We start from the raw sequence: 55,194 nt of genomic DNA, 5'->3' as shown, positions 1-55,194 counted from the left end.
TGTGTACCCTACGCGGGGGGGCGGCCTCGCCGGCGTGCCGTCCCCCCCCCCCGCCCCCCCACCCCCCCAACCAACACCCCCGCCGCCCCCCCGCCACCCCGCGGGGCCCGCGACATCGCCGCCATAGTCCTGTTCGCCCTCGGCACTGCGGGACTCAACACCGCCGCCTACACCACGGACCCGCGTCTCGGCACGGCCTGCACCAGCCTGTGCGCGCTCACCGTCGCCACCATCCTCGGGCGCGACAACGAGCAGCAGTAGGAGGAGCCCCGCCCATGTCCCGCCGATGGTTCCCCACCCTGCGCAGCACTCCGCCGGACACCAAGAGCGAGCCGAACTACACCCTCAACTGGTCGCCCGCCGGCATCGACCGGGCCCGGCCGTGGTCCGTTGAACGAGCCGTCCAGGACGGCATGGAACGCGCCGTGTGGATCTACAAGGCCGTGGACACCATCGCCAACCACGCCGCCGACCGACTCCTGCGTGTGCGCCCACGCAGCGACAGCTCCGATGAGCCCCTGCCGCCGCTCGCCGACCACCCGCTCTACCAGGCGATGAACGTCAAGGCCAACCCCCTCGAGGTCGCCTGGATCCTCAAGAAGAGGGCGAGCATGCAGCTCCTGCTGAGCAAGCGCGGCGTCTTCCTCGAGCCGACGTTCAGCCGGGGCGGCGACCTCCTGCGTATCGACCTCCTGCCCCCGGGGCGCACCAGGCCGGTCCCCGGCAAGGGTGCGGACCTCGTCTCCCACTTCGAGACCGTCACGCCGACGGGCGAACTGCGCACGCTTGACGTGGACCGGGTGCGATGGATCCGCAACCCCCACCCCCTCGACCCCTACTCCGGCATCACCCCGCTGGAAGCCGCCGGCCTGTCCGCCGACCTCGACTTCTTCACCCGCCACTACAACCTCAGCTTCGTCCACAACGACGCTCGGCCCGGCGGTGTCATCGGCATTGACGGCGACATGGACGACAGCGAACTGCGGCTGCTGCGCGCCAAGTTCGGTGGCGGGCCGTCCGCTGCGGGTGCCTGGACCGTGTTGACCGGCGGCAACATCACCGTCACCGACACCTCCACCACCCCACGGGACATGGCCTACGAGACCGTGTCCCTCAACTCCAAGGTTGAGCTCTTGGCCGCGTTCGGCGTCCCCGAATCCCAGCTCGGCAACGCCAGCGGCCGCACCTACGACAACGCCCAGGCCGAGAAGCTGCAGTTCTGGGAAGTCACCATGCCGCCGCACCTGTCGCTGCTCGCCGCCGGCTTCCAGGAGGACGCCGGCGACAGCAACGAGGTCTACTTCGACACCTCCGACATCGACGTGCTGCGCAACGCCCGCTCCAAGCGCCTGACCGAGGCCCGCGAGGAGGTCGCCGCCGGCGTCCGGTCCGTCCGCTCCTACGCCGAACTCGCCGGTTACTCCGATGAGGTCGACGACACCCCGGCGACCCGCGCCCTGTGGGTCACCTCCGGCCGCATCCCGGTCCCCGCCCGCGCCGCCGACGCCCAGGCCTTCACCCCGGCCGCCTCGCCGCCCACCAGGCAGCCACCACGTATGGCCAAGGCCCTCGACACCACCACCGACCTGCCGCTGGATGACACCGCCGCCGAGACACTCCGCACCCGCCTGGACGACGCGCTCCAGACCCTCGCCGTCCGCTGGACCGAACGTACCGTCGCCCGGCTCAGCGCCCCCCGACACCGCAAGGGCACCCGGCACTGGGACGACCGCGGTACCGAGGACACCCGGGCCGGCAGCAAGGACCTACCGGTCGAGCAGGTCGTCGACGTGGCGACGTGGCAGCAGGAAGCGACCCAGGCCCTCCAGCCCCTCATCGAGCACGCCTCCGACGCCGCAGCGAACGAACTGAACGCCGCCCTCGGCTCAACCGGCACCAGCACGGTCGCCGTCTGGCCCGCACTCGCCCCGCTGCTCACCGACTGGCTGGCCAAACAGGCCAGCGTCCTCGCCGAGGAAGTACGACACGCCGACCGCGCAGGGAAGAGCCTCCCCGGCATCACCGACACCACCCGAGACTGGGGGCGCTCACTCGCGGCCTGGGCCACCGGCACGGCCAACCGCCTGGCCACCGCCACCATCGAGATCGCCCGAGACCAGGCCGCCGCCGCGACCGCCCGCGCCGGCCTTGTTCGCCGCTGGGTCGCCCACGACGACGGCCGGACCCGACCCGAGCACGAAGCCGCCGATGGCCAGACCCAACCGCTCGGACAGCCCTTCGCCGTCGGACAGGACCTGCTGCGCCATCCTGGCGACCCCCAGGCGCCCCCGGGACAGGCCCTTAACTGCCGATGCCGCCTGGCATGGCGGATCCAGCACTGACCCCCCGTCAAGCCCGCCACGTGCCCGCCCAGGGTCCGTGGCGGGCACGTGTGAGGATGGAGCATGAGCACCGGAACCCCACCCAGCGATCGGCAGCAGCTCAACGAGGACTGGATCCGCAGCCGACGCTGGGACATCCGCTACGCCAACGGAAACCCCGTGACCACGCTCGACGGCCTCGCTGAAGTGCTCGGCATCGATCGGCGCGAGGCGGCCCGCCGCGTCCTGACCCAGCCCTTCGGGAAGGCCGCCCCCCAGGAGCTGCTGGACGAGGCCCATCAGGAGCCCGCAGCCGACCCGTCCTCCTGATCCCGCGTCCTCGCCGAACTCCGTAGGCCGGAACTCGGATCGGCGGTCCTGCGACGCAGCGACGCTATCGGTGACTTCTTGGCACTGTGCCCCCTCTGCCCCAGCGCTGCCGAGGGAGTGCCGTGCCGAACCCTGTCGTTCCTGCCATCCACCTGCGCCTCCGCGTGAAGCAGCAGTCCTTCCGCGAGAGTCTGCACCCTCGGGATGGCCAGGGGCGCTTCGCGCACACGCCAGGCGCCAGCACCGACCCGCTACTCGAGCGCATCCGGGCCGCCGCAGCCCGGCCCGCCCGCGGTCCACGCTCGCAGCCGCGGCTCGACGAGGAGGAACACGGCCTGGTGTTCCGGGACGGCGACAGCGAGCGCGTAGCGCAGGCATACAAGGCCAACGTCGTCGCGGGCCTGACCCGGGACCTGAATGACGTACCGGACGATGCGCTCCTCGCGGAGAACGACTGCACCCGCCTGGCCAACGTCCAGAACGGCTACGCCACCGCACACCAGGACCCGGAGACCGGGCAGCTGCGCACCACCGGCCCCGGCGGCTCGCCCCCACACTCCTCGTGGACGCAGGTCAGCCCGGAAAAGGCCCGCGACCTCCTGCGATCGGAAGCCGTGAACCGCATGGTCGCGACCTGGGCGATGACCTCCAACGACGAGGACCCAGCCGCCCTCGCGCTTCAAGCAACCGCCCGCGACCACTTCGGCCTGCAGCCGGCCGCCGACTGGCCGAGCGTCGACCACCTCGCGCAGGCCACCGCCGACCACCAGGCCGCCCACCGGCTCGCTCTCGAAGTGTTCCTCACCGCCATGTGGGACCGCACCCAGACCCACCTCGCCGAAGCCAACCTCGGCTCCCTCACGGTGTTCCGTGGCATGAGCACCCCCTACGGCAAACCGCCCGCCGGGTGGGCAGCCGACAGCAATACCCTCAGCGACCCAGCCCTGCGCCCCCTCTCGGCGTTCTCCCTCGACCCCGACGTGGCCCACCAGTTCGCCACCGACGAGGGACCCGGCATCGTCATGAGCGCCATCGTGCCCGCCGGTCGCATCATCGCGACCCCGGCCACCGGGATCGGCTGCCTGGACGAATCCGAGGTCGTCGTTCTGGCCGGCCCTGGCACCTGGCACTGGCAGCTAGCCGACTGACGCCTGCTCAGTCATGCGCTCGGCGCGACGCTGCGTCCCTTCCGCTGCCAGCCTGCCGCGACCCACACCACCCGGCAGAAAGCAGCACGGTGTACGCCGAGCCCACCACCGTCACCCTGCGCCTGCGGGCCAAGACTCGCCCGTGGGACGAACACCGCCACAGCCGAGACAGCCGCGGGCGCTTCGCCGAGCACGCCGGCACCGCGCCAGCAGCCCTCCCCGGCACCCGATCCGACAGCCAGCACGTCACCGACGCGCAGCTGCTCGGCAGCCGTCATCGCTCCGCGGGGAAGGTCAAGGCCGCCATGTGCGGCTCGCTTGCCCAGCGCATGAGCGCTATCACGGACGAGCAACTGCTGTCCGATCGGCAGCGCGAGCGCCTCACCCGAGTACGGGCCGGGCAACTCGCCGCCTACCAGCACGATTACGGCGCCTACGGGTACGCCGAGTACGTCGATCAGGCCGACCTGGACAGCAGAGCCCGCCAAGAGCCGTGGGGCTACACACGGATGACCGGCGACGAGTACCGCGACTTCGCCCGCGCCGAGGCCGTCTCCCACCTGGTAGCTGGCTGGGCCTCCACCGCCAACGATCACGACCCAAACGCCCTCGCGCTACAGGAGACAGCCCGCCGCCGCTTCAACCTCGCGGACACGCTGCCCTGGGACCACGGCCACGAGGAACTGGAAGCCGAGACACAACAAGTTCTCGCCGAAGACGGCCACGTGCTGAACGCCTTCCTCACCGCCATGTGGGAGACCACTCAGGAGCACTTCGCCACCGTGGGAATCGACCACGTCACCGTGCACCGCGGCTTCACCGACGACTACGACGACACCCACACCCGGGGGGTGAACGGCTCCGGGTCCATCACCGACCTCCCACTGCGCCCACTGTCGTCCTTCTCGACCGAGGAACACATCGCCGAGGAGTTCGCCACACAAGGCGGCGACGTGTCCGGGCACGTCATGAGCGGCGACGTACCGGTGACCCGCATCCTCGCCGTCCCAGGAACCGGCATCGGCTGCCTGGACGAGAACGAAGTCGTCGTCCTCGCCGGGCCCGGCGACTGGCACGTCTACGAGGTGCACCCCGAGGAGCACGACGACTACTTCGGCTACGAGGACTAGGCGAGACCCTAGGTCCCATCCGCGCCTACGGTGGCCGGCACCAAGCCTCGGACGGGAGCGACACGGTGGGAGCACGCACAGCCAGCAGCACGCTGGACCACAAGCAGGCGACCCTCGGCCTCCTGGAGACCGACGACGAACAGGGCGCCTTCACCACCCTTGTGAGTGTCACCGGTCTCCTGGACCACGACGGCGACGTCATCGAGCCGGGCGCCTACACCCGCACCCTGGCCGAGCTCACCCCGAAGGGCGTGTGGTCGCACGACTGGAACGTCTGGACCGCGCGCACCGAGCACATCGAAGAGCTGATGCCCGGGGACCCCCGGCTCCCGGCCACGCTGCCGGACGGACAGCCCTGGCCCGCCGGGGCCGGGGCGCTCCTGGTCAAGGGCCGCTGCAACCTCTCCACCCAGGCCGGCCAGGACATGTACGCCAACCTGCAGTTCTTCAGCGACCAGGTGCAGTGGTCGATCGGCTACAAGGTCCGCACCTCCAAGCGCAGCAAGGGCGCCCGACACATCACCGACCTGGACCTGTACGAGTACAGCCCAGTCCTGTTCGGCGCGAACCCCTACACCTCCACCCTCGACCTCAAGAACCACCCGGACGCCAAGGCCCGCGGACTGCTACGGGAGGCCGAAGTCGAACTCGCCCCGCTCGCCGGGACGCTGGAAGAGCGCATCGACACGATCACCGCCTCCGTGCAACAGCGCCTTCTGCCAACCAGCGACGACGAGTTCGGGGGCGGCACGCTCCAGATCATCGGCACGTACCCGGACCGGGTGATCGCCTCGCTGTGGAAGTACACCGAGGACGGCTACGGCACCACCACCTGGGAAGTGCCGTACACCCTGGACGGCGACGGCCAGCCGACCGCAGGCCCACCGCGTCCGGTGCGCCTGGTCCTGGACGTCGAAGGCGGCGGCGCGGACGCCGCAGTCGCGCCGCTGGTACCGGATCTGGAACGGGTCGCATCCCATCTCAAGACCCTCACCACTGTGGACAGCAAGGAAGGCCGGGCCCTGTCCGGCGAGAATGCCAGCCGACTCGCGGCCGCCGTCCAGCACCTCGTCGCCGTGCTCGCCTCAGCCGGCATCGACTGGCAGCAGCCTGACACGCCGGCCAAGCAGAGCAAGTCGGCCTCAACGACCCTCCTGCCCGGCGAGATCGGCGCCGCTCTGGCGCTGTTCGCCGAAGTGGGTGAGGGTGCCAACCCCGCCACGTGACGACGCGACGCTAGCTGCGGCGCGGACCTAGCTTCCCGGCACACCATCCACCCCCTTTCCGGGAGGACACCGTGCCGATCAGCTACCCGAACGACTGCCTGCGGGGGGCGGGCCAATGAAGCTCGTCTCCCGCGCCGAGTGGGGCGCAGCGGCGCCCACCGGCTCCTACACCCGCATCACCTCCACGCGAGGCGTGAAGATCCACTACGAAGGATCGGCTGTCCCGGGCGCGCTCGCCGCCGATCACGGCCGATGCGCCGGCCACGTCCGCGACATCCAGGCCTCGCACATGGCGAACGCGTCAGAGGGCTGGATCGACATCGCGTACTCGTTCGTCGTGTGCCCGCACGGGTCCGTGTTCGAAGGGCGGGGCCTGGGTCGGAAGAACGGCGCCAACGGCAACTCGGCGCTGAACACCGGCCACTACGCGGTCTGCGCGATGGTCGGAACCTCCGGCATCACCTCGCCGACGGACGCGATGCTGGACGGCCTGGTCGACGCCATCGAGTACTGCCAGGCGTCCGGCGGTGCCGGAGGTGAGGTGCGCGGCCATCGCGACGGCTACGCCACGGACTGCCCGGGCGACGACCTGTACGGCTGGATCCAGCGCGGCGCACCCCGGCCGGTCGGATCGGGCACGGGACCGGCGCCCGCGCCGCCGTCCGGGCCGGTGTCGGGCGCCCCGCCCTTCCCCGGCCGCATCCTGCGGCTCACCGAGCCGCTGATGCACGGTGGTGACGTGCGCACTGTGCAGGCCCGACTGATCGAACGGACCTGGAGCGTCGGCCCTGACGGCGCAGACGGCTGGTATGGGGAGCACACCCGAACCACGGTCACCGCGTTCCAGCGAGACTCCGCGGCCAACGGCTGGCCGCTCGCCGACGACGGTGAGGTCGGACCGCTCACCTGGGCGGCCTTGTGGGACCGGCCCGTCACCCGCTGAACGCCGCAGCGCCCAACCCAGACAGGGTGGGGCGCTGCGGCGTTCAGCGGGCTGCCTGGTACTACCGGGCACTACGCGCTCGGCTTGCGAGAACCCCTCGTGCCCTGTTGATCGGCGGGTCCCAACTCCGTCCCGTCGTCGCGCTGGAGACTGTCGCGTGGGAGACCCCAAGACGTTCCGCGAGGTCAACGCTCGGGAAGTTGCCCCGCGCCAGTTCCCGCGACCGGTAGGCCTCCCGGGTCAGGCTCCCCAGCGTGCTGCTCGCCCACGTGGCCAGCACCCGGAACCCCTCACGCACCCAGAACTGCTTCTCGATCCTGCGGACCGCCTCCGGCAGACCCGAGTCCGACACGTCCGACCAAAGAGCGGGTGTGATCAGGTGACGGGCGGCGTACTCCTCGGCGGCCTGCACATCCGGGTGACCCTGCACCTGCGGTGAGAGGGCGATGTGAGCCAGAGCAGTGACCCAGCCCTCCTCCACCCGGGCGAGGCATCCCCAGACGCCGCGCACCTGCGCCCGCGGCCACAGCCACCAGGCCGCGAGCTGGTGCAGCCACGCGTCGGCTCGCGCTTCCCCGGCGCACGGCCCGTACAGCGCCGTTCTTTCCCCGGGCATGCTTGCGCGCAGCATCCAACCCTCGTCCGAGGAAAGGACCTGGAACTGGGCCCCTGCGACGGACAGACTGCTGCCCGGCCGATCGGCCGGCGCTGTTGCTGGCGGGTCGAGGTCGTCGGACACCTGCGGCAAGTCCGGGCGGGGAAAGGGGTACACGGCGGCACTCCGATCGAAAGCGGCCGAGTCACGCCCGGCAGGTCCGGCGCTCTGCCCGACCGCTCCACAATCACCAGCCCAAGGCCGCCGTGGGAACACCCAATGGTCCCGTGAGGAGAGGGAGTTGAAGCGCGGGCGTGAGGTGTCAGCTCACGCTGGCAACCTGCCCAAGTCTCGGCGCGACACTAAGGGCTGACCGCTCCTACGGTGTGCCGATCGCCGTGGCGCTCCGGTGCTGACCGGGCGCACGACGTGACACCCCTTCGTCCCGCGCTGGCGGGGCGGCCCGGCTCAACACCAAGGAGCGTCACCTCGTGACCGCCGACAAGACCCGGCTCAAGGAGCTCAACACCGCGCTGCGCGCCAAGGCGGCGGAGCTGGACACCATTAGCAACGCCTTCACGATCGAGGACGGCGGCGTCACTGTCTCCCCCGACAAGGCCGCGGCCTTCCGCAAGACGCTCAGCGAGGCTCAGGAGATCAAGCAGCTGATCACCGACCTCGAGGGCGCCGCCGGCATTCAGACCTTCCTCAACGAGCCCACCACCCAGCCCTACGCTCCGCAGGACGCCGCGCTCGCTGCGCGCCTCGGCGCCGGCCAGGCCAAGACCCTCGGTCAGCGGTTCGTCGACTCGGACGAGTTCAAGGCCCTGAGTGCCGGCGGCTTCCGGGGAAGCTTCGACGAGATGGTGACCGTGGACGGCCACGCCCTCGACCAGCTCGCCAGCAAGGACATCTTCAGCCGGTCCGCCGGCACTGCCGCTGTCCTCGGCCTGGGTACCGCCGAGCGGCTGGACATCGTCCCGCGCGCCCTGCGACCGGGCCGCATCCGCGACCTCTTCCCCTCCCAGACCACCACGGCGAACCTGCTGTACGGCGTCCGGGTCACCGGCTTCACCAACGCGGCCGGGATCGTGCCCGAGCGGGCCATGGAGGTGCCGCCCGGCGGCGGAGCAGCGGTCGAGGTCTACGCCAGGGCCGGGCAGTCGAACCTCACCTTCAAGACCGTCACCTACCCGGTCGCCGAGATCGCGCACACCATGCCGGTCCACAAGAACACGCTCGCCGACGAACCGCGGCTGCGCGACCTCATCGACACCGAGATGGTCGACGGCGTGAAGATGACCGAGGACAACGAGATCCTGTACGGCGTCGGCGGAGACGAGAAGATCCTCGGAATCGTCAACACCCAGGGCGTCCAGACCTACGCCCAGGTGGACCCGGACAAGCAGTCTGCCGCGATCCGCCGCGCCGCCACCCGCGCGTTCCTCGCCTACTTTCCGCCCACCGGGATCGTCCTGCACCCGTTCGACTTCGAGGACTTGGAGCTGGAGACCGACAACCAGGGTGCCTACCGGGTGGCGGTCAACGTCGCGATCGGCGCGCAGAAGGTCGTCTGGCGGCTCGCCGTCGTCGACTCGATGGCGATCAACGAGGGCAAGTTCCTCCTCGGCTCCTTCGGGCTCGGCGCCCGCCTGTACGACCGCGAGCAGGTCTCCGTCCAGGTCTCCACCGAGAACCGGGACAACTTCGAGCGGGGTGTGGTGACCATGCGCGGCTCCGAGCGCGTCGGCCTCGAGGTGCCCCGCCCCGAGAGCTTCGTCTACGGCGCCTTTAAGGCGACCCCCTGATGGCCGCCCGCAAGCCGTCGACGGGCCCGGCCAGCACGGCCGAACCGCAGACCGGGCCGACCGCTGGGGCTGTCAGCAACCCGCCGCCAGTCAGCCCGCCCGGCATCGAACTGTCGGCCGCAGCCCCGCTCGAACCGCCAGCGTCCGTCAGCGCGCAGCCACCAGCGCCCAGCCCCGAACTGCCCCCCACCCCCGAGATCACGACGCACCAGCCACTCGACAGCGATGACGTCGAACTGGTGGATGAGGACGGCGACGAGCTGCCGCAGGACCTGGCCGAGCTGTTCGACCTGACCCACCCAGAGTGGACCGTCGTCTATCCGAGGGTACGGATCTACCAGCGCCGCACCTACACCGGCAGCCGGCGTACCGTGACCCACCTGCTGTATACCCCAGCCCAGTCGATCCCGCGCAGCGAGCTCGACCAGTTCCGGCATGCCCTCGGCTGGGACTGATCACCACCCCTACGGTCACGAGCCCGTCCCTGAACTCCGGGACGGGCCTCGTCCGTGAACGCCTCACCCAGTGGGGGAGGACAATGGCACGCAATCCGCAAACCTGTGACGTACTGGCTGTGTTCGTGAGAGCGAGCAGCGCTTGGACAGCGCTTCGAGAGGCAATCGAGCGCCCGCGAGCGAGTCATGCTCAGGCGAACAGCACCCGGCGTATATGCAGGTGTGCCCGGGGAGGGGGTACGGCCCCGCACCGGGCGCCGGAAAGGCGTGACCTGGGGCTTGACGAGTACCCGGTTCAGAACCTGGCCACTGGATCGGTCTCCGACGCAGCCTGCTGAGGCACATGCGAGATGGCGTACTGGCGAGCCTGGAGGAGGTATGCCTCGCGGTACTGGGTGATGGGTTCCTGGGCCATCAGCTCGTCGTGGGTGCCCTGCTCGACCAGGCGGCCGTGGTGGAGGACGTAGATGCGGTCGGCCTTGGCAGTGGCCGCTAGCCGGTGGGTGATCAGGACGACGGTGACGCCGAGTTCGGTGAGGTTGCGGATCTGCTCGAACGCGGCGACCTCAGCCTTGGCGTCCATCGCGGAGGTCGGCTCGTCGACGATCACGAGGTGCGGGAGCCGCCCGTCCGGCGCCGGGGTGGTGAGCCGCAGGTGGGTGCGGGCCAGAGCGATGCGCTGCCACTGGCCCCCGGACAGTCCGACTCCGCCCTCGTAGCCCTTCGCGACCAGGGTGTCCCAGCCGCGCGGCAGCTCCTCGACCACGGGCTGCAGGTCCGCGTAATCTGCGGCGGCGTCGAGCTGCTCCTGGCTGCACGGGACTTCGGGCCGGCCTAATAGGAGATTCGCCCGGAGGGTGAAGGCCCAGCGCTGGAAGTTCTGAGCGAGCAGGGCAACGGAGGAGAACAGCTGGTCGCGATCGGCTTCGGCGACGTTCACGTCCCCCCACACAATGCGTCCCTGATGGGGCTGGTAGACCCCTGACAGGAGGTGGGCGAGCGTGGACTTGCCCGAGCCGTTCTCGCCGACCAGGGCGATCACCTCGCCCCGGCCGATGGTCAAGCTGATCTTGTCCAGTGCGGGGGTGTCGCGGCCGTCGTAGGTGAAGGTGACGTCCTCTACGCGGATGGTCTCCGGGCGTTCGGGCAGAGGGAGGCCCCCGACGGGGATGGCCCGGCGCGCGCCCTCGCGGTGGAGGTCGTCGAGGTCCCGCACGAAAAGGGCCTCTTCGTAGAGCCCGTTGATCTGTGAGACGAGGCCGCCGATGCTGGCCGAGCCGGTGCGGATCGCGACCACGGCGGTGCCGGCCACGGCCAGGGCCATGGAGCCGTCCACCACGAGCCAGCCGAGCAGGGCGAACGCGCCGACGGTCGCCAGGCCGGCCAGAGCAGCGCTGACCAGGTCGGTGCGGGCCTTCGCATCGGCCAGGCGTGCCTGCTCCTTCTCGGCCGCCCGAGCCATCTGCTCGTAGTGGCCCAGGATGAACGGCCCGGAGGCGTGCACACGCAGCTCGGCCGCCGACCACGGCCGCACCAGCATGTCCGCCAGGGCGGTGCTGGCCCGCGAATGCTGCAACCACGACTTCGTGGAGGCGTAGCGGCGCCGCGCGGTGCGCACGGCGCCCCAGCCGCGCGGAGCGGAGATCAACAGGAGCATCGGCAAGAGTGCGGGGTGCAGTACGGACAGCACGCCGCCAGCGGACACCAGACCGAGCGACGCGGTGAGCACGGAGGTGGCCTGGCCGACGAGGTGCTGGATGGACACCGCGCCCCAGCGGGCGCTGTCCACGAAGGACAGGAACTCCGGGTCCTCGATTGCCTCCAGTTCCGTGCGACTGACGATCCGCAGGAAGTCACCGGTGGCGACCCGGAACACGGCCGGCTCGAGCTTGCCTGCCGCGCGGCCGGACGCGGCGGACAGCACCGCTGAAAGGCCTGCGACGGCACCGACGACGATGATCGCGGGCAGCGCCGCACGGAGCACGTCCTCTACCGGACCCGGGGTGAGGACTTGGGCGAGGGCACGGCTGGTGGCCAGCAGGGCGACGGCGGCGGCGAGGCCTCGCAGCACCTCGGCGCCGACCAGCGTGGCCATCGAGGTGCGATCGGCCTGCCAGGCCATTCGTCCGGCCAGCCGCATAAGGGAGGGTAGCTGCCGGGCCACGGCCAGGAAAGTAACGTCCGCGCCAGCCATCTCGTGGCGGGCCCAGCCGTAGTCGTAGCGCATCGGGCCGCCGAACAGCAGCTGCTCGCTGTCGGACCCTTCGGGACGGCCGGGGCTCGGGGGTGTGGGTGTCATCGCAGATGCCTCTGTCAGGTGGTCAGGAGCAGGCGGAGCAGATCGTCGAGCGGGTACTCGGTGACACCGGCCCAGTCGAAGGAGCCCCGCAGCAGGTCTGTTTCGGCGGCGCCCAGGCCGATGGTGCGGGGAATGTAGGGTCGGGCGGTCGCCGGCGGCTGGCCCACGGTCAGGCTCCGACCAGAGCGCGGGGATCGACGTCGGCGTCCCAGCCGTGGGTGGAGAAGCCTCGACCGCCGTTCAGGTACGAGGCGAGGGCCTGGTGGGAGGTGGGGAACATCGGACGGGGCAGCGCGGCGGCGTCCGACCACACCACCGCGAGGTGCTTGTCCGGCTCGGTGTTGGTCAACGTGCCCGTCCAACTGGTCGTGGCGAAGACCGAGAGCAGGAAAGGGCCCCGGCCATCCCAGCCCTGCCGGACCTGGATCGTGTGGACCAGTCGCAGGTCCTCGGCCGGGATGACCAGCCCCGTTTCCTCGAACAGCTCCCGCGCGGCGGCCTCATCGAGCCGCTCGCCCTCCTCGACCTTCCCTCCTGGGATCGTCCATGCCGGGCTTTCGCTCCAACTGGCCGCTGCGTAGTGGATGGTGGCGATCCGGCCGTTCTCCTCGTCGTGGACGATCACGGACACGGCCTGGCGCAGGCTCTGCACAGTGCTGCTCCAAAAGGGTGAGAAGGGTGGGGGAGTACGGCCGTGCGGCCTGTACGCGGGGTGTCACACGGGGAACCCGTGTACGGGCTGGTGCCGTCCGGCTGGGACGGCGCGCTAGGCGACACGGGGCCTCCATGAAGGTGCTGTGGGCGGGAGACCGGCTTGGGAAGCGCCCGGGCGACGATCCTGGCAGGCCCGCTCGGCGACGATGCTGAACTCTCAGTACGGTCACCCGATGGTGCCAACATCAGTTCGATATCGGCGTGTTGCTCGACGGGTCAGCCTCGACCTCACCCTGATGGGCGCACCCGCGAATCCTGGGGGCGCCGGAGATGGCGAGCAGCCTGAGAACGGTGCCGATGGCGACCGCGTGCGCGGAGCGGCGGATGCTCACCTGTGTGGGGGAGTTGGGCACTGTGGTGTGGCCGGTCGGCAGCAGGGCGGGAGCGGCGGCTCTGGACAGCACGGTGCGCGGCTCGGCCAGGGCGACGAAGTCGACCAGGACAGCGTTTCGGTCGCGATGCCACAGGTCCAGCTCGCGACTGCTCGCCCCGCCGGTCGGCCGTAGCCGGCACAGGGCGGCCCGATCGACTGGGTGCTTGCAGGGTGGCGCATTCACATCTTTTCTCTGTGGTCGGAGGGGTGCGGCCCTGGCCCGAACGGCCGCCATGGGTGTGGAGCGGGGTGGTGTGGGTCCTCAGCTGGCCGGCGGTCGCTGGCCGCTGATGGTGGATGTGCGCTTTGGCGGGGTGGTTCGGTGGTTGATCAGGCGGTCAGCGGTGGCGAGGGTGGCGAGCGAGACGATGGCGAAGATCCCCAGGTACAGGGGTTGGCCGATCTCGGTGCGGTGCTGGAGGAGATAGAGGACGGCGCCGCCGACCGAGAAGCCGAGCAGGAAGCACACCGCTCCCAGCACAGCGCGGCTGGCTGTTCGGCGGATGCTCACGGCGCCCGCCGATGCTGCTCGACGTCGTGACCGGGCGGGTCGGCGGGCCAGGCCGGCTCGATGTCGTTGAGCGTGGTGAGACCGGCGAGAACACCGACGACGCTGGCCTGAAGCTGGCTGTCGACACCCAGCTGGGTGAGCAGCGTTTTGGTGTAGGTGCGCATCGTGCTCGGGGCGATGCCCCAGTCGGCGGTCAGCTCGGGTGTGCTCCGGCCGGCGGCCCAGCCTTGCAGGATCTGCAGCAGGCGAGGCGGGAGTTGGGGCTTGATGGTGAGGGCCGCGCTGGGGCGGACCGGGCTGGTGACGATCCGGTGAGCGGAGGCCCAGGCGGCGAGCTGCAGCACCGTGCGTGTGCGGGTCTTGGCGAGAAGCAGCTCGATGGCGCTACGTACACCGCCCGGATCTACAGCGGCCTCGTCGTCGGCGGAGATCTGGTCGTGGCTGGCGCTGGCGGCGACGAGGACGATCAGGCGGCGTTCCTGGTCACTGAGGTCGGGCAGGGGCCCAGTGGCGGTCATGGCTCGTTCTTTCGCAGCTTCGGGCGGGTCACAGCTGGTGGGGGATCGGCGCGTTGGGGGCGGCGAGGTGGAACAGCAGACGCGGGCCGATGCGCATTGCCTGGTCTGTGCCGATGACGAGGACGAGATCACCGGGGGCGGTGAGGGCGGCGATCTGCTGTTCGGCGCAGGGCTCACCTGGGCTGGAGCGGATCCGGTGGACCGCGTCCGTTCCGAGGGCCTGGCGGGCGGCCTGTTCGACGGCGTCGAGGGGGTCGTCGGCGTACAGGGTGGCCAGCGGGGTACTGACCGGGAGCAGGACCGCGCGGTCCGCGTTGCCGAGCGCGGCACCCAGCTCGGCGGCGTGCGCGGCGGTGCGGGCGACACCGTCCGGCTCCAGGACGGCGATCACCGAGCCCTCGGTGAGCATCCGGGCGGCCACGACGTCCCCCGAGACCTCACGGGGGTGACGAGCCCGGGAGTCCACCACGGTGATCTGGCTGTGCGTGCCGACGGTGGCGAGCGAGCGCTCGACGCCGCCGAACCGGGCGAGGCGCTCGGCGACGGCCTGCGGGTCCTCACCCAGGACGAGGGCGGTGGCGATGGCAGCGCAGGCGGCTAGGGCGTGGTGGCGACCGGCGATCGGCAGGATGAACGGGTGCTGCTCGCCCTGGTGCTGCAGGGCGACGTGGTAGCGGTCCCCGGTCCAGCGGGGTACCAGGATCCGCACATCGTCGTCCTGGTCGAGGCCGACGGTGACCACGCTCGGGCCTGGGCGGTCGCCCAGTCGCTCGCGGAGGATCTTCGAGCCGCGCTCCCAGGTCGGCAGGACAACGGTCGCGGCGGTGCGGGCGAGGCGCTCGGCCGCGTTAAGGCCCTCGATGGTGTCCGCGTGATGCGGGGCGTTGGCGCCGGTGATGGTGATCAGCGCGATGGCGAGCTGGGGGTGCTTGTCCAGGTAATGCGGGGCGGGCCGGTGCTGCCAGGCGCCGGGAGGTGTGGCCTCGTGGGTGGCGGTGTCGGGGCAGAAGTCCACGACGAGGCGGCCTTCGCTGGCGTGCCCGACGGAGCCCGCCCGGGACGCGGCGTTGAGGATCCAGCCGGTCGTGCCGTCGTCGAGCGCCGCAGCCAGGGCGGCCGCCGCGGTCGCGGTGCTGTGACTGCCGCCGACCGCCACCACCTGGTGTCCAGGGTGTGCGGCCACGGCTGCGAGCGCGAGTGCCCGCCCGAGCACCGGCAGCCGCAATACCTGCGCGCGGTCGAGCTCGGGATGCGGGCCGACGACGACACCCGACCACACCACTGCCGTACGGTCGGTGCGCACGTGCCCAGCCTCGAAGCCGACTTCGACCTTCACCCCGGCGGCTCTCAGCCCGGCCACCACTGGGCTGTCCTGCGCGGCGGGCGGCACGCTGCCGGTGACGTCGGCGCCGCGTCCGGCCAGCCACCGGGCCAGGCCCTCCATGCCGGGTACGGCGACGTCGACCAGGTGCGGGGCGGACAGCAGCTCGGGCACGGCCGGGACCGCCTTGGTCGTGGGGCGGGTGGTGGTGTCCATGCGGGTCTCCATCGGGGAAGCGGAAGGTGGGGGTTGGTCCGGGCCGGTGGCGGGGAGGGGGATCACCCGCCACCGGCCCGGGGCTCATGCCTGGGCGAACCCGCGCTCCAGCTCGGCGTCGGTGACGCGGGCGGCGTGGTGGTCCAGGTCCAGGCGGGCTACGGAGGCCAGGTGCGCGACGACTCGCTCGCCCAGCAGCCCGGCGGCGAGCGTGCTGGTCTCGAACCCGGCAAGGGCCTCGGCCAGGGAACGGGGCACGGCCTTGGCGGCGGCGTCCTGGTAGGCGTCGCCGACGCTCGCGGCACAGGGCTTGAGGCTGGCCTCGATGCCGTGCCGGATTCCGGCGAGGACTGCGGCCAACGCCAGCACCGGGTTGGCGTCGGCACCGGGCAGACGGATCTCTAGCCGCAGGCTGCGGCCGTGGCCGACCACCCGCACCGCGCAGGAGCGGTTGTCCCGCCCCCAGGTGAAGCGGGCGGGAGCGAACGAGTGATCGCCGTAGCGCCGGTAGGAGTTCACGTACGGCGCCCACAGCGGCGCGGTGGCGGGCAGCACGGCCAGCAGCCCAGCCACCGCCTGCTCGCCCAGCTCCGACAGCGCGGTCCCGTCGTCCAGTCCGGATCCCAGCACCGGCCCACCACTGGCGTGCAGGGAGACGTGCAGGTGCATGCCGCTTCCGACACCGCTGGACGGGGCCGCCATGAACGAAGCCGCCAGCCCCTGCTCGTCTGCCACCGACCTGGCGGCGTGCTTGAACAGCACGTTCTGCTCGCACATTGCCCTCGTCTCCCCGTACGGGAAGGTGACTTCGACCTGGCCAGGGGCTCCCTCCAGCTTGACCGCCTCGACCGGGAGTCCGGCCCCGGCGAGGACCTGCCGCAGACGTGCGCCGAAGGCGGCGACCGAGCCGGGCTGGTCGAGCGCGTAGTCGCGGTTGTCCCACGTCGCCGGGCGGAGCCCCCGCCAGCCGATCGCCGCAGCGTCGCGGGCAGTGCCCTCGTAGAGGAGGAATTCCGTCTCGATCCCGACCCTGGCCGCCAGGCCGAGCGCGGAGAGGCGGTCGAGCTGCTCGTTCAGCAGGGTGATCGGCGCCAGCGGGTGCGGCCACCCGCCGGTGATCGGATCAGCGAGCAGCACCGCCGTGCCCGGCAGCCAGGGCAGCACGCGGGCCCGGCCGAGGCCGGGCAGCAGCGCGACGTCGCCGAAGCCGCTGTCCCAGGAGAACTCGCCAGCCTTCGAGGCGGTCATGCCCAGGTCGGTGCCGATCACGTACCCGCACATCTCCGGGATGATCCGGTCCGACCGAAGCCGCTCCAGCAGCACCTGGGCGTCGTACGCCTTGCCCTTGAGCCGTCCCTGCACGTCAACGGCCGCGAGCAGCACGGTGTCGATGCAGTGGGAGTCCACCAACTGGTGCAGCGGGCCAACCGGCGCGGCGAAGTCGGCCGCAGTCCGGTCCGCCCGGGCGCGGGCGGCGCGCATCGTGGCCCTCATACGATCTGCGCCTCTATCCGCGCCAGGCGTGGGTCCTGGACGACCGGCACCTTGAACCTGTCGCCAGCCATCCGGTACCACGCCGCCGACAGGGCCAGGACGACCAGCAGGGTGACGGGTGCGTAGTTGAACGTCTCGCCAGTGACCGGGTAGCGCTGCGGCAGGCAGACGAGCACCGTCACGACGGCCACCCACACCACCGCGAGGATCCCAACAGGGCGGCTCCACCGGCCCAGGTTCCACGGCCCTGGCACGAACCGGTGGCTCTGCCGCAGCCGCAGGTACACCGGGATGACATAGGCGGGGGTCATCCCGATCACGTTCACGGCCGTCACGGCCCCGTACGCCGCAGTCGACCACAGCGAGGGCACCGCCAGGACGAACGCCACCGCCACAGCCAGCCACACCGCCATGGTCGGAGTGCCGTTGAGCGACAGCCTGCGCCATATCGCGGAGCCGGGCAGCGCGTTGTCCCGAGAGAAGGCATAGATCATGCGGGAGGCCGCCGTCGTCTCGGCCGAACCGCAGAACAGCTGGGCCCCGATCACGATCAGCAGCAAAAACTTCGCACCGGTCGTCCCGACGGCGTCCAGGAAGATCTGCGCGGGTGGCACGGTCGCCCCTGCGGTGGTGCCGTAGTCCTTGACCGCGAACAGCAGGCCGGCCAGCAGCACAAACCCGGCCAGCAGCGAGACCCAGATCGAGCGGACGATGCCACGTGGAGCGGCCACCTGCGAGTCCTTGGTCTCCTCGGACATGTGCGCGGAGGCGTCGTAGCCGGAGAAGGTGTACTGGGCCAGCAGCAGGCCGATCACTGAGACGTAGAACGGGTTCGGCCAGCCAGTGCCGTTCGCGAAGTGCCCGAACACGAAGGAAGGCGACTGGTGGTGGGACGGCACGATCGACAACACCCCGACGATCACCACCACGCCGAGCAGGTGCCACCACACCGAGATGCTGTTGAACACGCTCACCACGCGGACACCGAAGACGTTCAGCAGCGCGTGCAGTACCAGGACACCGGCGAAGATCGCCAGGATCAGGCCCGGAGTCGGCTCGATATCCCACTGCAGGCCCGCGAACGCCGCGATGAACGAGGCGGCGCCGTAGTCGATCCCGGCGATCCCGCCGAGCAGACCCAACAGGTTGAGCCAGCCGGTCACCCACCCCCAGCGCGGCCCACCCAACTGCTGTGCCATGTAATAGAGGGCCCCGGAGGTTGGGTAGGCGCTGGTGACCTCGGCCAGGGCCATGCCGACGAGCAGCGCGGCCAGGCCGACGCCCACCCAGCCCCACATCATCACCGCCGGGCCGCCGGTCGCCAGCCCGAACCCGAAAAGCGTCATGCAGCCGGACAGGACGCTGATCACTGAGAAGCTGACGGCGAAGTTCCCGAAGCCGCCCATCCTGCGGGTCAGTTCGGGCTCGTAGCCCAGTGATCGCAGATGCTCGTCATCCCCGTGGGCGGGGGCGGAGCGGTGGGGCCGAGACATGCAGAGACCTCCGTAGGGGGAAGGCGATAGGGAGCCCGACCGGGCGGCCGGGCGAAGGGCGGTCAGCGGGCAGCGGCGAACGACTGGGCCAAGGCTTGGCGGATCAGATCGCTCGGCCGGTCCGACAGACTCACCCACGGCTGGGAGGAGACGAACGGGTTGAGCGCCGCGAACACCTCGGCGGCCTGCTGTGGGTGGCGAGTCGCCCAGAGCGCGTGAGCGAGGTGGCTCTCGTCTACGACCGGCCACCGGCCGACATCGGCTTGTGACGCTTGCCAGTGTTCGTAGGCCCGCAGCACCGTCGACCGGACACCCTCGTCATTCGTCCACTGAAGTGCGGCCCGCTCCTTGCGCTCGGTCCGGCGGTAGCGATCGACGTGCAGGTACAGCGGAAGGACGTGAAGTGGCGAGCCTGCCGGAGCGTGGGGCAGATAGGTCGTCAGGAACTCGGTCGCGGCACCGCTCTCTCCCCGAGCGAGCCAGAAGCGGAGCATGCGGTGGAACGCTTCCCTGCTCCACGGGTCCGCCCGGCGTGCTTGGTCGAGAAGACCCCACGGGCCCGGCGGAAGCATCAGGTCGGGCGCCCCGACCTGATGCTCAGGCCGTGCCTGGGTCGAGTCCAGCTGCGCGAGGGCGAGCAGGCCGATCCACGGAACGGGGTCGCCGGCGAGGCTGGAGGCCGCCTGCCAGCACGATCCCCGGGCCGCGTGTTCGCGGCTGGCTGCCTCCCGCGGGTCGATCTGCTGCTGCCGGACCAAGAGGGCCAACTCGACGGCCACCCTGGTCTGAAGTGTGACCAGGCCGACGCCGTTCGGCTCCTCGGCGGCCCAATGCTGAAGGACATCCGTACGGGCCGAGACCGCGCCGAGCGCCTGGGTACGGGACGCCCACAAGGCCGGGTCGCCCCACGTCCGTGCGAGGAGTGCACGGGTCGACCACCATCGGCCGTGCTGTAGATCCTCCAGTGCAGCCCGGAGCTCACCGTCGTGGCCGGCAGGGTGTTGCACCAGCTGAGCCGTGTCAACGGTAGACGCTGATGGCATGACCCATTTCCCCCTCGTGATCTGTCTGTGCCGCTCTCCCCGGCTAGGTGAAGGGCCGAGGACGCCGGGCAGGCAGCCGGCGGACAGCCGGGTTCACCCGGCTAGGTCGAGGAAGGCAGAAGAGAAGTGGCCGGATCACGTTGCGCCATGTGATCCAGCGATCGGCCACCTACTGTCCTGGCTCACGCGGAACACCGCTACTACCGCCACATGTCATCTTGTGGCTGGGGCTGACGGCTGCCGATCATTGAGGTGTCATCTCGTCAGTTTCTGCAGCGTGAAAGCCATATGCGGGGTATTCCTAGATGCGGGCTCTCCCCGCACGCGCGGCGGCTGAGGCTCTGGTCGACACCAAGGGGCGGAGGCGTGCGACATGTCGAAGAAGACGCTGCTGCGGGTCCTGATCGATAAAAGGGGATGGGAATTCCCCGACTTCGACAGGGAGTTCAAGGACGCTGGCAACGAGCTGGCGAAGAAGCACAAGGACTCGCGGTTTAGCGGCCTGACCATGTCGGAGGCCACGTATCGGCGTTGGGTCGCAGGGACGGTGTCCCGCCCGACCGGCAAGTCTGTACAAGTGCTCCAGCACATGTTCGGCCGGTCCGCCGACGAACTCTTGGGACCGGCAAACGAGGGAGACCCCGAAGCACTATCCCGGCAAGACCTTGAAAGAGAGCTCGCGATGACCGCACGCGACGCATCCGACCACGCCGCCTCCGTGGCGTCCGCCTTCGTCTCCGACCTGTCCATCGACCAGGTGGGAGAGGACCTCCTTCGACTGGCCCGGACCTACAACAACCGCCCTCCGTTCGACGTCTTCCGCGAGGCCCGCCAGCTTCGGGCCGACGCCGAAGCGCTCTCGGACCGGACCCACATACCGAGCCAGAAGCAGCAGCTGCTGATCGCAATTGGCCAAGCGACGGCACTGCTGAGCATGACCGCCTTCGACCTCGGCTCCCTCGGGGACGCCACACGGCTCGCCCGCACCGCCGCGATGTACGGTGAAGCTACCCGTTTCACGCCGCTCTCCGCCTTCGCGGTCGGCACGCTCGGGATTCTCGCCTACTGGGAGGGCCGACCCGCCGAGGCGATCCGCCTTGTCCGGCAGGCGCAGTCGTTCGCCGGTGTCGGTACGGCCGGCAGGACGCGCATCGCCGCCATCGAGGCCAGGGCCTACGGGCATCTAGGGGACCGGCAGCGAGCGGCCGCGGCGGTCAACCGCATCGCAGGGGATGCCGCAGTCGAGCACGACGATCTCCATGACGGGGTTGCCGGGGAATTCCTGCACGGGCCCGAGCGCATCGCCCGCTCTCACGGCACTACCTTCCTGCTCCTGCACGACGGTGCCGGGGCGCAGGAGCATGCGAGGCGCGTACTGGAGCTGCAGAACAGCCTTCCCACAGATCAGAGGATGCCCCGAATCGAAGCAGAAGCGCGAGCGGACCTCGCGTCAGCGCTGATCCTCGGCGGTGAACTGGATGAGGCCGTCGAGGTCCTGACGCCGATCGCCGCGCTCGCCCCCGACAGGCGACCGGCCGGCCTGGTCGAGCGCGTGATAAACGTCCGCAGACTGCTCACCACGGAGTCCGTCCGGACGTCACCCGCCGCTGTCGCGCTGAGCGACTCTCTGGAGGAGTACACGAGGGTCTCGGCTCCCAGGCAACTCGGTTCCGGTGTAGCACGGCTCGCCATCGGCGAGTAGCAGTCCCCGACCGGTGGGGCGGGGTGGTCCAGGCGGATGCCGGTCACGCCGCCCCAGCCGTCTCAGCCGAGCGAGCGGGCCGCCGCGAGGATCTCCTGCTCCCGGGCCGCGTTGATGCCGTGGGCAGACGCCCTCGGGTGGGGGACAGGTGAGTTGCCTGCTTGCAGCCAGTCCCAGGTGTCCCGGACCGTGTCCTCCAAGGGGCGGCAGGTGAAGCCAGCGGCGTAGGCCGAGGAGGAGTCCACCAGCCAGACTCCCTCGTCCGTCCGCCAGAGCGGCAACTCCGTCCACTGGCGGACCCCGTGGTCCAGCAGCACTCCGTCAGACACCCAGCGAAGCTCACCCGGTCCGCCCGTCACGGCCAGGCACGCCTCCAGGAAGCTCCCCATCGTGTCCCGGCCGATCGGCGCCGCCACGTTGTGGACGCCTCCGCCAGGATGGTCGGCGACATCGACGGCGAAGCGAGCGACGTCTCTCACGTCCACCGGCTGGATGCCCTTGCCGGGACTTCCGGGAGCCAGGATCTCGCCGCCGCGGGCCGCTCGCCGAAGCCACCACGGAAGCCGGCCGACGTACTCGTGGGGGCCCAAGATCACGCCGGGGCGGAGGAGCCAGCACCGATCTGCTCCGAACGTCTCGACCACCGCCCGCTCACCGCCGGCCTTCTGCCGACCGTAGTGCAGATTTGGCCCCAGCCAGCCCGGAGGATTCATCCCGTAGTCGCTTCCGGCATCGGCGGGTCCGTCCAGCAGTGGGTCGCCCACCTTGAGGGGGTGGTCCGGCCACCCGGCGTACACCGACACGGTCGAGACGTAGACGTAGCGGTCCGTTGCGCCTTCCAAGGCCCTCGCGCCGGCCAGCACAACCTTCGGCGGCTGTTCGGCGGCCGAGGTGTCGATCACGGCGTCCCATGGGCCTGCTTCTGCCAGCCGGGAGAGGTCGTCCGCCGATGTACGGTCACCGATCACCCGCTGGACGCCCGGAAAGAACGCCCCGGACCTGCCCCGATTGAACGTCGTGACGGCCCAACCCCGGGCCAGCGCTTCCTCAACGACGGCCTTACCCAGAAACCAACCGCCGCCGATCACCAAGACTCTCATGCCAGGCATCCTGCCCAGAGTTGGCACCTGCTCGCCACCCCGTAGCGCACGGTCAAGCCCGAACCCGCAGGCCGCAGCCGTGACTGCGACAAAGATGACACCTCGATGACACGTTGGTGAAGGGAGGCCGTCGAAGTGACAGGTCGAAGGCATGGTCCTGTCAATGCCTCCCGGACAGACTGGGTTGCTCGGCCGCACCGCTGATCCGGATCGATCAACCGGTGGCTGCCGGGAATTCCCGTCGGCACGAGCGTCTGTCTCGGCCACCTGCGGGACTCACCACGATTCCCGCCGAAGAAGCCGGCGGGAGAATCCGAGAGGAGTACCTGATGGAGAGCACCACGCCCGCTGCTCAGGACAACGAGGGGGGCGGCCTCCTGGTCGCCGTCCGCAACATCCGGGCCGCGCGGTCTCGCGCGGACCTGCCGTCCGACAACACGGGCGGCAAGTCCGACCAGAACGACACCTGATCCGGATGCCCACGATGCACGATGCCGCTTCGTGGGCGGTGCGCCTGGGTGGGGACCAGTTCCTCACCCAGGTGCTCCACCGCTCCTACGCCATCGTCTCGACGGACGGGACCGACACAGGCTCCCTCCTCTCCTGGGACGATCTGAACTCCATCGTCGCGACGCACCGCATGGAGCCGCCGAGGCTGCGGCTGTCGCAGGACGGGGAGACCATCCCCCTCGGCCGGTACTCGGCCCCGATCACCAACCGGCGCGGAGTGACCTGGAACCGGGTTCACCCCGCCGAACTCCATGCCAGGCTCGCCGAAGGCGCGTCCTTAGTCGTGGACGCGATCGACGAGATCCACTCGCCGATCCGTGCCGCCGCCGAGGCCTTGGAACGCTTCTTCGGCACGCCCGTGCAGACGAACGCCTACGCCTCGTGGACCGAGCGGGAAGGCTTCGGTCGGCACTGGGACGACCATGACGTTGTCGTCGTCCAACAGCACGGCGCGAAGCGCTGGCGGCTGTGGGAGCCGACCCGGACGGCGCCCACCTTCCGCGACGTGGAGTCTCCGGAAGAACCCGACGGCGAACCGGTCGCTGACGTCGTCCTTACCCCGGGTGACGTCCTCTACCTGCCGCGCGGATGGTGGCACGCCGTCACCGCCGACCAGGGCACCGAATCCTTGCACCTCACATTCGGCCTCGTCACCCATACCGGAGCCAGCCTCATCAACTGGCTGGCCGACCAGATGCATGCGGACACCGTCATGCGGCTGGACATCCCCCGCCACGCGGAATCGGCGGCAAAGTCCACGTACCTGGAAGCCTTGCGGACCGCGATGCTCGCCGCCCTGTCCGACCCCAAGTTGATCGACCGGTGGGCGGGCTCCGTCGACACCACCCACTTCGGGCGCCCGGCCCCGTCCCTGCCGTACGTGGCGGAGCTCCCGCCTCGTCGGGAGATCGCCGTACGGCTCACGGCGGCACGCGCCGAGATCACGACCGACATCACAGCAGGAACCGTCACCTTGGCGGCGGCCGGCACCGAGTGGGAGTTCGCACAGCAGGTGACCCCCGCGCTCCGCGCCTTGCTCGCGGGCGAGCCCGTGACTATCGGGGACCTCGCCGATGCCGCCGGCCTGGAAGTCAAGGATGTGGCAGGTGTCCTGACGGTCCTCATCAAGGGCCAGGGCGCCTGTGTCGTCAAGGCAGCACCGTGAGCGCCGTTCTCGGCCTGGGGACCTACCGGGTGCGCGCTGTCAGCGACGCGGCGCGCACCGCCCTTCTGGCCGGAACGCCCTGGATCGACACAGCTCCCAACTACGCGTACGGCCGCGCCCACCGCGAGCTCGCTGCCGTTCTTCCGGAGTACCCGGGTGTCCGGGTGGCGACGAAGGCCGGGTTTGATCCGCAGGGACGCCACAGCATCGCCCCGGAGTTCGTCCGCTCCCAGACCGAGCAGACCCTCGCCGACCTCGGCCAGGCGGACTTGGTGTTCGTCCACAACCCCGAGCGGTCCAGCTACGACCGCGGGCAGCTGCACCGGAACGTACTCGGCGCGTTCGCCGCGCTGGAGGAGTTCGCGCACGCCGGGCGCATCGGCGGCTACGGCGTCGCCACTTGGTCCGGCTTCACGTCCCGGGCGTTCACCGTCGCCGAGCTGGTCGCCCTGGCCAGCGCCGCCGCCGGGTCGCAGAGCCACCGCCTCACCGGGGTGCAGATGCCGGTGAGCCTGGTGATGGCTGAGCCCCTCACCCAGGCGCTCGACGGGGACGGACCACTTGTCCACGCACGCGAAGCCGGGATCACCACCTTCGCCTCCGCGCCCCTGCACGGTGGCGAACTCCCGGCGCTGATGACACCCGAACTGGTGAATCTCATTCAGCCGGGATCGAACCCGTACGCCGCCGCGTTCCACCTGGTCGGGGCCTGCCCGGCTCTCGACGTCGTCCTCACCTCGACCAGCAGTCGCGCGCACTGGGACGATGCCACGGCGGCCCTCGCCCGCCCGATCCCGGAAGACCGACTCAGGAAGGTGCTCGATGTCCTTTCAGCCGGATGACGCCGCCCGCCACCGCCTGGACGGCGCGCACGCCAAGGCCGCAGCTTTTCTCGGCCTCGCCTGCACTGGGCCGTCTGTCTTCGGCACATCCGGGTCGACGGTCGGCCGCCGCGCAGGGGACCTCTGGCTGCGTGTCTCCAGCGGCCGGCGCCGATTCGCCCCCCGGCCCACCGGCCAAGGGCCCCTCGGAGCCGAGCAGTTCATCCCGGAGTCCGTCCCGCGCCCGCGGCTGCACGACACCCTGGACTGGACGGAGGCCGCCTGGGCCTACCAGGCAGACGTCTTCGACCTTGTCGGCTCCGCAGTGTCCTCGACACCGGACCTCCGCCAGGTCCCGGGCCTGGAGGACGGCTGGTGGAGCGGTCTGACGACCGCGTTGGCCGGCATCGCCACGGCCCCTGGGACAAAGATCCTCTTGCGGCCTGAATGGGTCGAGGAGGTCTTCCCGAAGTACCTCGGCATCTCGGCCCCCGCTACGGTCGAGCGGACCACCGGCCACGGGGATCTCCAGTGGGCCAACCTGACCGCCAAACCGCTCATGATTCTGGACTGGGAGCGCTGGGGACTCGTCCCCGTCGGCTACGACCCCGCGGTCCTGTGGGTGAGCAGCCTTCTCGTGCCCGCAGTCGCAGACCGCGTCCGCGCGGAGTTCTCCGCCGTCCTTGACACCCCGGCCGGACGTGTCGGCCAACTGATCGCCCTCGCGGAGACGCTCCAAGCCGTCGACCGCGGATACTACCCGGAACTGGCGCCACTCCTCGCAGACGCCGCATACAGACTCACCGGCGTTCGCCCCGCGTGCTGACCACGGGCGGGCCCGACAACAACGCTGTTACGGTCCCCAGCATGGCGCTCTCAGCAACCAGTGGACGGGATGTGGACCTTCGTATCGAAGTCGGGTGCTGCAGCCGGCTGTCGGCGGTCGATGGCGACGGCGGCGTTATTGATGAGGACGTCGAGGTGGCCCAGCGGTGCCGCCACGTCGGTGACGGCGCGGGCCACGCTCGCGGGGGTCGGTGACGTCCAGGACGTGGGAGTAAACGACCAGCCCCCTACGACTGAGGGCGGCCTGGGTGTCGCAGCCGACCAGGGTGTCGCATACCCCTATGACGACCTGCATCCCCTGTTCGGCGAGGCGGGTGGCGATGGCGAGGCCGAGGCCGCGGTTGCCGCCGGAGACGAGTGCGACACTGTGGTCCGAGAATGTCATGCGGCCATGTCGCGAAGCGGGTAGGTCAGCGGCGGCGGAGCTTGCCCGCCGCGAGGCCGTCGACAAAGTCCTCATATTCACCCTCAGTGAAGAGGAGCGGGTGCTGGTCGGGATTCAGGGAATCCCGCATCCCGACCAGCCCACGGGCCAGGAACGCGATCTCGACGCAGTTGGTGCCGCCACTGCTGGCCGTTTGCCATTCCGCTTGGTCGTATTGCGCTTGGACCCACGTCGGATCCAGTGAGTTCTTCTCGTCGGCGGTGACGATGCCCTCCGGGCCCCAGTAGGCGGTGGTGGCCTGCTGGACGGGCGGGGCCTGCTTGAGGTTGGCGTGGGTCACGAGAGGTCCTTGGCGATTCTGGAGAGCAGTGCCAGCGAGTCCGCTGGGGACAGGGCGTCTGTCTTGAGGTGGTCGCTGGTGGTGCGGTAGGCGGTGACGGTTTCGGGGTCGTGGAGGTGGAGCGCGGCGCGCATGCCTTCGATGGTGACGGTGTCGCGGCCTGTCGGGAAGGACATCGCCATGAAGGGGCCGTCCATGCCCGCGTGCGCGCCATGAGAGAGCGGGATGACCTGGATGACGATGTTCCGGTGCGTGCGCGCCAGGTTGATGAGGTGTTCGACCTGGGCGCGGGCAGTCTGTCGGCCGCCGACTTCCTGACGCAGTTGCGCCTCGGTGAGCACAGCCCAGATCGGGAGGGCGGGCTGGCGGTCGAGAGCCTCCAGACGCATGTTGCGGCGGGTGGTGATGAAGCGTCCGATGTCCTCCTCGCTCTTCCAGGCCCGGCTCGCGATGATGACGGCGCGCTCGTAGTCGTCGCACTGCAAGAGGCCGTGGACGACAACGGGATACCAGATGAAGAGGGCGCAGGCGAGCTCCAGGCTGGCGAGGTAGTCGCCGAGCGGATCGTCGACGACTCCGGGGTAGCGCTGGTGCCAGTCGCGTTTGCGTGCGTTGCGGACCATGTCGCGCCAGGCTTCCTGAACTTCTGGGTCGTCGATCTGCAGGACCTGGAAGAAGTGCGGGAGCTGCTGGAGTTTGATGCCCTGCGTGCCGTTCTCGATCTTGGAGATGGTCGAAGCGGAGCCGTACCCGAGGGCCTCGGCGGCCTGTTCCACCGACCAACCGACGCGGAGGCGGGCCTGCCTGACCTCGCTGCCAATGCGGCGGCGGCGCGGTGTGGGTTCAACGGCCATGCTTGGACACCTCCCTCGTTGGGGAAAGGCTAGCGCTTGGGCTAGTTGATGCATATGCCTGACTCGCGAAAGGGACACTGTTTCCCTTTCGACGGTCTTGCCCTTGGGCTGACGTAGCGTCATCATCGTTGAGCAGTCCGGAGTTTGTCCTCATCTCCTTCGCGCTGGGCACCTCCTTCGGATCGCTGGCCTGCATGCTCTCGCGGGCCACGCTGTGCGCTCGTTGGCCCGTCCCCGTCCAGCTGCTGTGACTTGCAGGCCGGCGGGGTGCTCACTGCCAGACGCCACCTGGAACCCGGAAGGTACGTATGGACCAGCAAACCGTCTTAGCCTCGCTGAATACTGGTGCGGACCGAGAGGACGCCCTGGCCGCGCTCGCCCGAGGACCGAGGGCCGTCGACTGCCCCGACCTCGGTAGCGGGCGCCTCGTCTTCACCCGCTACCGGGAGGTGCGCCACCTGCTGCGGGCGTCGGGGTTCACCTGCGCGCCCACGGCGAGGGGAATGCTCGACGAGCTTCCGCCCGAACTGCGCTCCCTCGTCGGCCCGGTCACCTCCTGGGTGCTGTACGCCGACGCCCCGCAGCATCCGCGTATCCGGACGTTGCTGTCCAAGGCCTTCGCACCGCGCCGGATAGCTGCCCTGGAGAGGCACATTGCAGATGCGGCGGACGAGTTGGTCAAGCGGTTCATCGGGTCCGGAGGCGGTGACGCAGTCAGTGGACTGGCCGAGCCGCTGCCGGTCGACACCATCAGCACGCTGCTCGGCATCCCCGTCGCGGACCGCGCCACGGTCAAGGCATGGTCGGACGACGTCATCCTCCTGACCGAGCCCGCGCTCACCGGCGACCAGGAGCAGCAGCTCGCCCGTGCTTGGACCCAGCTGGCGTCCTACTTCGGTGACCTCATCGAGCAGCGGAGCGCCCGGGCCGGCGACGACATCGTCTCGGCGCTCGTCGATGTCGAGGCCCAGGGCGACAGCCTTACCCGTATCGAGGCGGTGTCGAATCTCATCGCCCTGCTCGTCGGCGGTCACGAAACGACCGGTGGGCTGATCTCGGCCCTGCTACTCGCCGCCGCCGAACACCCCGAGCACTGGGACCGGGTCCTTGCCGACGACGCCTTCGCGGCCGGGTTCGTCGAGGAGGTACTGCGCCTGTACGGGCCGGCGATGATCACGGCCAGGACCGCCGCTGCGGACTGCGATGTCTTTGGCATCCCGATTAGGGCGGGGCGGCGGCTCGTCCTGTTGCAGTCCTCGGCGAACCGCGACCCCGATATCTTCGAGGAGCCGGAGGAGTTCCGGCCCGACCGCAGTCCTAACCCGCACGTTGCCTTCGGACACGGACCGCACGCCTGCTTCGGCGCTGCATTGGCCCGGATGGAGGCCACCGCGATGCTGCGGGCCTTCGTCCGCCGGGCGGACCAGCTGCGGATCCAGGTCGACCAGGTCGCGTGGAAGCCCTCCCAGGTCATCCGCTCGGCATCCCTTCTGCCTACGGCCGTGGTCTCCGGGAGCACGAGGTGATCCTCACCGGCCCCGCGATCAGGCAGGAGGTCGCGGCCGGACGCATCACCTTCGCCCCACTCGCCGACTGCGCCGTGAACCCGAACAGCTGCAACTATCACCTGGGCACCGAACTCAGGGTCTACAACGAGCGGACCAAGCGCTGGAGCGCAGTGGAGATGACCTCGGACGGCTATCTCCTGCGCCCACGCCGGATGTACCTGGGTCACACTGCCGAGGTCATCGGCAGCCGCGAGTTTGCGATGCGCCTGATCGGGTGCAGCTCCAACGGCCGCCGCGGGCTGTTCCTGCAACTGTCCGCAGACCTCGGGCACACCACCTCGCAGCACCGCTGGACGCTGGAGATCGTCGCGGCCAAGCCGACGTGGATCTTCCCCGGCATGGTCGCCGGCCAGGTGTCCTTCTGGCACAACGCCGGCCCCGTCCAACCGACTCCGGCGCTGTACGCGGGGTTCAGCCACCCCTGTGAATCGCAGATGATCGGAGCCCCCGCGTGATCCTCACCGGACCGGAGATCGCCCGCCAGGTCGAGCAGGGACGCATCACCATGGACCCCTTCGACCCGGCCCGCTGCACCACCAACTCCTACGATCTCGCCCTCGGACACCGGCTGCTGGTCTACCTCGACGATGTCCTCGACCCCCGCCTGCCGTCCGCGCACGAGACCCGCGAGATCCCCGCCGCCGGCTACCTCCTCGAGGCCGGTGACTTCGTGCTCGCCGAAACCGCCGAGCGGCTCGGCAGTGACCATTACGTGCCGCTGATCCACGCCAAGTCCGGGTTCGCTCGCCTGGGCGCCTTCGCCCACGTGACCGCGGACCTGATTGACCTCGGGTTCCACGGCCGCTCCACACTCCAGCTGTACGCGACGCTGCCTGTCACGATCTTCCCGGGCATGCTCGTCGCGCAGGCCACCTTCTGGGTGCCGTACGGAGAGATCGAGCTCTACACGGGCAAGTACCAGGGCGCGGACGGTCCGTTGCCCTCGCGCAGCCACCTCGACCCGTGGGCGGCGGCAGCCCGTGACTGACATCCCGGCGGGAGCATTCACATCCCTTCAACAGGACTCGGCCTGCCTGTTCGCGCCCCGCGCCCGCCTGGAAGCCGCACCGGTCTTCGACGGCACCGACGCCCTCACCGCCGGTCGGGCCGCCGCACCCGCCCTTGTCGACTTCGCCTGGCGCGCCCAAGCCGAAGAACTCGACGGTCTGGTCCTCGAACTCACCTACCGCCCGCTCGGCGCGGACCTCGACACGCTGGCTGTCACAGTCCGCCAAGTGATCTCCGGGCTCCTCGACGCCATCGGCACCGATCCCGGCACGGCCCTGCGCGAGGCCGGAACCCCCGGCTGGTGGCTCACCCTCGCCGGCACCCGCTGGTTCGTCCTCGTCTTCGCCCCCTGCTACCCCTCCACCTCACCCCGCTCCACCCACGGCCTGACCTCTACCTTCCTCCTCTTGCAGCCCGTCCATTCCTTCGACCGCCACGCCAGCCCCAAGGGCAGCGTCATCGCCCCGGCCGTCCGCCAGCGGATCCGCGATGCCCACACCGCCGCCGGATGCTCCTACGACCCTGCGCTCGCCCAACAGGACATCGAGGCACTGAAGTTCATCGCCCCCCTGCACCAGGACGACCCGCCCATCACCTGGTGGCAGCCCGGCCCGCTCTACCCGGAGACTGCATGAAGACGCACCCCGACCTCCACCAGCTCGCGGCCGACATGGCCACCACCCACGCCAGCACGGTCCCTGCTGTCTGGAACGCCCCCGCCGAACTCCTGTCCGCCGCACAGGCCCTGTTCACCCACCCTCCGGCTGACGGAGCCGACGAACTGCTCGCCGGAATTGCCCGCCTCCTCGGCCACGGACCTCACCCCGCCGTCACCCTCCACGCCACCCGCACTGACACTGCCATCCCCCCGCAAGCCCGGCCGACCCGGTCGACAGGCCCCCGCGAGGAGGACATCCTCCTTCACGCCCTCGCCGCCGCCGTAGCCCCCGGCAGCCCGCCCTGGCCCCACAGTCACGCAGACCCAGGCCTCCTCACTGCCGCGACCAGAGCACTCACCAGCCAGATCCCTTGCCGGACCGACGCACTTCGCGCCGCTGCCGTGCACTACCTCCTGCGGCAACTGCCCGACGCCGACGAACCCCTGCGCCGCACCCTTCTGCGCAGAACTGCCTGGCTCCTCGACCCCCGCACCGAGGACCCCACCCGGCTGCTGCTGCACCTCACCGGCGAGGACGACCCGCTCGCCCCCGCACCCGTCAGCCGGACACGCGCCTCCGAGCGGTGCAACCAAGCACTCCCCACGGCGGACTGGGCCGCCTGGCCGGCGCCGGACCATGTGCTGCGCCTGTCCGGCCGGGTGGCCGCCGTCCGCGCACACCGCCACCTCACCTTCGCCGACCTCGCATGGGACGGCCGCACCGCCCAGCTCGCCTTCGACCCCGACAAAGCCAGCACGCTCCAGCCCGGCGACCTCGTCGTGGTGCGCGGAACCTGCTCGGCCAGCCGGACCGGCGAGCCCACCCTTTTCGTCCGGCAACTGGAGCGCCACGAGCCCGGCGCCCCACCACCGTCACCCCACCCCGACCTCTCGCCCGCGCTGGCCCCCCTGCGGGCCCGGTTGGCCACGGACGGATTCCGCGAGGCGATCGGCCCCGTCCTCACCGACGCCTATTTCGGCGGAGCCGCACGGCCGTTCACCACCTGGGCCCACGCCACCGGGCGCCGCCAGTACCTGCGCGTCACCGCCGAACTCGACCTGCTCGCCGTCATCGCCGCCGGAACCAGCCGCTGCTACGAGATCGGCCCCAGTTTCCGCAACGAAGGACGCCGAGGCCAACCGGTCAGCGAGTTCGTGATGCTGGAGGCGTACGCCGCCGACCTCGACCTCGATCACGCGACCCGCTACCTCGCTGACCTCGTCGCCGGCATTCTCCACCTCCCCGGCCCCCTGCGGCACCGCACCTTCGACCACGCCTTCCAGGACATCACCGGCATCCACCCCGCCGACGCCCCCGCCATCCGGGCACTCGCCGACCCGCAGATCCCGTACACCGCCGCCCGCACCGACGACCCCGACCTCCTCGCCCGACGTCTGTGGCGCCACAGCGTCCGCCAGAACCTGCGCGGCCTCACCGCTATCACCCACATCCCCGGACCTGGCTCCCCGCTCATCGCCGGCACCGGCCGCACCGCCGAACGCGTGTGGCTGTACGTCGACGGACTAGAACTCGCCGAGATCGCCCGCAACGAACGCGACCCCGCCCGGCTCGCCGCCGCATTCCGCGCCCAGTTCACCACCGACCGCCACGCCGCCCACCGCACCTACCAGGGCGTGCTGGACGTGTTCGACAGCGGCCTGCCGCCGTGCGTCGGTCTCGGCATGTCCGTCAGCCGCCTCGCCGCCCTCGCCCAGGCCAGCATCCCCGGCCCCCGCCGAGCACCGGCCGCCTGACCACCAGCATTCCCCAGACCACCAAGAGGACGACATGACCACCACCACGGCCACCACCTGGCCCCTGCCCACCGTGCCCCGCACCGCCGCCGACGTGTGGGCCGCCAGCTACCCCGACTTCGTCGCCATGATCAACCAGACCAACGTCATGCCCGGCGCCCACGCCACCGTCAACACCTGGGCCCTGCACTCCCGCATCGACCGAGACAGCCACGTCCTGGACGTCGCCTGCACCACCGGATTCACCTCCCGGGAGCTGGCCCGCCTCACCGGCTGCACCGCCACCGGCTTCGACCTCAACCAGGACTCCGTCGCCCTCGCCAGCTACAACCACCGCACCCTCGACCCCGCCCTGCGCCTCACCTACTGCCAGGCCGACGGCACCACCTTCCAGCCCGACCGCACCTTCACCCACATCGCCGTCGGCGCCGCCCTCGGCTTCTTCCCCGACCCACCCGCCATCGCGAAGCGCCTGCTCGGCTTCCTCGACCACAGCGGCTACCTCCTCGCCGCGCCCTTCTGGGCCCCCGACCCCCTGCCCGAGCACGCCGCCGCCGTTCGCCGCGACGTCTTCGGCATCACCAGCCCCATGGAGACGCGCGAGCAGGCCCTCGCCCTATTCGCCGGCCTCGACGTCCTCCACCAGGCCGACCACCAGCTCACCCCCGAACCCGACGACGCCATCGAGCACTACTGCGCCTCCACCATCGACCGCGCCTGCGCCCAGGCTGGCATCCGCGACCCCGCCGTCCGCAACGCCATGACCGACCGCCTGCGCCATGTGAAGCAGGCCACCAACACCTTGCGCCACCACCAGCGGTACACGGTCCTGGTCCTGCGCTACGACTCCCGCACTTACCCCGCCCGCTATGTCGAGCAGTTCTGACCCCGCCCGCCCACAGTGAGGGGACACCGTGTGATCGTCTTCGTGAATGGGGCCTTCGGCGTCGGCAAGTCCACGACTGTCGGAGCCCTCGCCGCCCGACTGCCCCACGCTCTGGTCCTCGACCCCGAGAAGGTCGGACACATGCTCTGGGCCCAGCTCCCCCCAGACCTGCGCACCGAGGAGTTCGAGCTGGAGCCCGTCTGGCCGGTGCTGACCCACTGCCTGCTCGACCAAGCCGCTCGCTCCTACGATCGGCCGATCCTCGTGCCCATGACCATCGCCCGGCCCGCTGTCTTTGCCCAGATCGTCCAGCCCCTGCGCGACCAAGGCCACGAGGTGCGGCACTTCACGCTCCTGGCCGCACCTGCGACCATCCGGGGCCGCCTGCGCGAGCGCGGCGAAGGCCCCGACAAGTGGGGTCCTCTCAGCTGGGAGGGCAACCAGGTCGAACGCTGCCTCGAAAGCCTGCGCAGCCCGCTGTTCGCCACTCATCTCGACACCGAGCACCGCCCGGCCGATCAGGTCGCCGACGAGATCCTCGACCGCACCGGCCTGCAACCGCAGGCCGCACACTGAACAACGTGGCGGGGCGGAGCCGACCACGGCTCCGCCCCGCCGACACCCCTTACGCCACGGTCAGCAGCGACCTGATCCGGTCAGCCCCGAGCGCCAGAAGCAGCGTGGGAAGCCGCGGACCCGTGTCCCGGCCGACGAGGAGCTCGTACAACAGCACGAACAGCTCCCGCTGCGACGCCTTCAGCTCCGGCGATGCCGGAGCGTCCAACGGCAGGCCGGCCTGAAGCTTCGGGACGCCGTACACCAGTCCCGTCAGCCCTGGCAGCGACCAGTGCTCGTCCAGGCCGTCAAGCAGCAGCTTGATCGCCTCCCGTTGTGACGGTGACAGCTGCTCCAGCCGTTCGCGGTCTGCCTCGTTACGAACCTGGGTGCGCTCCTCGGCCGAGACATAGCCGTTCACCCAGGCCTGCGCCCGGTCTAGACGCGGCCGGGCATCGTCCAGTGAGGCCAATGGCTCGTCCCCGGCGAAGTCGCGCAGAATCCGCAGGGTTTGCTCTGGGTTCCCGGCGCTGATGTCAGCCACCGAGGCGAGCGTGCGGAACGGCAGCGCCCGCGGTGTGGACGGCAGCTGTCCGGCCGCCGTAGCTACGGAGCGCTCGCGTACGGCGACATCGAGCTCCGTGGCCTTGCCGGACTCCACCTTCCGCGCCAGCGCGTCCCACTCGTCGTAGAGCCGCAGGATCTCCTGGTCGAACGCCACCGTGATCGACTGCCGGGGCTGACGCCGCCCGTACAGCCACCGCATCACCGGCGCTTCCAGGATTCCCAAGGCCTCGGTCGGCGTGGGTGCCCCGCCGGCCGAGCCGGACATCTTCGACATCCCGCTGATGCCGACGAACGAATACCCGAGGTACGACGGCGGATGGCCGCTGAAAACCTCGCGCACAAGCTGGGATCCGACGGTGAACGAGCTACCCGGAGAGGAGTGGTCAACGCCGCCGGCCTCGAAGGTCACGCCCTCGAACGCCCAGCGCATCGGCCAGTCGACCTTCCACACCAGCTTCCCACCGTCCGCCTCCGCGAGGGCGAAGCCGTCCTGGTGACCGCACTCGCAGCGGTACCGGATCGCCGTGCTGGCCTCGTCGAAGGACTCGACCGTGGCCGTGTCACGGCCGCACACCGCGCAGTACGGCCGGTAGGGGTAGTAGCCGCCCCCGCCAGCCGCAACCTCGTCGGCCTCCTCCGCTTCATCCGGGGCGGTCTGCGTTGCCTTCTTCGTGCGGTATCGCCCGAGGACGGCGTCGATCTGTGCGCGGTGCCGCATCGCGTGCAGGATCTGCTCGCGGTACGCCCCGGAGGTGTACATCTGGGTTTGGCTGATCTCCTCCACTTCGACGCCCAGCTCCGCCAAGGCGGCGCGGAACGGGATCTTGAAGTGCTCCGCCCAGCTTTTGTGCTCGCCGCACGGGTCCGGGACTGAGGTGAGCGGCCGGCCGATGTGCTCGGCGAACGAGGCGGGCAGGCCAGCCGGTACCTTTCGCAGCCGGTCGTAGTCGTCCCACGACAGGATGTGCCGGCACTCCAGCCCGCGACGGCGCAGCTCGTCCGCAACGAAGTGCGGGACCATGATCTCCCGGAGGTTGCCCAGGTGGATCGGCCCGGACGGGCTGATACCCGATGCGCACACCAGCGGAGTCCCGTCACCACGGCGTTTGCCCTCGGCGATGACCTGGTCTGCCGCTGCGACCACCCAATCGCCCTGCTTCACGCCCATGTGCAAGATCCTCCAACTGACGGGTTTTCAGAGACTCCAAGGATATGGCCTGGCCTATCCGGCCTGAGCCAGATAGGCCACGCGTCAGCCACCGAATCTGTGGGCGTTCCCGAATGAGCCCAGCAGGGTGGATCACTCACACCACAGGAAGGCCGCGCTCGACGTCGCTGCCGTGGAAGGTTGCGCGGCTGGCCAGGGACACGGACTACGTGGCCAACCACTTAGCCGCCCTCCCGGGCATCGAAGTCGGGAGGCAGGCTTGGAGCGTGGACGGGCAGTGCCACGGCCCCTGCCTGCGGGGCACCGAACCGTGGCTGCCGGGCTGGCTGGCGCCCGGCACAGCATTCGACCCGGAGCCAGCGTCCATCGCTTCCCGAGAGTGGACCCGTGCTGACGGCGTGTCCACCTGGGCGGCCGTCCTTCGAAACCAGCCACCAGATGATCACCCGGGCGCTCCAGCTGCCCGCCCAGCCTTGGGGGTAAGGGGGTAGGAAGAACAAAGGAAGGATAAGGAAGGAAGGGGTTCCCCTCGGGAAACCCGTTGGGTTCCCGGTGGGGAACCTGGTGGGTTTCCCTGGGGGAACCCGCTGCGCTCCCGGCGGGACGCAAACACGCCCGCCTCCTACCGTCACCTCTCGTCGGTCCTATGCCAGGGGCCCTGAGGGAGGACACCCCATGACGGAGCTGATCGTCACGGAGGAGGACGTCGCCCGGCGTCTCGGCTATCCGGTGCCCGTCGCCGACGAGGTACGCCAGCGCATCGAGACCGCGATCGTGGACGCTCAGGACGCCCTCGTGGCCCATCTCGGGAGGTCGCTGCTCCCGGCCGAGTACACCGAGAACGGCGTGCACGCCGGCCCCGAGGGCTGGGTCCTGCACCACACCCCCGTGATCACGGTCCTGTCCGCAATCTCGGAGCCAAACTCTCCGCCCGGCCCCTTCGGCTTTGGCGCGCCCACCTACAACGTGCGGTACACGGCCGGCATCGACGCCCGCTCTGATCCGGAGACCGCCCCACTGCGCTTGTGGCTGCGTGCCACCGCCTGCCATCACCCGCTGCTGGCCGATGCGCCCGCCCGGCAGCGCCGCGTCTCCTCTGCCTCCGTAGAGGGCCAGTCGGTTACCTACGACACCGCCGCCGACCCGCCGTCCCTGCTTGCGCCCCCAGACGTCGCCACCACAGACCGGTGGCGCCTTCGCGGCCGCCGGATCTACCAGGCCCCGGTGCGGCCCTCACCACCGGGACTCACGGTCCCCGGCATTCCCGGCACGGGCGGCCTGTGATGGCGGTGCTGCTGGCTGACCGTCAGCTCGGCGTACGCACCCGCGGCACGCCCGTGCTCGACGCCTACGGAGACGAAGCGACCAGTCCACTCGGTGCGCTGCGCGGACCATGGCCCGGACGTGCCCAGCCGCATACCGACGGCACCTGGCTGCTGGCCCTGGATCCCCAAGTTGGGGCACTCCTGGTCGGCGACATCGTGGTGGAGTCGGCCACCGGCGCTGAGTGGACCGTGCTGACGGCCGACGAGCTGCACAGCACGGCAGACCCCACGCTCGCCTATGTGCGCGTGATGGCCCGGCCTCGCGCCGCCGGCGGAACCCGACCGGAAGGACATCCCTGATGGCCAGCCTCGAACTGCCCCCGGACATCGCTGATCGCCTGGCACCCCTGATGGCCCGGCACACCGAACGCCTGGCCGAGGAGGTAGCGGCCGAAGCCCGGCGACGGGCGCCGGCAGCGAAGACCTGGCACACCCGAGAGGATGGGAAGGCAAGGCCGAGCCACCAGGCCGCCGACGGGCAGACCCGGCCCTCCCCTGTGCCGTTCCGGGTTGGCGGCGCACTGCTTGCCGGACCCCGCGACCCGAACGGGCCCATCGAGGAGACAGCCGGTTGCCGGTGCACGAGCACCGAGGACCCGGCGGCCGTGGCCGCGACCATCATCGCAGGCAAGGCCGCCATTCGCGGCTCGCGCACCGAAGCCGAGGTCGTGTGCGACTTCCCGCACGCCGCCGACGCGGAGTTCGCGCAGGGCGAGGGAACGCATTTCATGAGCGGCGCCGCCGCGCAAGTCGCCACCCGCCACCGCTGATGCCACAGCGTGGGCCTGGGCACACCGGTCTGACCGCATCGGCGTCCGGCACAGCGGGACGGTAGCTGCTTGAGCTTGCTTTCCTTCGCCCGGTCACCCAACCCCGTTCGAAGGAGCCGTCATGGCCGACACAGACAGCGTCCGGATCGTCCTCGCCCACCACCTGACCCGGGAGGACGTCGACCTGGCGCCCGGCGACGAGATCGACGTGCCGCACCACGAGGCCAGGCAGCTTATTGCTGCCGGGTACGTGGTCGGCGTTGATCCGTCCGACCCGGTGGCCGTCGCCAAGGCCCTCGCGCCGGCGCCGGCTCGCAAGCAGCTCGCGGCGAAGCCGCGAGTGGACAAGGCTGAGGACAAGCCGGGTGCGTGATCTCGCCTCCCTCGACGCCGAACTGCTCGCGGTGGAATGGCTGTCGAACCACGAGGAGCTGACGGGCGTGCTGGGCAGCAAGGGGAGGGTCGGGGCGCGTAACGCCCCGCCCTACCCGCGTCTCCGGATCACCCAGGTCCCCGGCGGCTCCGTGCCCGGCTGGCGCTGGCTCGGCACGTTCCACCTCCAGGTGGAGGCCCTGGGTGATCTGGACCGCTCCACCGCCCGGCCTTCGCTGCGTCTGGCCTTCACCACGGCGGTGAAGGCACTGCACGAACTGGCAGCCCGGCCTGCGCTGCCAGGGCAGCCCGTGGTGACGGCCGTACAGGCCCTGTCCGCCGGCGGATGGCTGCCGGAGCCGACGGGGCAGGGCCGGTACGTCGGGGTGGTGGCCGTGACGGCTCACCCTGCGGCTGACTGAGCCGTCGGGGATTTCGCGAGTTGTGCGACAGCCCTATGCGCGTGCAGGCGCGGACTGATGCGTCGCTGGCCTCCTGGGGACGGCGCGACGCTACGGCCCGGTGGGGCCTACCGTCCGGCACGCCCCTACCGGTCCGCCCCGAGGAGAGATCGACCGTGCCTACGGAGAGCATGTTCGTCGCGCAGATGGCGCGGCTGTACCTGGCGGTGCCGGGTACCGTCGCGCCCGCCGATCCGATCGTGGCCATGCCGGCTGCGTGGAAGGACGTGGGCCTGTTCAAGCCCGGGTCGCTGGAGTGGAACACCGACCCAAAGTTTGAGGAGATCAAGTCCCACCAGCTGCGGTACGCGGCCCGCACCATCCAGACCGAGGACGCGGCCACCGCCAAGGTCGAGCTGCAGGAGTGGAACGCCACCAACATCGTCGCGGTGTACGGCGGCGGCGCGGTCACCAGCGTCACCGCGGGCGGGAAGACGTTCTACCGGTACACGCCGCCCGCCGTGGGCGGCCGCAACCAGTTCGCGGCGGTGATCGAGCTGATCGACGGGGCCAAGCGCTACCGGCGGATCGTGCCGCTCTGCGAGCAGGTGGCCTCGGTCAACCAGAAGTTCCCCAACGACGCAGAGTCCACGCTGCCGCTGGAGCTCAAGGTCATCGGCGGCGCCGTCGGCGACCCGTGGTATGACCTCACCGACGATCCGGGCTTCGCCCCGGCAGCCTGATCGCCTTCCTGGCAAAGAAGTTGGCGTTCTTGTCGCTGTGCCCATTAGCGGCCCATGCACCTACTGTGGTGCGTGCCGGCCAGGCCGTCCCTACCCCCCCGGGGGACGGCTCGGCCGCCTCCAGCGAAGCCCCGGTCCACCCCCCGGCCGGGGCTTCGCTGTGCCCACCGCCGGTCACCGGCGCAGAGGCTGGCCGGACCACAATAGGCATGGGGAGAAACCATGGAACTGCCCTACCCAGAAGGGACGTTCGTCCGCCTGGACGAGGAGGACGGGTACACCCGATTCGGCACGCCCGTGCAGCTCGCGCCCGGCTGGCACGGCATCCAGCAGCGCCCGGGCGGCCGAGTCGAGGCGATCGTGCCCGGGACCGCGTTGATCCGGCCCTGGTCCCGCAGGCGGGTGAGGGTCTTCTACACCGAGTCGTGCATGTGCGAGTGGGGCCCGTGCGGCCCCGGCTGGCGGTGGTCCTCGGAGACCGACGGGTGGGCCGGGAGGGACGAGTGGCGGGAACGGCTGTACACCACGCAGCCCGAAGCCCTGGCGGACGCGCTGAACTGGCTGCGCACCGAGTACGCGGCCTTGAAGCCCGCGTAGGCCACCGTCAGCGGCCGATCTACACCCAGGAGGGGGTCACGCCCGACGTGACCCCCTCCGCCGCGTTCCCGGGCCGCCTCGTCCCGCGCCCGGCCAGCGCCTCGGGGCGACGCTAACCCTGGCCCGCTCCTAGCGTCTGCGGCGATCACTCGCCCGACAGACCGAGGAGCCCTGAATGCCCGGGATCGATCTGGACGCCGCGCGCAAGCGCCGTCTGGCCGTCGCCGCCGACAAGGCGCGCGCCGCGAAGTCCGAGTACACCGTGGGGGAGGAGCCGATCATCCTTGGCGGTGCCCAGGTGGCGGTCCTGCCGGCCGAACTTCCCATGGAGGTGTGGCAGCCGCTGGTCGGCATCCCGTACCTGCCGCTGCTGCTGCGCAAGCTGGTGGAGGCCGCCCAGTCGAAGGGCGAGCAGCAGGCGGAGGCCGCCGGCCTGGTCGTGGACGTCCTCGGCGCCGAGCCTGGCCTTCCGTCCGACCTGATCGCCGCTGCGGGGGAGATGGGCCGACGGCTGCTCGGTGAGGACGGCTACGGCCGGCTGATGGCCGAGCGGCCCAGCCACTCCGACGTAATGGAGTTGGTGCGCTACGCCTGGTCGAAGTACATGGGTGGGGGTGCCGGCCTGGGGGAACTCATCGGGCCGTCCGAGACGCCTTCGAGCGCTGGGACGACCTCGAAGCCGATCTCCAGCGGTTCTACCACCTCGACGCCCGAGGCGTCTGGCGACGGCCCGGTGACCCTGGATTCCTCGGCACCCGCCGCCTCCTGACCCTGATGCGGGGACTTCCGGCGGAGGCGCTGCTGCGTCGTGACGCCGGCGAAGTCGGGTCCGACCGCTGGGGCCTGACACAGGAACTCCTCGCGCAGGCCGTCGAGCTGATTTCGGTGATGGCGGCGGAGCGCCGTCTGCGGCAGCCGGTCGAGCTGCCCCGCCCGGCCCATCTGCGGGCCGGCCACACGCAGGGACACGACGCGGACGGGATCGCCCGTGCGGTCGCTGTCCTGCGCGGCACTACCAGGAAGGCGCCCCGCGGTGGCGGATGAGATCGACTCCGGTCGCCTGGTCGTCCAGGTCGCCGCCGACTCCTCCGGGTTCGCGCAGGACGCGCGGGCCCGAGTGGATGCGGCGACCCGCAACCTGCGTGCGCGGGTGCGGCTGGAGCCTGACACCACGGGGCTGCGTCAGCGGGTTCAGGCCGCCGCCCAGGCCGTCCGCGCCCGGGTCAAGATCGCGGTCGATGCTGACACCTCGGGTCTGGCCGAGAAGATCCGCGTCGCGACCGCCCGAGGCGCCTACGTGCGGGTGGGTGTCGCGTTCGACACCGGTAACCTGCGCCGCCGCGTCGAGGTCGCGGCCGAGGCCGCCGCCGCCACGGTCAAGGTCGGCCTCGACGTCGACACCGCCGGGCTGCGCTCGCGCGTGCGGGCGGCTCTGGCGGGCCTGTCCGTCAACGTCCGGGTGGAGGTCGACACGACTGCCGCGTCCGCGCGCGTCGCGACATTCCGCACGATGGCGGGCCGCCCGCTGGACATCCCGGTCAACACCGGCGGAGGCGGCGCGGGCGGAGGCCTCGCTGAGGCAGCTGAGGGCCTGGGCTCCACCATCGCGGGGCTGATGCGCCTGCCCGCGATGGCGTCCGGTGCGCTCGCGCTCGGTCAGGCCCTCACCCAGGCCGCCGGCGGCCTCTTCGCCATGGGCTCGGCCGCCGCCCCCGCGGTCGGACTGCTCAGTGCGCTCCCCGGAGCGATGAGCGCCGCGGCCCAGGGCGCCGGCACCATCCTGGCCGCGTTCAGTGGCATCGGCGCCGCCGTGAAGGCCCTCGGGCAGGCGGACACCCAGTCCGCCGGGGCCTCCAGCGCCGCCGCGCAGGCCCGGCAGGCCGCAGCCGACCGCGTTGCGGACGCCCAGCGCCGCCTTGGTGCGGCGCAGCGCGACTCCGACGAACAAGCCCTGAGCGGAGCCGAGCAGGTCGCGCAGTCCCGCCGCCGCCTCGCGGACGTCCAGGAGCAGACCGCTGCCGCCGTGGCCGCCGCCGACCGCCAGCTGGCGGCCGCCGAGCTGACGGTCACTCGCGCCAACCAGGCGGCCACCCGCGCGCAGGAGGCGCTGAACGACGCCCGCCGCGATGCTCAGCGTTCCCTGGAGGACCTGAACCGGGATGCCGCTCGCGGTCCTCTGGAGGAGCAGAAGGCGCTCCTGTCCCTCGAACAGGCACGCTCGCGTCTCAACGAGGTCAACACCTCGCCATTCGCGTCCGAGACGGACCGGCGCGAGGCGCAGATCGCCTTCCAGGATGCCACCAACCAACTCGAGGACGTCCGGGTCCGCAATCAGCGGCTTGCCGAGGACGTCAAGAAGGCGAACCAGGAAGGCGTCGAGGGCAGCGACCAGGTCACTGCCGCCAAGCAGGAGCTGACCCGTGCCCAGGAAGCAGAGCAGGACGCCGTCCGGGGCGTCCAGGACGCGGAGCAGCAGGCAGCCCGCGCCCGCGTCGAGGCCGTCCGGGAAGTCCAGGACGCCCACACCGAGCTCGACCGCACTGTTCGCGACGCGGAGCGCCAGCAGAAACGTTCCGCCGAGCAGCTAGCGGACGCTCAGCGGGACGTCGCACGGGCCCTGCGAGACCAGGGTCAGGCGCTGGCCTCCAGCGGCACGGCGGCCAACGCGGCCGCTGCCGCGCTCGACAAGCTGTCCCCCGCCGGGCAGCGCTTCGCCCGCTTTCTCCAGGGCACCGTCCAGCCGGCTCTGCGGGAGCTTCGGGACACCGCCCAGGAAGCACTCCTGCCGCCCCTGGAGACAGCCGTCAGCCGCGGCATGCAGCTGCTGCCGATCTTCAACGGCGCGCTTGCACAGACCGGGCAGGTACTCGGGCAGGTCGCGATCCGGGGCGCGGAGATGGCCACCTCCGGGCCTTGGCGTGCGGACCTGGCTCAGATCGCCGCGACCAACACGCGGGTCATCGGGTCGCTTGCCACCGCCGGCCTGAGCGCGGCCGATGTCCTGCGCAACATCGCGGTCGCGGCTGGGCCGCTGGTGGAACGCCTGGCCGGCGCCGCCGAACGCGGAATGGCCGCCGCAGCCGCCTTCGTCCAGGCCGGCCGGGACGGCGGCCAGCTCGGCGAGTTCTTCCAGCGCGCCGGGGACACCGGCGCGCAGCTGTGGGGCATCCTGCGGGACATCGCGGTCGGTGTCTTCCACATCGGTCAGGCCGCCGCCCCCGCCGGCCAAGCCCTGCTCACCTCCCTGGCCAGCGCTGCCAGCAGCTTCCGCACGCTGACCGGCGAGGGAGAGACACAGGCCAAGCTCGCCGGGTACTTCGCCAACACCGTCCCCGTCGTCCAGGAGCTCGGCCGCCTGGTCGCGGCCGTCGGCGTCGCCTGGTTCAACTTCACGAACAACCCCAGCCTGGCGCCGCTGATCGCCCGGCTGCGCACCGAGTTCCTGCCCGCTGTCATGCAGCTCGCCGGGGCGCTCGGCAACGGCCAGCTGTGGGGCCAACTGCTCAGTCTGATCACGTCGGTGGCGAATATTGCGGCCGAGCTGGGTGGTCTGGGCAACACCCTGTCCGGGTTCCTGCTGGTCATGCAGGGCGTCGCGACTGTTGTCCAGGTGCTGCTGTCGATTCCTGGCATGGGCGCGTTCGTGTCCGCGCTGCTCACGATGGCCGGCGTCGCGGCCGGGATCATGGCCGTCTCGAACGCGATCGGCGCCGTCCGCGTCGCGATGCTCGTCCTGTCGGCGAACCCGGTGATGCTGATCGTCGCGGCGGTCGCGGCCCTGGTGCTGGCGTTCGTGACGGCCTACCAGAAGTCCGAGTGGTTCAGGAGCGTCGTCAACGGCGCCATCGGCGGCCTGGTCGACGGTATCCGTTTGGCGATCGACGGCCTGGTCGGCTTCGTGAAGTGGATCTGGCCCACCCTGTCGGGGATCTTCGCCACGCCGATCCGCTTTTGGGTGAACACCGTCTACGACGGCGGCATCCGCAGGCTGTGGAACTGGATCGCCGACTCCTTCGGCCTGGGCAAGCTGCCCAGCTTCACCGTCGGGTTCGCCCGAGGCGGTGTCGTGCCCGGGTACGCGCCCGGCCGCGACACCGTGCCCGCGATGCTCAGCCCCGGCGAGGGCGTCCTGATCCCGCAGGCCGTGCGGCAGCTCGGCGGAGAAGGCGGCATCACCGCCCTCAACGACGCCGCGCGCGCCGGACGCCTTCAGCAGGCCGGCGCCCCGACGCAGGGATTCGGCCTGGGCGGCATCGTCGACTCCGTCTCGGACCGGCTGCGCGGCTGGGCCTCCGGCGCCCTCGCCAAGGCCCTCAACCCGCTGCGCAGCTGGTTCAACTGGATGCCCGACAACGCCTGGGGCGACATGATGCGCGGCATGGTCAGCCGCGCCGTGGACGGCGTGCTGGCCTTCGTCCGTGGCTACGCCACCGGCGGCGTCGTCCCCGGCTACGCGCCCGGCCAGGACTCCACCCTGGCCCGGCTCAGCCCCGGCGAAGGCGTCCTCACCCCGCAGACGGTACGTGGCCTCGGCGGCACCTCGGCCGTCGGCGCCCTCAACGCCGCCCGCGGGCAGCTCGCCGACGGCGGCCAGGGCGACCGCATCGGCACTGTCATCTCGCCCGGCGCGATCGTGCAGTACATCACCAACCCGCTGCCGGAGACCCCGGGCGAGACCGTCAACAACCGGCTGCGGGCCCTCGCGAGCTTCGGCCTGTTCGACAAGGAGAGCGCCTGATGGCCCGGGAACGCTGGCTGGTGGACGGCTACGAACTCACCGACGGCCTCGTACGGGACGTGGAATACCGGTCCGGCCTGAACACGACACCCGCCGTCGTCGGCGCCAACGCCGCCGTGCCCAACCGGATCGGTGAGCTGTGGAGGCCCAAGCACCACGGCCCCGGCAAATTCACCCTCGCCCTGTGGCTGGCCCCGGCCGGAGGCGGCTGGCAGGCCGTCGAACAGGCCTGGGAGGACCTGTTGCGTGTCATCGCCCGGCCGCACCGGCTGCTGACCTTCGAGCGGTACACCGCGGCCGGGCAGCTCCGCCGTTGCCAGGGCGAGGTCCTGTCCGCCCTCGCGCCGACCCCGCTCGGCCAGAACGGCATGCGGGTCGGCGTGGAGGTCAACGTGCCCGCCGGCTACTGGGAGTCCGGCGACATCGCCTTCGAGGCCACCGCCCCCGGCTCCCCGCTGCCGCAAGACCTCGACCTTGATCCGTTCACGGACGCCACCGCGCCCATGGAGCAGCTCGCCTACCGCATCACCGGGCCGATCACCGCGCCCACCGTCACCGACACCAGCGACGGGCCCGGCCATTACGGCGACTCGTTCACCTACACCGGGCAGATCGCCGCCGGCCAGTCCCTCACCGTGGACTCCGCCACCTGGCAGCTGACCGGCACCGGCGGCCTCGTCCCCGACCCGGCGCGCCTGACCAACACCGGACCGGCATTCCTGCGCCTGGCCCCAGGCCGTCCCGGCATGCCGCCGAGCGTGCGCCTGACCGGCACGAACCCGGGAGCCGGCACCCAGCTGACCGTCACCGGCCGTCGCGCCTACCTGACCTGACACCGGAGCAACCACCGTGGCCATCCACCTGCGCGTCTACAGCCCGAGCGGGCCCCTGCTCGGGCTTCTGCCCTACCCGAGCGACCTGAAGGTCCAGTCCGAGCACAACGGGCCCGGAGCCCTCACCTTCTCCTACGCCCGCAACGCCCCCGGCGCCGCGCTCCTGGCCGGCGACGACCCGCGGATCGCGCTCGTCATCGACGGCACCGAACGGCCGGAGCGGTACCTCCTCGAGGACGACGGCGACGACCCGGCCGACGGAGGCGGCGAGGCGCGGCCCGTCCAGGTTGGCTGCCGAGGATCCCTCGCCCTGCTGGAGCGTGCCCTGATCTACCCCGTCGGGCACACCCCTGGCGCGCCGGTCATCGGCCTCGACCCGCACTTCCCGTTCGTCAACGCCAGCCCCGGCGCGATCCTCGCCACCCTGCTGCAGCGTGCCCAGGCCCGCGGCGCGCTGCCCGAGGTCACCTGGGACATCACCTCCGCCACCGACAGCGCCGGGCGGCCCTGGCCCACCACCTACACAGCCCAGTACGACGCTGGCGGCGACCTGCTCAAGACCGTGCAGGCCATCACCGGCGCCGGCTGGGCCGACGTACGGATGGAGGGCTACCGGCTGCGCGCCTACGTGCCCGACACCGTCTGCGCCACCGACCACCCCGGCATCGTGCTCTACCTGGGCCGGGACGTCCTCAAGGGCCCCCGGCAGCGTTCCCGCCGCACCGTCCGCTCCCACCTCCTGGCCGCCGGCGACGGAGGCGCCCTGGCCGAGGTCGTCGACGCCACCGCCGCCGCGCGCTTCGGCCGCCGCGAGGCGTTCGACGGGCGTGGCGGCATCACCGACGCCGCCACGCTTGCCGAGCTGGCCCGTGTCACCCTCGGCGGCATGACCTCGGCCGCCGAGGGCTTCACCATCGAACTCGACCCGGCCGCCACCCAGCACCGGCCGGGCATCGACTACCAGTCCGGCGATTACATCCGCTACGACCAGCGGCGCACCGACCCGGCCACGCTGGAGCCGCTGCGGGTGAGGACCATCGCCACCACCTACGACGAGGGCGGCCAGCCAACCAGCTCCCTCGAGCTGAACGACGTCTTCGTGGAGCAGCGCATCCGCATCCAGCGCCGCCTGGACGCGCTCACCAACGGCGCCGCCTCCGCCTCCCGCACCCCGCTGCCGCCGCTCGGCGATCGCAACGACACGGTGGCGCCCAAGGCGCCGGCTGCGGTGCTGGTCGGCTCGTGGGCCTACCTGGACTCCGAGGGCCAGCAGCAGGCGGCCCTGGCCGTGTCCTGGCCGAAGGTCACCGAGAACGCCGACGGCACCGTGTACGACGACGCCGGGAACTACTTCGTCTCGTACCTGCTGCCTGGCCTGCCCATCGGCGGCCAGGCCCCGCAGTGGTCGCCCGAGCAGGCCGTGAACGGCACCGTCGCGCACTACGACCAGCTGCCCGCCGGCCAGCGCGTTCGGGCCCGCGTGCGCACCGTCGACGCCTCCGGGAACTCCTCCGGCTGGCAGCTGTCCGAGGAGATCGTCCTCGCCACCGACACCACACCGCCGCCCATCCCGTCCAAGCCCGTCCTCGCCCGGCTGATCGGCGGCATCCGCGCCACCTGGGACGGGCGTGGCGCCCAGGGCGAGACGATGCCCGCCGACTTCGCGGCCCTCGAGGTCCACGCCTCCACCGCCGCCGGCTTCACCCCCACCGCCGAGACCGTGGTCGACCGGCTGACCGGCGCGGCCGCCGCACCAGTCACCGGCCTGAACTACGGCACCACCTACTACCTCAAGTTCCGGACTGTGGACCGGGCAGGCAACGCCTCCGCCTCGTCCGCCGAAGTCTCCGCGATCCCGGACATGGTGATCGGCTCCGACCTCGCCGACAAGATCCTCACCGCGGGCAAGTGGGCGGACGTCGAGCGCGCCAGCCTCCAGACCTCCTTCTTCACCGGCTTCGCCTCCGACGACCCGCGGTGGGTGAAGACCTCCGGCGACGCCGACGCCACGTGGAGCACCGCCGCCCGGCCGGACGCCCCCACCGGCGCCCGCGCCCTCGTCGCCTCCAAGGTGCTGCGCCTGGAGTGGTCCGAGAACCTGCTCCTCGACCCGGCGGTCCTGTACCGCATGTCCGTGCGCGTCCGGCAGACCGCCGGCACCGCCTGCAAGATCACCGCCGGCCTCACCGGGATCGCCGCCGACGGCCTCACCCGGATCAACACCGCCGGCACCAACGCGGTCGACCTGCCGTTCACCGTTGCCGCCAATGCCACGCCCCTCGCGCCCGGGAGCGGCTGGGTCACGCTCACCGGCTTCCTCAAGGGCTACGGCCCCGCCGCAGGACCCTTCTGGACCACCCAGCCCGACCCGCAGAAGCCCACCAGCCTCCACCCCAACGTGCGGTACGTCCGCCCCCACCTGCTGCTCAACGTGGACGGCGGCGCCGCCTCGGCCACCGAGATCGACATGCTCACGCTGGAGGCCCTGGAGTTCCCGCCCAACATCATCGGGGCCGTGCAGATCGCCGACGCCACGATCGTCGGCGCGAAGATCGCCCTCGCCACGATCCAGGACGCGAACATCGGCACCGTCTCGGCCAGCAAGCTGACGGTCGGACAGCTCAAAGCCGACGTCACGGTCTCCGCCCGCATCAAGACGGCCGAGAGCGGCGCGAGGGTGGAACTGAACTCCGGAGGCATCGGAGCCTGGAACGCCGACGGCGTCCAGACGGTCTCGATCGCGGCGACCAACGGGTCCGTGAAGATCGTGGGCGGGCTGTCGAGCGGCGTCGCCGGCCAGCGGATCGAGATCAACCCCGGCGGCGGCCTGCCGGAGATCCGCTTCTTCCCAACAGACGGCAGCAACTACGCCTTCATCAACGCCATCGGCGGCAACAACGGAGCCGCCTACATCGGCCTGAACTCCGGCACCTTCCCCGCCAACGGGCAGACAGCGGCATACCGCCTCTACCTCACCGAGTACGTCTCCGCGCTGGAGACCATCCGCACGGACAACCAGCTGCCCTGGGGCGGGGCGGTGCGGATGAACGCCACCGAGGGAGCGGCGCTTGCCTACGTCATGGAGGACAAGGTGCACAGCTACGTCACCGCCCAGACTTGGGGGCCCACCTTCGGCCGGCGCAACGATGACGGCTCCAGCAGCGAGATCTGGCTCGACAACGCCGCCCTCCAGTACAAGGGCACCTGGCCGAACTACTGGTACGCCGAGCCTGATCGAGGGCTGTTCACCGGCACCGTGCAGCAGAACAACTGGGCCGCCGTGTCACTCGCCTTCGGCCCGACCATGAACTCGGACATGGTGCCGATCGTGACCTTCCGGGACTCGCGGGCCCTCCGCAAGTGGCAGGTCACCGCGTCCTCCCGCACCGGCTTCACCGTCGGTCTCGAATCCGCCAGCCCAGACGGAAGCCTGGGCTTCTGGGCATTCCGCATCTGAGACAGGAAGTGACCCACATGCCCGAGCAGTACCGAGTCGTAGACGCGAGCGTCGTCCGGGTCGGCCCCACCGAGTGCTGGCAGGTGCGCCAGCAGCGGCCCGACGGCGGACACCACGTCACCGTCTTCCCGACCTCCTCGCTGGAGTGGCGGGCCGCCGAGTACGACATCGACCACACCACCGCCGCCGGCATCAACCAGATCCTCGACATCCTTCTGCACGAGCCATTCGTCCCGGACCCCATCGAGCACCGCGAGCGTGATCCGGCCGCCGCCAAGGGCTTCACCGCCCCCTCCACCCAGGCCCTGCACGGCCTGCAGGTCGGTGAGGAAGCACCGATCACCCTGCACAACGCCCCCGACCGGGCAACCGCCCGCGCCGCTCACCTCGAGCGCATCGCCCACACCAAGCGGACCCGCATCCACGTTGTCCCGTCCACCCCGACTGCGACCAAGCGCACCGCGGCCGCGCTGGCCCCGGACCCGCTGGACCTGATCCGAGCCAACCACGGCATCACCACCGCGGGCGTCGCCGCCAAGACCGCCCTCGTCGAGCAGGCACGCCAGCAACTCGGCGCCGCCGAGGGCCCTGTTCCGGCCGAGGCCTCCACGCCTCCGACCTTCCCTGCGACCTTCACCACCCCGATGTGGGACTCTGCCGTGCCCCAGCGCGATGACGCCCACCGGTGCGACAGCGGAGACGACACGGCATGAACGAGCGGCCCACCCCAGACCAACTCGACCACCTGCTCGGAACAGCAGACCGCCGCCGGCTCACCCCGGGCCGAGGCCGCCCTGCTACGCGCCGGTATCCGGCACCTGCGGGAGCAGGGCGCCCGCCGCGCCCACGAGCCCCAACCCACCGACCCACCCCGCCACGCCCAATGATCGGAGACACCATGCAGCAGCCCGCCACCCCGCCCGTCGCTGTCGAAGCGGACAAGTACATCTCCCGCCTTGGCGCTCAGATGGCCGAGGCCTGGGGCCAGACGCAGGCGGAACTTGCCCTCGCCCGGGAGGAGAACGCCGCGCGGGCCCTCCGCGAGAGCGAGCAGGCGCAGCGAATCGCCGAACTCGAGGCCACCATCGCCGAGCTTCAGGCCGCCTCGACGCGACCCTAACGGCCTCCCCGTCCTACCGTCCCCCGCTGTGGAACAGCCCCCGGACGACCAGCAGCCCCCAGCTGGCCGACGACCCCGACGGAGGACCAGATGGCGCCAGATCACCGGGCTGACGACACTGCGGGACGCGGTGCTGTTTCTGCTCGGCATGGCAGTGATCGTCCGGGAGGTGTGGACCCCTCCAGCGGACCCGAGCGTGATCGTCACCGGCCTGACCCTGGCCGGCCTGCCGGCCGCGCTGTCAAGAGACGAACGGCCACCCCGCGAGTAGTCACACCGGCCAGCATCCTCGCCCGCTACCGGTTCACCAGCCGCTACCTGGCCGGCGCCGTCGCCACCCTGATCGCCAGCTGGCCGCTATGAGCGCCAAACCCGACCCGCACACCACCAGCACCCGGGAGAGAGATGACCGTGAACCTGATCAACGACACCGAAGCGTGGGGCCTGCTGCTCGGCGCCACGACGCCGTGGGCCACCGCCCTCATCCAGCAGCCGCACTGGACCAAGCCGGTGCGCGCCGTCGTCGGCGCCGCAACCTCCGGCATCGTCGGAATCATCACCGTCCTGGCCCGCGGTGACATCGCGCACGCCCAGACCGCCCTGACCACCGTGGCCCTGGCCATCGTGGCGTCCAAGACGTTCTACGACGGCCTGTGGCAGCACGCCGGCGCCGGTGCGCTGGAGCGGGCGACCGCCCCGGATCGCCGCTCCGGTTGGTGATCAGCCTTCGGCTGGCGCCGGCCGTACCCTAGAGTGAAGATGTGGCCGCCGAGCCAACCGACCTCGTGCTCTGGCAACCAACCCTTCGGGGCTGTCTCCTATCAAGGGGAGCGCGAGGAACCGGGCGGGATTCGCACCCCGCAGGCTCGGCGGCCACTCTTCCTAATCTCCAGTCTCTGCAGCTGATTTGGCCACGTGGTGGGTGTTCCCACGGGCGTCCCCGGAGCGGGAGGGTAGACGCAGGCAGCCACACCGGGGCCTGCGAACCCCGGTGCCGCCACGGAGATAAGGAAGGCACCTCACGGTGACAACTACCAAGCAGGACAAGCCTGCTGCCGCCCGGCAAGATGCGCCGGCCGCGCCCGAGCCGATCACGCCGCTGACCGACAACCGCGCCGAGATGGCGATCCAGACCGCCGACCAGGTCCTGGAGATCACTTCCGACCAGCGGTTCTGGACCAAGGCGCAGCGATCGGCCCTCGCCTCGATCGGACTCGCGAACGCACCTACCCACGAGCAGGTCGCGTTCTTCCATATCTGCAAGAGCACGGGCCTGGACCCGTTCCGCCGCGAGATCTACTACATCGGGCGCACGCGCAAGGTGTACAACAAGCCCGACGAGCTGATCTACACCGCCCAGACCGGCATCGACGGGTTCCGGCACATCGGCCAGCGCACCAAGCGCTTCATCCGCCGCCAGGGTCCGTTCTGGACCGGCCCCGAGGACGACCCGAAGTGGTGGGTTGAGGGCGAGGACGGCATCAACCGCCGCCGGTGGGTCGACGTCTGGCTCGGTGAAGAGCACCCGGCCGCCGCCATGTGTCGCATCGAGCACTACAGCATCGCGGGCGACCGGACGGTCTCTCAGGCTGTTGCCCTGTTCAAGGAGTTCGCCGTCACCAAGGACGAGTGGACCAATGACGCGTTCGGCGAGGGGCGGAGAACCGGTAACAAGATCCTCTCCGGGCTCTGGCCGGGGATGGGCACCCATATGATCGGCAAGGTGGCCGAGGCCCAGGCGTGGCGGGTCGCGTTCCCCCGCGAGCTGACCGGCATCTACGAACACGACGAGATGGGCCGAGCCGACGCCGAGCAGCGAGAGCTTGCCCGCGAAGAAGGCGCAGCGCGCCGACGCGCTGCCCGCGCGGAGGTGTCCCAGCCAGGCCCGGTGGTCATCCGAGGCACCGTCGTGGAGAGCGCAACAGCGGACAGCGACCCCGAAGCCGGCCCGGACAGCGATCAGCCGAGTCAGTCGCAAGACGACACGGCCGGGTCGCCGACGCTTGATGAGCTTCGCGCGGAGGTGCGTGCCTACGCGGCCGTCCTCGGCAGGAACGTCACCCAGGTCACCCGGCGCTGGCGCGAATCCAACGGGAAGAACACCACCGAAGCCACACCCGAAGAACTGAGCCAGCTCCTCGACGGGCTTCGAGACCACGCCGTCGCCGCGCTTCGCGAACACAACGAGGACGCCGCGCAGTACCTCGCCGACGGCGGCATGCTCGTTCGCCAGAACCCCGACCACCGCGCATGGGGTCGCCGCGCCGCCGATCAGGACTGAGCGCCACCACCTACCCGCAGGCCGACCAGTCGCCCTCGCGCGGCTGGCCGGCCTGCCCACCTTCGGGAATCACCTTGGACCCCTTGCTCATCCAGCGTGCCCGCGAACTCGCAGCCGCTGCCACCGCCATTGGCCCCCGCACGCTGCCCTGCCGCTGCGGCGCCCCCCGCCACGTCCACCGGGGCAGGAAGCGCTCCGGCGGCCACGCCCCTACAGGATGCGGAAGGTACCGCCGCGACCCGGCGGACGTCCTGCGGGAGCGTGCCCAGGCCGGACCCGGGCGCAGCCTCGGACAGGACCTCGCCGAGTACGACCGCACGCGCCGGCGTAGCCGCCGCGCTCCCCGGCGGAAAGGGCACTGGTCGATCGGGGCCTCCGACACCACGTCCTGCCGCAGGGCTGTCTGGTACCGGGAGAACCCGCCCCCCGGCTACACCCCGGCGCCAACCGACCGGCGCGCGGCGACCGCCGGGATCCTCATCCACGACTCGGTTGCCGCACGGCGCCGCGCGCTCTATCCGTGGCGGCTGTACGAGCAGCGCGTCACCCTGCCGGGACTCGACCGGCCGAGCCGCTACGACGAGTACGACCCGATCACCGGCATCCTGTACGACTTCAAGACCGCCGGGGACTGGCAGTGGTCCCAGGTCGGCGAGAACGGCCCGGCCGAGGAGGTCTGGGACCAGGCGCAGCTGTACGCCCTCGCCCTGGTCTTGGCAGGCGAGTTGGTCCGGGAGGTGCGGATCATCTACTTCGAGCGCAAGAGCGGTGCGGACGAGGAGTTCGCGAGGCCCTACGACGAGAGCGCGGCCAGGCGCGCGCTGGCCAGGCTGACCGCCATCGCCACGGCCCTCGACCTCGGCACCGAGCTGCCCCGCGACCGATCCGGCCCGAGCAACGACCCGATCTGCCGGCGGTACTGCCCAGCCCGCATCCACTGCTGGAACATGGCCGGCGCGGAGAAGGCAGGCCGGTCCCCGGAGTCCTACACGCTCATCGCCGACAAAGCCGACATCGAGTGGGCGTTGGCGGATTACGACCGGCACCGGGCCGCGAAGTCCGACGCTGACAAGCAGCAGTCCATCGCCAAGACCCTGCTGGAGGGCGTGCCCTACGGCACCTACGGCGAGTACGAGTACGTCCGGACGGGCGGGCGTCTCAAGGACCCGGAGCCGGACCTGACGGCCCGGGTGCGGCAGCTGGAGGCGTTCTGGGACAACCCGCCGGGTGAGCGTCCGTTGCTCGCAGAGCTGGACTACCCGACGAAGCAGGGCCGGACCGGCGGCCGCGATGAGGTCCGGCGTGTCCGGGCGGCGAAGCGCGGCAGCAAGGGCACGTAAGAACGCCAAACGCGGCGCGCGCGGTCGGGCCTCTGCGGCCTGGCCCGTACACCCCCTGCCGGCACCTGCCGCCCCGGCCCGCCGCGACCAAGCCCATCGCCATTCCTAACGTCCGTAACCAACAGTTGAGTTGAAAGGAACGTTGTCCTCATGACCAGCCCCGAGCCTGTGGGTGATGCGCAGTCCTCCCCATGGTTCGCGTCCCAGCCCGCCCTGTCACCCGTACCGCCCGGCGCTGCGGTCGTTGTCCCCGTGCGCGCGCCCACCGCGACGGCCAACAGCGCGCGCGACGCCGGCACGCCGATCTACGACGGACTCGTGGCGGCTTTCGGAGACCCGTTCAGTCGCCTGGGTCCCACCCGGGCGGGCCTGGCCCGCCCCGCAGCGGGCACCACGGAGCGGTGAACCCTCACAGGCAGTCAGATACTTCGCTCGACGCGACCTAACAGGTGGAGGCCGCCTAGGTTCCCCGCTCATGGCTGCCCCTCGCTACATCGACTACATGCCGCTGGACGACATCCGGCCCGCCGAACGCAACCCCAAGGGGCACGACAACGGCGGGCTGGATGCGTCCGTAGATCAGTTCGACTTCACCGAGCCGGGCCTTCTCGACGAGCGCACCGGCCGCCTCGTTGCTGGCCATGGCCGGTACGACGCTCTCGCCCGCCGCCGAAACGCGGACAAGCCCGCGCCGGACGGCGTCGTGGTCAGCGGTGACGGGACGTGGACCGTCCCGGTGGTGCGCGGCTGGGCATCCCGGGACGACGCACACGCCGAGGCGTACCTGATCGCCTCCAACCACCTGACCACCAAGGGCGGCTGGGACGACGCGGACCTGGCGGACATGCTGAGCGGCCTGGAGGATCTCGACGCTGACCTGTTCGCCGCCACCGGCTTCGACCGCGGGCAGCTCGACGCTCTTCTCGCGGATCTGGAAACCGATGGGGCGGAGGACGAGACCGGCGTTCAGGAGAGCCCGGACGAGTCGCCGGAAGAGCCCGCCCGTGGTGACCTGCTCGCCCTGGCCGGCGTGACGGTCGGCGAACCCGAGCACCAGGTCGAGAAGGGTCAGGTGTGGGAGCTGGGCGAACACCGCCTCGTGGTCGCCGAGGTCTTCGACGGTTGGCCGGCCTGGTCGCCCCTGCTCATCGAGGACAGCCTCTTCCTGCCCTACCCGACCCCGCTGGCGCCGTTCGCCGACCGTGCGGCGGGGCGGCGGCTGGTGATGGTGCAGCCCGAGCGGTACCTGGCCGGTCACCTCCTCGACAAGTGGGCGCGGATCAGCGGGCAGGAGCCCGTTCTCGTGGACGACGAGTCGTGACGGCGGTCCTGCCGACCGCGGGGGGCACCTTCGACCCGGCCGAGCGGCCGATCTACTTCACGGCTGGCGG

57 protein-coding genes and 1 pseudogene (1 of these 58 cut by a window edge) are annotated in these 55,194 nt (G+C 70.8%); 42 read left to right on the top strand and 16 right to left on the bottom strand.

Features of this window, described 5'->3' with window-relative positions:
* The 7 genes and pseudogenes from ACIOFR_RS26095 to ACIOFR_RS26065 all read left to right on the top strand — a co-directional run.
* Positions 1–261 (top strand): annotated as a pseudogene (locus tag ACIOFR_RS26095) (hypothetical protein); the annotation flags it as partial.
* A 14-nt stretch (positions 262–275) separates the two neighbouring features.
* Positions 276–2,342, top strand: a complete 2,067-nt coding sequence (locus ACIOFR_RS26090; protein WP_401001367.1) for a phage portal protein — start codon at positions 276–278, stop codon at positions 2,340–2,342.
* A gap of 63 nt (positions 2,343–2,405) precedes the next feature.
* Positions 2,406–2,651, top strand: a complete 246-nt coding sequence (locus tag ACIOFR_RS26085) for a hypothetical protein (protein ID WP_401001366.1) — start codon at positions 2,406–2,408, stop codon at positions 2,649–2,651.
* Between the two features lie 122 nt (positions 2,652–2,773).
* A complete protein-coding gene (locus ACIOFR_RS26080) occupies positions 2,774–3,799 on the top strand; it encodes a hypothetical protein (RefSeq protein WP_401001364.1) in 1,026 nt (341 codons plus the stop codon).
* 89 nt (positions 3,800–3,888) lie between these two features.
* The gene (locus ACIOFR_RS26075; RefSeq protein ID WP_401001362.1) at positions 3,889–4,929 is read left to right on the top strand and encodes a hypothetical protein; all 1,041 of its coding nucleotides are present in this window, start codon (positions 3,889–3,891) and stop codon (positions 4,927–4,929) included.
* Between the two features lie 65 nt (positions 4,930–4,994).
* Entirely contained in the window at positions 4,995–6,155 is a 1,161-nt protein-coding gene (locus ACIOFR_RS26070) for an HK97 family phage prohead protease (RefSeq protein ID WP_401001360.1), read from the top strand.
* A 115-nt stretch (positions 6,156–6,270) separates the two neighbouring features.
* Complete coding sequence (locus ACIOFR_RS26065) at positions 6,271–7,098, top strand: N-acetylmuramoyl-L-alanine amidase (protein ID WP_401001359.1); 828 nt, start codon at positions 6,271–6,273, stop codon at positions 7,096–7,098.
* 61 nt (positions 7,099–7,159) lie between these two features.
* On the opposite strand, the gene ACIOFR_RS26060 is transcribed toward ACIOFR_RS26065, so the two are convergent.
* Positions 7,160–7,837, bottom strand: coding sequence for a hypothetical protein (locus tag ACIOFR_RS26060; protein ID WP_401001357.1), 678 nt, complete (start codon positions 7,835–7,837; stop codon positions 7,160–7,162).
* A 347-nt stretch (positions 7,838–8,184) separates the two neighbouring features.
* Between ACIOFR_RS26060 and ACIOFR_RS26055 the strand changes: the two genes are divergently transcribed.
* Together ACIOFR_RS26055 and ACIOFR_RS26050 are read left to right on the top strand one after the other, a co-directional pair.
* Entirely contained in the window at positions 8,185–9,501 is a 1,317-nt protein-coding gene (locus ACIOFR_RS26055) for a phage major capsid protein (protein ID WP_401001356.1), read from the top strand.
* Complete coding sequence (locus ACIOFR_RS26050) at positions 9,501–9,956, top strand: hypothetical protein (RefSeq protein WP_401001355.1); 456 nt, start codon at positions 9,501–9,503, stop codon at positions 9,954–9,956. Before ACIOFR_RS26055 ends, ACIOFR_RS26050 begins: the two co-directional genes overlap by 1 nt.
* Before the next feature lie 295 nt (positions 9,957–10,251).
* Here the strand turns inward: ACIOFR_RS26050 and ACIOFR_RS26045 are convergent, their stop codons facing one another.
* The 10 genes from ACIOFR_RS26045 to ACIOFR_RS26000 form a co-directional block, all read right to left on the bottom strand.
* Positions 10,252–12,255, bottom strand: a complete 2,004-nt coding sequence (locus ACIOFR_RS26045; protein WP_401001353.1) for an ABC transporter ATP-binding protein — start codon at positions 12,253–12,255, stop codon at positions 10,252–10,254.
* Between the two features lie 14 nt (positions 12,256–12,269).
* Positions 12,270–12,422 (bottom strand): hypothetical protein, encoded by a 153-nt coding sequence (locus ACIOFR_RS26040; protein WP_401001351.1) that lies wholly within the window; start codon positions 12,420–12,422, stop codon positions 12,270–12,272.
* 2 nt (positions 12,423–12,424) lie between these two features.
* Complete coding sequence (locus ACIOFR_RS26035; protein WP_401001349.1) at positions 12,425–12,907, bottom strand: NUDIX domain-containing protein; 483 nt, start codon at positions 12,905–12,907, stop codon at positions 12,425–12,427.
* 247 nt (positions 12,908–13,154) lie between these two features.
* Positions 13,155–13,526: a hypothetical protein gene (locus ACIOFR_RS26030; RefSeq protein ID WP_401001348.1), complete on the bottom strand. Its 372-nt coding sequence runs from the start codon at positions 13,524–13,526 to the stop codon at positions 13,155–13,157.
* Positions 13,527–13,604: 78 nt separating this feature from the next.
* Positions 13,605–13,823 (bottom strand): hypothetical protein, encoded by a 219-nt coding sequence (locus tag ACIOFR_RS26025; protein ID WP_401001346.1) that lies wholly within the window; start codon positions 13,821–13,823, stop codon positions 13,605–13,607.
* A 26-nt stretch (positions 13,824–13,849) separates the two neighbouring features.
* Complete coding sequence (locus ACIOFR_RS26020; protein WP_401001345.1) at positions 13,850–14,371, bottom strand: LuxR C-terminal-related transcriptional regulator; 522 nt, start codon at positions 14,369–14,371, stop codon at positions 13,850–13,852.
* Positions 14,372–14,399: 28 nt separating this feature from the next.
* A complete protein-coding gene (locus ACIOFR_RS26015) occupies positions 14,400–15,908 on the bottom strand; it encodes a Mur ligase domain-containing protein (protein ID WP_401001343.1) in 1,509 nt (502 codons plus the stop codon).
* 84 nt (positions 15,909–15,992) lie between these two features.
* Complete coding sequence (locus ACIOFR_RS26010) at positions 15,993–17,402, bottom strand: glutamine synthetase family protein (RefSeq protein WP_401001341.1); 1,410 nt, start codon at positions 17,400–17,402, stop codon at positions 15,993–15,995.
* Entirely contained in the window at positions 17,399–18,895 is a 1,497-nt protein-coding gene (locus ACIOFR_RS26005; RefSeq protein WP_401001339.1) for an amino acid permease, read from the bottom strand. The genes ACIOFR_RS26010 and ACIOFR_RS26005 overlap by 4 nt, the downstream gene beginning before the upstream one ends.
* Positions 18,896–18,957: 62 nt before the next feature.
* Positions 18,958–19,674, bottom strand: a complete 717-nt coding sequence (locus tag ACIOFR_RS26000; RefSeq protein WP_401001337.1) for a hypothetical protein — start codon at positions 19,672–19,674, stop codon at positions 18,958–18,960.
* A gap of 637 nt (positions 19,675–20,311) precedes the next feature.
* On the opposite strand from ACIOFR_RS26000, the gene ACIOFR_RS25995 reads away from it, so the two are divergent.
* Positions 20,312–21,640 carry a DNA-binding protein gene (locus ACIOFR_RS25995; RefSeq protein ID WP_401001335.1) on the top strand — a complete coding sequence of 443 codons (1,329 nt, stop codon included), beginning with the start codon at positions 20,312–20,314 and terminating at the stop codon, positions 21,638–21,640.
* Between the two features lie 62 nt (positions 21,641–21,702).
* On the opposite strand, the gene ACIOFR_RS25990 is transcribed toward ACIOFR_RS25995, so the two are convergent.
* Entirely contained in the window at positions 21,703–22,767 is a 1,065-nt protein-coding gene (locus ACIOFR_RS25990) for an NAD-dependent epimerase/dehydratase family protein (RefSeq protein WP_401001334.1), read from the bottom strand.
* Between the two features lie 302 nt (positions 22,768–23,069).
* Here ACIOFR_RS25990 and ACIOFR_RS25985 point away from each other — a divergent pair, with 302 nt between their 5' ends.
* The 4 genes from ACIOFR_RS25985 to ACIOFR_RS25970 are packed head-to-tail and all read left to right on the top strand — an operon-like array spanning position 23,070 to position 26,062.
* Positions 23,070–23,210: a hypothetical protein gene (locus ACIOFR_RS25985; protein ID WP_401001332.1), complete on the top strand. Its 141-nt coding sequence runs from the start codon at positions 23,070–23,072 to the stop codon at positions 23,208–23,210.
* 14 nt (positions 23,211–23,224) lie between these two features.
* Positions 23,225–24,415, top strand: a complete 1,191-nt coding sequence (locus ACIOFR_RS25980; RefSeq protein WP_401001368.1) for a JmjC domain-containing protein — start codon at positions 23,225–23,227, stop codon at positions 24,413–24,415.
* Positions 24,412–25,257: an aldo/keto reductase gene (locus ACIOFR_RS25975; protein WP_401001331.1), complete on the top strand. Its 846-nt coding sequence runs from the start codon at positions 24,412–24,414 to the stop codon at positions 25,255–25,257. Before ACIOFR_RS25980 ends, ACIOFR_RS25975 begins: the two co-directional genes overlap by 4 nt.
* The gene (locus tag ACIOFR_RS25970; protein WP_401001329.1) at positions 25,238–26,062 is read left to right on the top strand and encodes a hypothetical protein; all 825 of its coding nucleotides are present in this window, start codon (positions 25,238–25,240) and stop codon (positions 26,060–26,062) included. Before ACIOFR_RS25975 ends, ACIOFR_RS25970 begins: the two co-directional genes overlap by 20 nt.
* Before the next feature lie 50 nt (positions 26,063–26,112).
* Here the strand turns inward: ACIOFR_RS25970 and ACIOFR_RS25965 are convergent, their stop codons facing one another.
* The 3 genes from ACIOFR_RS25965 to ACIOFR_RS25955 form a co-directional block, all read right to left on the bottom strand.
* Positions 26,113–26,259 carry a hypothetical protein gene (locus ACIOFR_RS25965; RefSeq protein WP_401001328.1) on the bottom strand — a complete coding sequence of 49 codons (147 nt, stop codon included), beginning with the start codon at positions 26,257–26,259 and terminating at the stop codon, positions 26,113–26,115.
* 233 nt (positions 26,260–26,492) lie between these two features.
* Positions 26,493–26,807 (bottom strand): DUF397 domain-containing protein, encoded by a 315-nt coding sequence (locus ACIOFR_RS25960; RefSeq protein WP_401001326.1) that lies wholly within the window; start codon positions 26,805–26,807, stop codon positions 26,493–26,495.
* The gene (locus ACIOFR_RS25955; RefSeq protein ID WP_371500275.1) at positions 26,804–27,661 is read right to left on the bottom strand and encodes a helix-turn-helix domain-containing protein; all 858 of its coding nucleotides are present in this window, start codon (positions 27,659–27,661) and stop codon (positions 26,804–26,806) included. Before ACIOFR_RS25955 ends, ACIOFR_RS25960 begins: the two co-directional genes overlap by 4 nt.
* Before the next feature lie 128 nt (positions 27,662–27,789).
* Here ACIOFR_RS25955 and ACIOFR_RS25950 point away from each other — a divergent pair, with 128 nt between their 5' ends.
* From ACIOFR_RS25950 to ACIOFR_RS25915, 8 genes are read left to right on the top strand one after another with little or no spacing between them, the layout of a single operon-like run.
* Positions 27,790–27,912: a hypothetical protein gene (locus ACIOFR_RS25950; RefSeq protein ID WP_401001324.1), complete on the top strand. Its 123-nt coding sequence runs from the start codon at positions 27,790–27,792 to the stop codon at positions 27,910–27,912.
* Between the two features lie 57 nt (positions 27,913–27,969).
* Positions 27,970–29,187 (top strand): cytochrome P450, encoded by a 1,218-nt coding sequence (locus ACIOFR_RS25945; RefSeq protein ID WP_401001322.1) that lies wholly within the window; start codon positions 27,970–27,972, stop codon positions 29,185–29,187.
* A complete protein-coding gene (locus ACIOFR_RS25940) occupies positions 29,184–29,684 on the top strand; it encodes a dCTP deaminase domain-containing protein (protein ID WP_401001320.1) in 501 nt (166 codons plus the stop codon). The genes ACIOFR_RS25945 and ACIOFR_RS25940 overlap by 4 nt, the downstream gene beginning before the upstream one ends.
* The gene (locus ACIOFR_RS25935; protein ID WP_401001318.1) at positions 29,681–30,217 is read left to right on the top strand and encodes a dCTP deaminase domain-containing protein; all 537 of its coding nucleotides are present in this window, start codon (positions 29,681–29,683) and stop codon (positions 30,215–30,217) included. The genes ACIOFR_RS25940 and ACIOFR_RS25935 overlap by 4 nt, the downstream gene beginning before the upstream one ends.
* Positions 30,210–30,872 (top strand): hypothetical protein, encoded by a 663-nt coding sequence (locus tag ACIOFR_RS25930; protein ID WP_401001316.1) that lies wholly within the window; start codon positions 30,210–30,212, stop codon positions 30,870–30,872. The genes ACIOFR_RS25935 and ACIOFR_RS25930 overlap by 8 nt, the downstream gene beginning before the upstream one ends.
* Entirely contained in the window at positions 30,869–32,650 is a 1,782-nt protein-coding gene (locus ACIOFR_RS25925) for an amino acid--tRNA ligase-related protein (protein WP_401001314.1), read from the top strand. The genes ACIOFR_RS25930 and ACIOFR_RS25925 overlap by 4 nt, the downstream gene beginning before the upstream one ends.
* 34 nt (positions 32,651–32,684) lie before the next feature.
* The gene (locus ACIOFR_RS25920; RefSeq protein ID WP_401001313.1) at positions 32,685–33,536 is read left to right on the top strand and encodes a class I SAM-dependent methyltransferase; all 852 of its coding nucleotides are present in this window, start codon (positions 32,685–32,687) and stop codon (positions 33,534–33,536) included.
* A 30-nt stretch (positions 33,537–33,566) separates the two neighbouring features.
* Positions 33,567–34,112: an AAA family ATPase gene (locus ACIOFR_RS25915; RefSeq protein WP_401001311.1), complete on the top strand. Its 546-nt coding sequence runs from the start codon at positions 33,567–33,569 to the stop codon at positions 34,110–34,112.
* Positions 34,113–34,161: 49 nt separating this feature from the next.
* Here ACIOFR_RS25915 and lysS read toward each other — a convergent pair whose 3' ends face one another.
* Positions 34,162–35,826 carry a lysine--tRNA ligase gene (lysS, locus tag ACIOFR_RS25910; protein ID WP_401001310.1) on the bottom strand — a complete coding sequence of 555 codons (1,665 nt, stop codon included), beginning with the start codon at positions 35,824–35,826 and terminating at the stop codon, positions 34,162–34,164.
* Positions 35,827–36,501: 675 nt separating this feature from the next.
* Here lysS and ACIOFR_RS25905 point away from each other — a divergent pair.
* The 20 genes from ACIOFR_RS25905 to ACIOFR_RS25810 all read left to right on the top strand — a co-directional run.
* On the top strand, positions 36,502–37,110 hold the full coding sequence (locus ACIOFR_RS25905; RefSeq protein WP_401001308.1) for a hypothetical protein: 609 nt from the start codon (positions 36,502–36,504) through the stop codon (positions 37,108–37,110).
* Positions 37,110–37,451 carry a hypothetical protein gene (locus ACIOFR_RS25900; RefSeq protein WP_401001306.1) on the top strand — a complete coding sequence of 114 codons (342 nt, stop codon included), beginning with the start codon at positions 37,110–37,112 and terminating at the stop codon, positions 37,449–37,451. The genes ACIOFR_RS25905 and ACIOFR_RS25900 overlap by 1 nt, the downstream gene beginning before the upstream one ends.
* A complete protein-coding gene (locus tag ACIOFR_RS25895) occupies positions 37,451–37,921 on the top strand; it encodes a hypothetical protein (protein ID WP_401001304.1) in 471 nt (156 codons plus the stop codon). Before ACIOFR_RS25900 ends, ACIOFR_RS25895 begins: the two co-directional genes overlap by 1 nt.
* Before the next feature lie 121 nt (positions 37,922–38,042).
* Entirely contained in the window at positions 38,043–38,294 is a 252-nt protein-coding gene (locus ACIOFR_RS25890) for a hypothetical protein (RefSeq protein WP_401001303.1), read from the top strand.
* Entirely contained in the window at positions 38,287–38,715 is a 429-nt protein-coding gene (locus ACIOFR_RS25885; RefSeq protein ID WP_401001302.1) for a hypothetical protein, read from the top strand. The genes ACIOFR_RS25890 and ACIOFR_RS25885 overlap by 8 nt, the downstream gene beginning before the upstream one ends.
* A 155-nt stretch (positions 38,716–38,870) precedes the next feature.
* Positions 38,871–39,437 (top strand): hypothetical protein, encoded by a 567-nt coding sequence (locus ACIOFR_RS25880; RefSeq protein ID WP_401001300.1) that lies wholly within the window; start codon positions 38,871–38,873, stop codon positions 39,435–39,437.
* Between the two features lie 222 nt (positions 39,438–39,659).
* Entirely contained in the window at positions 39,660–40,034 is a 375-nt protein-coding gene (locus ACIOFR_RS25875) for a hypothetical protein (RefSeq protein WP_401001299.1), read from the top strand.
* Between the two features lie 175 nt (positions 40,035–40,209).
* Complete coding sequence (locus tag ACIOFR_RS25870; RefSeq protein ID WP_401001297.1) at positions 40,210–40,803, top strand: hypothetical protein; 594 nt, start codon at positions 40,210–40,212, stop codon at positions 40,801–40,803.
* Between the two features lie 5 nt (positions 40,804–40,808).
* Entirely contained in the window at positions 40,809–41,078 is a 270-nt protein-coding gene (locus tag ACIOFR_RS25865; RefSeq protein ID WP_401001296.1) for a hypothetical protein, read from the top strand.
* Entirely contained in the window at positions 41,068–44,772 is a 3,705-nt protein-coding gene (locus ACIOFR_RS25860; RefSeq protein WP_401001295.1) for a hypothetical protein, read from the top strand. Before ACIOFR_RS25865 ends, ACIOFR_RS25860 begins: the two co-directional genes overlap by 11 nt.
* Positions 44,772–45,605: a hypothetical protein gene (locus tag ACIOFR_RS25855; protein ID WP_401001294.1), complete on the top strand. Its 834-nt coding sequence runs from the start codon at positions 44,772–44,774 to the stop codon at positions 45,603–45,605. Before ACIOFR_RS25860 ends, ACIOFR_RS25855 begins: the two co-directional genes overlap by 1 nt.
* A gap of 16 nt (positions 45,606–45,621) precedes the next feature.
* A complete protein-coding gene (locus tag ACIOFR_RS25850; RefSeq protein ID WP_401001293.1) occupies positions 45,622–49,062 on the top strand; it encodes a hypothetical protein in 3,441 nt (1,146 codons plus the stop codon).
* A 17-nt stretch (positions 49,063–49,079) separates the two neighbouring features.
* The gene (locus ACIOFR_RS25845; RefSeq protein WP_401001292.1) at positions 49,080–49,775 is read left to right on the top strand and encodes a hypothetical protein; all 696 of its coding nucleotides are present in this window, start codon (positions 49,080–49,082) and stop codon (positions 49,773–49,775) included.
* Positions 49,776–49,960: 185 nt separating this feature from the next.
* Positions 49,961–50,182 (top strand): hypothetical protein, encoded by a 222-nt coding sequence (locus tag ACIOFR_RS25840; RefSeq protein WP_401001291.1) that lies wholly within the window; start codon positions 49,961–49,963, stop codon positions 50,180–50,182.
* A gap of 130 nt (positions 50,183–50,312) precedes the next feature.
* Entirely contained in the window at positions 50,313–50,453 is a 141-nt protein-coding gene (locus ACIOFR_RS25835) for a hypothetical protein (protein WP_401001290.1), read from the top strand.
* A gap of 134 nt (positions 50,454–50,587) precedes the next feature.
* Entirely contained in the window at positions 50,588–50,902 is a 315-nt protein-coding gene (locus tag ACIOFR_RS25830; RefSeq protein ID WP_401001288.1) for a hypothetical protein, read from the top strand.
* 304 nt (positions 50,903–51,206) lie between these two features.
* Entirely contained in the window at positions 51,207–52,463 is a 1,257-nt protein-coding gene (locus tag ACIOFR_RS25825) for a recombinase RecT (protein WP_401001287.1), read from the top strand.
* An 83-nt stretch (positions 52,464–52,546) separates the two neighbouring features.
* Positions 52,547–53,803 carry a hypothetical protein gene (locus ACIOFR_RS25820; protein WP_401001286.1) on the top strand — a complete coding sequence of 419 codons (1,257 nt, stop codon included), beginning with the start codon at positions 52,547–52,549 and terminating at the stop codon, positions 53,801–53,803.
* Between the two features lie 475 nt (positions 53,804–54,278).
* Positions 54,279–55,124, top strand: coding sequence for a hypothetical protein (locus ACIOFR_RS25815; protein ID WP_401001284.1), 846 nt, complete (start codon positions 54,279–54,281; stop codon positions 55,122–55,124).
* A protein-coding gene (locus ACIOFR_RS25810; RefSeq protein WP_401001282.1) for a hypothetical protein crosses the window boundary here: on the top strand, positions 55,121–55,194 show its beginning. 829 nt of this gene lie beyond the right edge of the window; the window shows 74 of its 903 coding nt (coding positions 1–74); the start codon lies at positions 55,121–55,123; the stop codon falls past the right edge of the window. The genes ACIOFR_RS25815 and ACIOFR_RS25810 overlap by 4 nt, the downstream gene beginning before the upstream one ends.

Source organism: Kitasatospora sp. NPDC088346, assembly GCF_044740765.1.
GTDB lineage: Bacteria > Actinomycetota > Actinomycetes > Streptomycetales > Streptomycetaceae > Kitasatospora.
Note: the sequence above shows the minus strand (reverse complement) of the source record. Positions and strands in the feature narration are given on the sequence as shown.

What these genes read in the sequence shown, in the direction of transcription:
- ACIOFR_RS25895 (WP_401001304.1), top strand. Translation starts at nt 37,451, where the DNA reads ATGGCCAGCCTCGAACTGCCCCCGGACATCGCTGATCGCCTGGCACCC.
- ACIOFR_RS25870 (WP_401001297.1), top strand. Translation starts at nt 40,210, where the DNA reads ATGCCCGGGATCGATCTGGACGCCGCGCGCAAGCGCCGTCTGGCCGTC.
- ACIOFR_RS26005 (WP_401001339.1), bottom strand. Translation starts at nt 18,895, where the DNA reads ATGTCTCGGCCCCACCGCTCCGCCCCCGCCCACGGGGATGACGAGCAT.
- ACIOFR_RS26065 (WP_401001359.1), top strand. Translation starts at nt 6,271, where the DNA reads ATGAAGCTCGTCTCCCGCGCCGAGTGGGGCGCAGCGGCGCCCACCGGC.
- ACIOFR_RS25945 (WP_401001322.1), top strand. Translation starts at nt 27,970, where the DNA reads ATGGACCAGCAAACCGTCTTAGCCTCGCTGAATACTGGTGCGGACCGA.
- ACIOFR_RS25905 (WP_401001308.1), top strand. Translation starts at nt 36,502, where the DNA reads ATGACGGAGCTGATCGTCACGGAGGAGGACGTCGCCCGGCGTCTCGGC.
- ACIOFR_RS26090 (WP_401001367.1), top strand. Translation starts at nt 276, where the DNA reads ATGTCCCGCCGATGGTTCCCCACCCTGCGCAGCACTCCGCCGGACACC.
- ACIOFR_RS25900 (WP_401001306.1), top strand. Translation starts at nt 37,110, where the DNA reads ATGGCGGTGCTGCTGGCTGACCGTCAGCTCGGCGTACGCACCCGCGGC.
- ACIOFR_RS25920 (WP_401001313.1), top strand. Translation starts at nt 32,685, where the DNA reads ATGACCACCACCACGGCCACCACCTGGCCCCTGCCCACCGTGCCCCGC.
- ACIOFR_RS25845 (WP_401001292.1), top strand. Translation starts at nt 49,080, where the DNA reads ATGCCCGAGCAGTACCGAGTCGTAGACGCGAGCGTCGTCCGGGTCGGC.
- ACIOFR_RS26050 (WP_401001355.1), top strand. Translation starts at nt 9,501, where the DNA reads ATGGCCGCCCGCAAGCCGTCGACGGGCCCGGCCAGCACGGCCGAACCG.
- ACIOFR_RS25985 (WP_401001332.1), top strand. Translation starts at nt 23,070, where the DNA reads ATGGAGAGCACCACGCCCGCTGCTCAGGACAACGAGGGGGGCGGCCTC.
- ACIOFR_RS26010 (WP_401001341.1), bottom strand. Translation starts at nt 17,402, where the DNA reads ATGAGGGCCACGATGCGCGCCGCCCGCGCCCGGGCGGACCGGACTGCG.
- ACIOFR_RS26085 (WP_401001366.1), top strand. Translation starts at nt 2,406, where the DNA reads ATGAGCACCGGAACCCCACCCAGCGATCGGCAGCAGCTCAACGAGGAC.
- lysS (WP_401001310.1), bottom strand. Translation starts at nt 35,826, where the DNA reads ATGGGCGTGAAGCAGGGCGATTGGGTGGTCGCAGCGGCAGACCAGGTC.
- ACIOFR_RS25925 (WP_401001314.1), top strand. Translation starts at nt 30,869, where the DNA reads ATGAAGACGCACCCCGACCTCCACCAGCTCGCGGCCGACATGGCCACC.
- ACIOFR_RS25955 (WP_371500275.1), bottom strand. Translation starts at nt 27,661, where the DNA reads ATGGCCGTTGAACCCACACCGCGCCGCCGCCGCATTGGCAGCGAGGTC.
- ACIOFR_RS26045 (WP_401001353.1), bottom strand. Translation starts at nt 12,255, where the DNA reads ATGACACCCACACCCCCGAGCCCCGGCCGTCCCGAAGGGTCCGACAGC.
- ACIOFR_RS25865 (WP_401001296.1), top strand. Translation starts at nt 40,809, where the DNA reads ATGCGGGGACTTCCGGCGGAGGCGCTGCTGCGTCGTGACGCCGGCGAA.
- ACIOFR_RS25830 (WP_401001288.1), top strand. Translation starts at nt 50,588, where the DNA reads ATGACCGTGAACCTGATCAACGACACCGAAGCGTGGGGCCTGCTGCTC.
- ACIOFR_RS25980 (WP_401001368.1), top strand. Translation starts at nt 23,225, where the DNA reads ATGCACGATGCCGCTTCGTGGGCGGTGCGCCTGGGTGGGGACCAGTTC.
- ACIOFR_RS25890 (WP_401001303.1), top strand. Translation starts at nt 38,043, where the DNA reads ATGGCCGACACAGACAGCGTCCGGATCGTCCTCGCCCACCACCTGACC.
- ACIOFR_RS25970 (WP_401001329.1), top strand. Translation starts at nt 25,238, where the DNA reads ATGTCCTTTCAGCCGGATGACGCCGCCCGCCACCGCCTGGACGGCGCG.
- ACIOFR_RS25995 (WP_401001335.1), top strand. Translation starts at nt 20,312, where the DNA reads ATGTCGAAGAAGACGCTGCTGCGGGTCCTGATCGATAAAAGGGGATGG.
- ACIOFR_RS26015 (WP_401001343.1), bottom strand. Translation starts at nt 15,908, where the DNA reads ATGGACACCACCACCCGCCCCACGACCAAGGCGGTCCCGGCCGTGCCC.
- ACIOFR_RS25855 (WP_401001294.1), top strand. Translation starts at nt 44,772, where the DNA reads ATGGCCCGGGAACGCTGGCTGGTGGACGGCTACGAACTCACCGACGGC.
- ACIOFR_RS25815 (WP_401001284.1), top strand. Translation starts at nt 54,279, where the DNA reads ATGGCTGCCCCTCGCTACATCGACTACATGCCGCTGGACGACATCCGG.
- ACIOFR_RS25840 (WP_401001291.1), top strand. Translation starts at nt 49,961, where the DNA reads ATGCAGCAGCCCGCCACCCCGCCCGTCGCTGTCGAAGCGGACAAGTAC.
- ACIOFR_RS26020 (WP_401001345.1), bottom strand. Translation starts at nt 14,371, where the DNA reads ATGACCGCCACTGGGCCCCTGCCCGACCTCAGTGACCAGGAACGCCGC.
- ACIOFR_RS25875 (WP_401001299.1), top strand. Translation starts at nt 39,660, where the DNA reads ATGGAACTGCCCTACCCAGAAGGGACGTTCGTCCGCCTGGACGAGGAG.